Raw genomic sequence first — 57,317 nt, 5'->3', positions numbered from 1 at the left:
AGCCGATGGGGACACGGTAGAGCCATTAACCTTGACTGGAGCTGAATCAGCGGTGGGTTACCCATTGATGAGTTGATTGTTATTACCAAAGTGCAAGCCCCTTCACATACCTTCACGCCAAGTAACGCTGTTTTTTTAGGCAGAGGCTCGACAAGATCCTGTGTGGTCACCGGGCGTTTTTCACTGTGTTAGCGGTTTGGGTGGGCAGCCAAGGTCAGTGGGATCGTCGTGACATCTGATGAACCTTTCGGTTTACAGGTGGCCAGTGAAGCCGATGGCGATCACTGGCTCAATGAGGGATAGCGCCCTCTGAGTTTGCCGGTTCACAAGGCTGCAAAGGCATGAACTCACTCCTGCCAGATAGGATCGGCTGCCATGCGAGCCAGCAGAAAGTCGAGGAAGCTGCGCAGCAGCGGCGACATCTGTTTGCGGGTGGCATACACCCCGTAGACGCCGAGCCGCTTGGGCTGCCAGTCGGTCAGCAGGGGCACCAGTTCTCCGCGCTCCAGATAGGGCTCTGCCGAGTAGCGAGGCTGCAGGCTGATCCCGGCGCCGCCCAGCGTCGCTTCCAGCAGCAGGTTGGAGATATTGGCGCTCAGATTGCCGCTGACCGGCACCGACTCGGGGCCATCCGGCCCATTGAACTCCCACAGGCTCTTGCCGAAGTAGGTGTAGGTGAGGCAGTTGTGCAGCGCCAAATCCTGCACCTTGTGCGGCATCGGATGACGGGCCAGATAGGCCGGGCTGGCACAGACCACCGAGTGGCAGGTGCCGAGACGGCGTGCCACCAGATTTGGGTCGAGGTCGTTGGTGATGCGCACCGCCAGATCGATCCGCTCCTCCACCAGATTGACGGTTCTGTCGAGCAGCAAGATGTCGATGGCGGTCCCCGGGTATTGCGCCAGATAGTCGTTGGCGGCCCCGACCAGCAAGGCTTCCGACAGGGAGTAGCTGCTGGTGATCCGCAGTTGCCCTTTGGGGGCGTCATCGCCCTTCACGGCGATCTGCTCCATCTCCTCGCCGAGCGCCAGCATGGCGCGTGCTCGGTTCAGCGCCTCCTCTCCCGGCCCGGTCAGGCTCAGGCGGCGGGTGGTGCGGTGTAGCAGGCGGGCGCCCATCCAGCTCTCCAGCTCGGCCAGATAGCGCGACACCATGGCGCGCGACATATCCAGTTTCTCCCCGGCGCCGCTCAGGCTCCCTTGTTCGACTACGCTGACGAAGACCCGCAAGGCGGTCAGTCGATCCATGTATGGCTCTCTATATGCTCGATATGTGCAACAGTGATGCGCTGTTAGTGCTGTATTTGCACCCTAAATGATCCAATACACTGTGTCCATCAAATGAACCCCCGAATACTTAATGAGGAATAGATGATGAACAACACCCTGATCCGCAACCTGACTCTGGCTACCACCCTGCTCAGCGGCGCCGCACTGGCCGCCCCCCTGAGCGTGACCGTCTACAACCCGGGCGAGAAGGCGATCTTCCCGGTCTCCTCCTCACTGGTGACCGGTGACAAAGAGGCAATCCTGATCGATGCCCAGTTCGACGTGCAAAATGGCCAGGCGCTGGTTGACCTGATCAAGAAGAGCGGCAAGAAGCTGACAACTGTGTATATCAGTGCCGGTGACCCCGACTTCTACTTCGGTCTGGAGCCCGTCATGGCTGCATTCCCGGATGTCAAAGTGCTGGCCGACCAGCATGTGGTTGACCATATCAACCAGACCAAGGATGCCAAGCTGAGCTACTGGAGCCCGATCCTCGGCAAGGGCGCACCGAAGAGCCTGACCGTGCCGCAAGTGATGACCGCCAGCCACCTGACGCTGGATGGCGAAAAGATTGAAATCAAAGAGATGAACACCCCGAATGCCTACCTCTGGGCCCCTTCCATCAAGACTGCTTTTGGTGGTGTGCCGGTTTACCACGGGGTGCATGTCTGGATGGCGGACAGCCAGACCAAAGCGGCCCGCAGCAACTGGGTCAAGGCGCTGGATAACCTGCTGGCCCTGAAACCCGAGCGTGTAGTACCGGGCCACTTCCTGGGGACAGCACCCAAAGGCACTGCTGCTGTGACCTTTACCCGTGACTATGTACAGCGTTTCGAGCAGGAGCTGGCCAAGGCGAAGAACTCTGGTGAGCTGATTGAGGCTCTGAAGAAGGCCTACCCGGCGTTGCCGGTCGATGATGGTCTGGCCATCGGTGCCAAGGTCAATACCGGCGAGATGAAGTGGTAAGCCACTGAGCCTGTTCTCCCTGTGTTTTTTTACCGGGCCCCAGGGCCCGGTTTTTTATCCAAGATTGAAGTGAGAATGAAGATGCACGAACAACAAACCACCCTCCATTATGTCTATGACCCGCTCTGTGGCTGGTGCTACGGTGCCGCTCCTCTGCTGCAGGCGGCAGCCACCATTGACGGGCTCAAGATCGAGCTGCATGCGGGCGGCCTCTGGCTGGGCAGCCGCCGTCAGCCGATGGGCGAGGCATTGCGTGATTATGTGCGCCCCCACGATCAGCGGATCGAAGCGCTGACCGGCCAGCATTTTGGCGAGCGCTACTTCAACGAACTGCTGCTGCGGGAAGGGTGTCTGCTGGACTCCGAGCAGCCGATCCGTGCGGTCTTGGCCGCCACTGCATTGGGGGGGGATGGGCTGGCGATGTTGCACCGGATCCAGCAATCTCACTATCGGGACGGGATCTGGATTGGTGAAACGGCGTTTCTCGCCACGCTGGCGGCAGAGCAGGGGATTGCTGCCGAGGCATTCCAGCAAGCCTATCTGCAGGCCCCTTTGCTGCAACATCTGGCAGATAGCCAGGGCTGGATGAAACAGCTGGGCGGTCAGGGCTATCCCACCCTTGGGTTGCTGCACAACGGTCGGGTCACGGCTGTTCGCGTGGCCGATTTTCTGGGAGACCCGGATGGATTTCGCCAACATCTTATCGTCTTGAACAAGTGACAATTTCCTGGAAATGGGTCGGGGTGACTTCAGGAGTCCGCGCTTGGGCCGATAGCCAAGCATGCACCGAAACGATATGAAATCCTTCCGTTTTCTGTGCGCAGGCTATGCTCTATATGACCATTCCCGGGGGATTTTCGGGAGTGAAGACTCATTTCAAGGAAGCCCTCATATGTTCAAAAACATGTCTATCGGCCAGAAGTTGAGCGCCGGATTTGCCATTCTGGCTGTGCTTGTTCTGGGGTTGGCCTGGTTTTCAAGCAGCCAGTTGGCAAAGCTCTATGGTGATACCGAAACCATAACCGGCAATATGCTGCCTTCTACCCGTTTGGCGAGTCAGATGCACGTCGCCGTGCTGGACGCCCGCCGTTCAGAGTTGGCCCAGGTGATCGGCGGATTGAATAAAGATATGCAAGAGGTGAGCGAGCGTACCGCTACCTTCAACAAGGCCAGGCAGGAGTTCGAGCAGGCCGCTCAGCAATATGGTGCTTTGCCATTCAGTACGGCCGAAGAGAAGCAGGTCTATGAACAGACGGTCGCAGCAGGTGCCAAGTATTTTTCGGTGCATGAACAACTGATGAGCGCTTTCGCGGCTGGCGATCTGGAACGGGTCAGAAGTTTGCGCAAGAACGAAACCCGCGCAGCGTTGGAAGAGGTGGGGGCCAAGTCTTATCGCTTGCGGGAGATCAATAACGAGATTGCCGATGGCATGGTGAAAGATATTGCCGCCATGTACAGCAATGCCAGAACCATGAGCATCATCATCAGTCTGGTGGCTCTGGGCTTTGTGGTGGTGATTGCCTGGTTGCTGACCGGTCAGATCCGCAACCCGGTGATGGCGTTGCTGGAGCAGACCCGCCGAGTATCGTCTGGTGATCTTACCTCCCGCATCGATATGCAGCAGTTCAACAATGATGAACTGGGGACCCTTGCCAAAGGATTTGGCGAGATGCAGGACAATTTGCGCACCCTAGTGAGTGAGGTTTCCGGGTCCGTGGTGCAACTGAGCTCTGCCACCGAGGAGATGAGTTCGGTGGCCCGTCAGTCGGCCAGCAACATGAGTGCCCAGCAACACGAGTTGAACCAGTTGGCCACGGCAATGAACGAGATGCAGGCCACGGTGCAGGAGGTCTCGCGCAACACCAGTGATGCCGCCAGTGCCGCTACCTCGGCCAGCGAAACCGCAGAGATTGGGGCCAAGACGGTGAATGACTCCATTCTGCGTATCGAACGGGTCGCAGGTGCCATCGAGAGTACTGCTGTGGTGATCCGTCAGTTGGGGGATGACAGCCGTAATATCGGCATGGTGCTGGAAGTGATCCGCGGCATTGCCGAACAGACCAACCTGCTGGCGCTCAACGCCGCCATCGAGGCCGCTCGGGCCGGTGAGCAGGGGCGTGGCTTTGCGGTGGTAGCCGATGAGGTGAGAACCTTGGCCAAACGGACTCAGGACTCTACCTCCCAGATCAACACCATCATTGCCGAGCTGCAGCAGCGTGCCGAACAGGCAGGCACTACCATGCTGCAGAGTCAGGAGCTGATGAACACCACAGTTTCTACTGCGCGGGAAGCCGGGGCATCCATCTCCCAGATCAGTGGCTCGGTCAGCAGCATCTCGCATATGAACATCCAGATTGCGACGGCCACCGAAGAGCAGGGGGCGGTGAGTGAGGAGCTCAACCGTAACGTGGTCAATATCAGCCATGCCTCAGAAGAGGTGGCCGCCGGTGCCAATCAGATGTCTCAGGCATGTAACGAGCTGAATCATCTGGCGACTCAGCTGCAGGAGATGGTGCGTCGTTTCAGGGTGTAATAGATCAGCCAGTCAAACAGCCCGGTTGCCGCGAGGTGATCGGGCTGTTGCTATTTGGGACGTGACGGGTGAGTCAGGTCCGGGGCCGGTGACTTGTCCTGCAAGGCGATATTGTGCATGCTGATGGCCCATTTCCAGGCAGGACTCTTGCTGTATGAATCTTCGCGATCTCGAATATCTGGTGGCGCTGGATGAGGAAAAACATTTTCGCAAAGCCGCCGAGCGCTGTTTTGTCAGTCAACCAACCCTGAGCGGTCAGTTACAAAAGCTGGAAAATGAGCTCGGGGTGATCCTGATCGAACGTACCTCGCGCAAGGTGCTGTTCACCCCTGCTGGTGATGCCATGGCTCATCAGGCGCGCCGGGTACTGAAGGAGGTGCGCGAGCTTAAAAGTATCGGCCAGCACTTCTCCGAACCCATGTCAGGGGAGATCCACATCGGTTTCATCCCGACCGTGGGCCCCTATCTGCTGCCCCGCATCATCCAGACCCTCCGTGAGCGTTTTCCCCAACTGGAGTTCTACCTCTACGAGGAGCAGACCCAGGCCCTGTTAAAGAAGCTGGAAGAGGGCGAACTGGATTGCGTGATTCTGGCGGAGATGCCTGGGATGGAGGGGTTTGGCTCAATCCAGCTCTATCACGAGCCGATGTGGCTGGCGGTGCCTTGCCATCATCCTGAGGCGCAGGCCAGCCAGGTGCCGCTCGGTCATCTCAAAGGCAAGAAGCTGCTGATGCTGGCGGATGGTCACTGCTTGCGGGATCAGGCGATGGGATTCTGTTTTGCCGGCGGTATCGGGGAGGATCAACGCTTCAAGGGCACCAGTCTGGAGACTCTGCGCAACATGGTGGCCGCCGGTAGTGGCATGACCCTGGTACCAAAGTTGGCCGTACCTGCCGATCATGATGAGGGAGGCGTGAGCTATCGGCCGGTGGTCGACCCGGTGCCGGGGCGCACCATCTCGCTGCTCTATCGCCACTACTCGGTACGTCGTCCCTGTTTCAACGAGCTGGCCGCCGCGATCGCCACCTTGATGGCAACGCAGTTGGCCCAATAAAAAAACCGGCAGCCTTGGCTGCCGGTTTGGTCTCTGCCGCGAGGGCGGCTTAGAAGATATCGTCGGTGGAGACGGGCCCTTCCACATCAGGGTTGTCACCGCCATAGACCTGATTGCCATCCGAGCTGGGCGCTGCGTAGCGGGTCGGCTCGGTACCTTCCTTGAAGTATTCGTCGCTGCCGCTACCGGTCGCCAGCAGGCCGGTTTCGCTGTCAATCTTGACTGTCATTATCCCTTCGGGAACCGGCATCTTGTGCTCGGGCAACTTCTTGAGGGCGACTTTCATGAAGTCGATCCAGATAGGCTGCGCGGCGCCACCGCCAAACTCGGCACGGCCAAGGCCACGCTGGTGGTTGTCAAAACCGATCCAGGAGGTAGCGACTATGTCCGGGGTATAGCCGGAGAACCAGGCATCCCGTGATTCGTTGGTGGTACCGGTTTTACCGGAAATGTCGTGACGTTTCAGGTCGCGGGCAGCTCGCCAGCCAGTACCACGCCAGCCGTTGCCACCCCAGATGGCCGTGCTCAGGGTATCGGTGATCAAAAATGAGCTTTGGGCACTGATGGTGTGGGGGGCGATAGTCGGTGCAAGAGGGGTCAGCGAACCATCTTGTTGTGCAGTGTTATCAGCAGTTGCTGTTTGCTGCATGGTCTCTTGCGCGGGCATCGCCTGCTGTTCGCAGGTGGTGCAGGCAATGGCGGGATTAGCCTGATAGAGAGTGTTCTCCAGGCTGTCGGTGACCTTGTCGATAAAATAAGGGGTCACCAGGAAGCCACCGTTGGCCAGGACCGAGTAACCGCGAACCACCTCCAGCGGGGTGAACTCGGCTGCGCCGAGCGCCAGCGATTCATGGGGCGAGATAAAGTTGCGTGGAAAGCCAAAGCGGGTCAGTCCATCGATATAGGTATCCAGACCGATGGCGCGCATCAGACGTACCGACATCACGTTCTTGGACTTTGCCAGACCAAGGCGCAGCGGGGTTGGCCCATCATAGACGGCCGGTGAGTTCTTTGGCTGCCACATCGGCCCTTTTGACGGGTCCCACTGGTTGATGGGTGCATCGTTGATGAGAGATGCCAGGGTGTAGCCATGCTCCAGCGCGGTAGCGTAGAGGAAGGGCTTGATGTTGGAACCGATCTGGCGACGGGCCTGATCAACCCGGTTGAATTTGGAGAGCTCGAAGCTGAAACCACCCACCACCGCTTCCAGCGCGCCATTTTTCGGATTCATGGCAACCAGCGCGGCGTTAACGTCGGGCACTTGCGCCAGCAGCAGATTTTCACCTTCTGCTCTTACCCAAATCTGGGCACCGACTTTCAGTACATCGCGCGCCGATTTGGGCGCATAGCTTTGGCGGTCATCGGTGATAAATGAGCGAGCCCATTTGATGCCGTCCCAACCCAGCTCCGCTTCCTTGCCATTTTTCAGCACCAGGGTGGCGTTGCGATCACCCAGTTTGGTGACGACCGCCGCCATCAGCGGATCATAAGTGGGTTGCTTGCCAAGGTGAGCCACGATCTGTTCGTAATCCCAGCTGGTTTCGCCCGCTTTCCACAGTTGTGCAGTCGGGCCGCGATAGCCGTGGCGCATGTCGTAGGCAAAGATGCCATCCAACAGTGCCTGTCTGGCTGCCCGCTGACGCTCGGCACTCACAGTGGTGTAGATGTGAATGCCCATGGTGTAGGCATCCTCGCCAAACTGCTCCAGCATTTTTTGCCGCACCATCTCGCCAAGATAGGGAGCGTGGAGGGTCACTTCAGCGCCGTGGAAACGGGCCTTGATAGGCATTTTTGAGGCTTCGTCAAACTGGGCCTGGGTGATCTTGCCGGTTTCCAGCATCCGGCCCAGCACCACGTTGCGACGCGCAAAGGCGCGCTCGGGAGAGCGGATCGGGTTGAGCATGGATGGCGCTTTAGGCAGACCGGCGATAATGGCGATCTCATCCAGCCCCAGATCCTTGACCTCTTTACCGAAGTAAACCTGAGCCGCAGCACCGATACCAAAGGAGCGGTAACCGAGAGGGATTTTGTTGAGATACAGCTCAAGGATCTCGTTTTTGGTGAGGTTTTGCTCTATACGCCAAGCCAGGAATACTTCCTTGACCTTACGAATGATGGTTTTTTCGTTACTCAGAAAGAAGTTACGAGCAACCTGCTGGGTAATGGTACTGGCACCCTGACGGGCATGGCCGGAGACGGCCCATACTGATGCAGCACGGATGATACCAATGGGGTCTATGCCGGGGTGTTCATAGAAGCGTGCATCTTCAGTCGCCAGCACGGCATCGATCATCGGTTGTGGAATTTCGTCCAGACGCAACGGAATACGACGAATTTCGCCATATTGGGCGATCAATTCCCCATCGCGACTGTAAACCCGCATCGGGGTCGCCAGCTTGACATCACGCAGTGCGGTGACATCAGGAAGTTGGGGTTTGATATAGAAGTAGATACCGATGAGGCTGGCAACACCCAGCGCAGCACCTAGCATCATGACAATAAACAGGCGAACGAGCCATTTCAGCATGGAAGAACTACCAATCGTCTTAAAATTAGCCAACGGGCGCAGAGTATAGCCCTTTTGCCATCGGGAATTCGAGGTTTTCCTGTGGCAAGCCACCCACCTCAAAAGGAGGCGAAAGGTTAGCACTACGGGCCGCAATAACCAAGGATGGCCACCCGGTACCAAGAAAGCGAACCAGGTCACTTTTCGGTATAAACTTTATGACATTGATAGATAGAGCATTTAGGATGAGAGAAGGACTCTTCTGATTGTGTGTCCTACACTCAGTATGAGTAAAAAAAACCCAATAACGCATGGATGTGTATATGTTTGGGCTATTCAATAAGGGTTCTCTTTTGCCGCTGGTGGGAATTGACTTTGGTAGTCAGACCATCAAGGCCGTCACTCTCAGTGGTCGCCCTGGCAAACTACATCTCGAATCGGTTGCCGATATCCCTACACCCAAAGGGACGCTGGTCGATTATCAATTGCAAGATATCGAGCGCGTCAGCCAATCTCTCAAAACCCTCAAACGCTTGATCGCTGGCAACAGTGAATATGCCGCCACTGCAGTGACCGGCTCCAACGTGATCACCAAGGTTATCCAGACCGATGCTCGTCTTGGCGACAAGGATCTGGAGAATCAGGTGCAGTTGGAAGCTGAGCAGATCATCCCTTTCCCCATTGATGAAGTAAGCCTCGATTTTGAGGTACTTGGCCCCACGCTCAATAATGATGACCGTCAGGATGTCTTGCTAAGTGCCGCTCGGACTGAAAGTGTCAATGGCAGGGTCAGCGCCCTTGCCGAGGCGGGAATGGTGGTCAAGGTGGTCGATGTGGGGGCCCATGCGCTGGGTCGTGCCGTGGTCACTTGTTTGCCAGAATTACAGACCAGTGAGCGGCCCGTCGGAGTGATCGATATCGGGGCCAGCGCCATGACATTTGCGGCGTTGATCAAAGGGGAGGTGATCTACTCCCGTCTGCAGAATTTTGGTGGTGATCAATATAGTCAGGCGCTCTCCTCCTTTTACGGCATGACCCTGGACGATGCTGAACAGGCTAAAACCAAAGGGACCTTGCCGGTCGATCATGAGCTGGATGTGCTGATGCCCCATATCAATTTATTGCTGCAGCAAGTACGCCGTAATATCCAGCTTTTTTGCAGTTCGTCCGGTTATCGCGAACTATCGACACTGGTACTGACCGGTGGTGGCAGTTTGCTGCCCGGCTTGGTGGTGCAGGTCAAGGAAGAGGTGAATTGCGAGGTACTGCATCCGGATCTGTTTGCATTATTTGGCAAACCGAAAGGTGAGGCCGAGCTGACCCATGGCGCCAGGTACATGACGGCATTCGGGTTGGCTCTGAGGAGTTTCACACCATGTCAAATATAAACCTATTACCTTGGCGTGAAGCTAGGGCGCAGCGGCAGAAGAAACAGTTTGGTGCTTTGCTGGGGGTGTTTGTTCTGGTGACGGTAGCGTTGGGTTTTTTCGCCGATTGGTTGGTTGAGCGCCAGATAAGTACCCAGCAACAGCGCAATCAGCGACTGGTGCAGGAGATGGCTATTCTGGATGCCCAACTAGGTGAAATTCGTCTGCTAAAAGAGCGCCGAAAGGAGCTTATTGATAGAATGGAGCTTATCGAATTATTACAGATGCGCCGTAATGTCCCTGTTCGCCTCTTTAATCAGCTTCCTGAGCTGGTGCCAAATGGTGTGTATCTCAATACCCTTGCCATGCAGAGCAATACCATTGATGTCAACGGCAAGACCGAAGCCTATGGTCGGGTGGCGAGCATGATGCGGAGGATCGATGCCTCTGGCTGGTTGGGACAGTCGAAGATAAGTACTATTTTTGCAGCCGATGTTGCACCCGTGTCCCTTAGCCAGTTTTCCATGATGTTCCTGATCGCTAACAATGCTGCGGTTTCAGCGGATGTGGCCAAGGAGAACCAATGAATCTTCAGCAACTTAACGAGCTGGATTTAAATGACATAACCAGCTGGCCAAAATGGGCAAAGGGGATCTTTATTCTGTTTTGCTGTGTGCTGAGCGGAGGGGCCATTTATCACTATGTGATCGCCAATTCGCTGACCAGGTTAACTCAGGAAACCGGTAAAGAGGTTGAGCTGAAAGGGCAGTTTGAGAGTAAGGCAATGCTGGCAGCAAATTTGGGAGCCTACAAGGCGCAAATGATCAAGCTGGAACAGATGGTTGATACCCAGCTCAAGCAGTTACCCAATACCCATGAAGTTGCCGGTTTATTGGACGACATGAGTTTCATCGCTACTGATAATGGCTTGAAATTGAACAGGATAAACTGGGAGCCGGAACTCAAACACGAGTTTTCGACCGAGCTCCCGATGCGCATTGAAGTGGTGGGAAGTTATCATGAAATTGGCAAATTCACCGCAGACATGGCTGCCTTGCCCCGAATCGTGATCCTCGACTCCTTCACTCTGGGTCAAAACAAGGAGTCGGGAGACCTGATTTCAATGTCGATGCTGGCCAAGACCTACAAGTACAACGGTAAAACTGTGGAGCCGAAACAATGAAACGCAGCTGCTGGTTGTTACCTGCCCTCCTGCTGGCGGCGTGTGGTGGCCAGGAGGATATGGATGCTTATGTGGCACAGGTCAAGGCTAGACCCCCCATCCCTATCGAACCTTTGCCCGAACTTAAGCCTTTTTCTCCTATGAGCTATCAGCAGCGAGAGCTGCGCAGCCCTTTCATGATGCCGCAGCCAGAGGCAAGCGTTGGGAGTGACAGCACTGCCAAACTGAAGCCTGATTGCGCTCAGACTGTGATGGAGAGGGAAAAAGAAGTGTTGGAGAGCTACTCGCTTGCCAGTTTGTCGATGCAAGGTTCGCTAGGTAAAAAAGGCCAGTTGTGGGCATTGGTCCGTACGCCTGATGGCCAGTCGATGCGGGTTGGGCTTAATCAATACATGGGGCTGGATCAGGGCAGAGTTATCAAGATCACCGACACTGCCGTAGATTTGCTAGAAACCATTCCGGACGGGAAGGGGTGCTGGGTCACAAGAGAAACCCAGTTGGCTATGGCCAATGTGCAAGAAAAACAATAATCAGGGACGAACAGCAATGAGAACAACAATAGAGAGTGTATCCAAAGTGGCTTTGCTGTTTTGCGCCAGCGCCTTCAGTCAGGCGTGGGCAGTGGCAACCCTGCAGGAGATCAAGGTCAATCCATTGCTGGCTGATCAGTTGCAGCTGGAGCTCAGTTTTAGTGAACCTGTCACTGGCTTCACGGACCGACTCTCTTATCAACCCAACCAACTGTTATTGCATGTACCAGGGGCTGTCGGTGCGTTGAAGGTCAACCCGCTGCCGATCCAGCGTCAGGGGGTCGATAATATCAAGGTGGAAGGGAAGGGGGCTGGTCTTGATATCAAGATAGCCCTCGATCAACTGGCACCTTATCAGGTTCAACAACAAGGCAATAAATTGCTGGTCTCGTTAGGTGAGGGTGCATCTTCTTCGTTGATCAACAACGAGAGTGCCTTGATCGCACCGTCTGCCGTGACTCCCGCCGCGATGCCTGTTGTGGCACCCTCTGCCCTTATTAATTCACAGGTTGTTGCCAAGTCGATGCCTGTTGCCTCGACATCAGCCCCTGTTGTGCTTCCTGCCAGCAAGCCGGTACTGAATAATTACCAGAACAGTGGCAGTGGCGCCTATTTCAATACCGTTACAGGGGTCGATTTTCGTCGTGGTAAGGATGGTCAGGGGGAGTTTTTGGTGACGCTTGATAACAGCTCTGCTGCTGTTGATGTGAGCAGTCGTGGTCAAACCGTATTGGCCAAATTTCATGGTACCCGCGTACCGGATAGTTTGCTTAATCTCATCAATGTGCAAGATTTTGCCACCCCGGTATCCCAGGTTGAAGTCTTTCGGCAGGGCAGTGACACGCTGTTTGAATTGTCGATCAATGGCCAGTTTGATTATCGTTATGATCAGGCCGACAAACTGTTGATTATCGAGGTGAAAAAGCGCACCGCAGCTACCGCCGCGAAGCAGTATCAAGGTAAACCCATCTCATTGAACTTCCAGGATATTCCTGTTCGAACAGTGTTGCAGTTGATTGCCGATTTTAACAATCTGAACCTGGTGACGACCGATTCGGTGTCTGGGAACATCACCCTGCGTCTGGATGGGGTGCCCTGGGAGCAGGCACTCGATATTATTTTGAAGGTGCGTGGTCTGGACAAGCGGTTGGATAACAACATCCTGCTGGTGGCTCCTGCAGAGGAGATTGCGACCCGTGAGAAGCAGCAACTGGAGAGCCGTAATCAGGTCGCCGATCTGGCTCAGCTTTATACCGAGTATCTGCAAATCAACTACGCCAAGGCCACGGAAGTGGCAGCTTTGCTCTCCTCTCAAAGCACCAAACTGCTCTCTCCCCGTGGTGCAGTGAGTGTGGATGAGCGAACTAACGTGCTGGTGGTCAAGGACACGGCAGATGTCATCAGCAGCATCAAGCGGATGCTCGATATCCTCGACATTCCGGTTAAACAGGTGGTCATCGAGGCGAGGATGGTCACTATTGATGACGGCTTTGACGAGGCGCTCGGGGTCCGTTGGGGGGTGACCAAGAACGATGGTCATGGCAACAGTACCTCCGGCTCCATTGAGGGAAATGACGGCTCTGGTAACAACAATGGTGGTTCGACAATTACCAGGCCATCAGCAGACGATCGGATGAACGTTAACCTGCCGGTCACCAATGCAGCAGGTACCCTGGCCTTCCAGGTCGCTCGTCTGGCTGATGGGACTTTGCTGGATCTTGAGTTGTCGGCACTGGAAAAAGAGAGTAAGGCCGAAATCATAGCGAGCCCGAGAGTCACCACTGCCAACCAGAAACCGGCACTGATTGAACAGGGTACCGAGATCCCCTATGTGGAATCGTCATCCAGTGGTGCAACGTCAGTGACCTTCAAGAAAGCGGTGCTGAGCTTGAAAGTTACGCCGCAAATCACCCCCGATAACCGGGTTATTCTCGATCTGACCGTCACTCAGGATACCAAGGGGGAAACTGTGCCAACCGGTACCGGAGATGCTGTGTCTATCAATGCCCAGTCCATCACCACCCAGGTATTGGTCAACAACGGTGAGACGCTGGTGCTTGGTGGCATCTATCAGCAAACTATCAAGAGTGATGTGACCAAGGTGCCATTGCTGGGTGATATCCCCGGATTGGGAGCGCTGTTTCGCAAGACCACCAGTGAGAACAAAAAGCGGGAATTGCTGATATTTGTAACGCCGCGGATTGTCACTGACGCCTTTTGAATGCTTTACATGTGAGGGTAAAACACATATAACCTTACGCCCCAATGAGGCAGGGGCGTGAGGGCTGCGGTTGCCAGTCCCGATTTCTATTGAGATAATCCCCCTCCTGATCCATCGCAAGATAAGGTTCATAGGTACCCCGAACGAGTTGTTTTCGGGGTCGTACAGTTTGTAATTACTAACGAAAAGACATGGCTGAGAAACGCAATATATTCCTGATAGGTCCCATGGGTGCGGGCAAGAGCACCATAGGTAGACATCTGGCAGAACAACTGCATATGGAGTTTTTCGACTCAGATCATGAGATTGAGCGCCGTAGTGGTGCCGATATCGGCTGGGTGTTCGATGTTGAAGGCGAAGAAGGGTTCCGGATCCGCGAAGAGAAGGTCATAGGTGACCTTTCAGAACAGCAGGGAATCGTGCTGGCAACGGGTGGCGGTGCCATCAAGAGTCGTGAAACACGCAACAAACTCTCTGCTCGCGGTATCGTGGTATACCTCGAAACCACCATTGAAAAGCAGTTGGCGCGCACACAGCGAGACAAACGCCGCCCTCTGCTACAGACCGAAGAGCCGCCGCGCGAAGTGCTGGAGCGTCTGGCACAAGAGCGTAATGCCCTCTATCAAGAAGTGGCTGACTTTGTCATCCAGACTGATGATCAGAGTGCAAAAATCGTTGCCAATCAAATTGTAAAGCTGATCGGTATGTAATCTAGAGGACGTCCATGGAACGGTTGAAGGTCGAACTGGGTGAACGCAGCTATCCCATCGAGATAGCTGCGGGGTTGTTGCAGCGCCCCGAGGTGCTGGCATCGACTATCAAGGGCAAGCGAGTCATGATCGTTACCAATTCGGTAGTGGCTCCGCTTTATCTTGAGCAGGTAACTGCGCTGCTGTCCGGATTTCAGGTGGAACACCTGGTGTTGCCGGACGGCGAGGCATACAAGAACCTGGCGACCTTTGAGCAGATCATGTCTGCTTTGCTTGAAACCAACCATGGGCGTGATACCACCTTGATCGCTTTGGGGGGCGGGGTGATTGGGGATCTGGTGGGCTTTGCGGCAGCAAGCTATCAACGTGGCATTCCTTTTATCCAGATCCCGACCACCCTGCTTTCCCAAGTCGACTCTTCTGTTGGCGGCAAGACTGCCGTTAATCACCCTCTCGGCAAGAACATGATTGGTGCTTTTTATCAGCCCAAACAGGTTGTTATCGATACCGAGTGTCTGACTACCTTGCCTGCCCGCGAATTTGCCGCGGGGATGGCCGAGGTGATCAAGTACGGCATCATTTGGGATGCTGATTTCTTCAGCTGGCTGGAGCAGAACATGGTGCGTCTGCAACAGCTGGAACCTGCCGTGCTGGCTTATGCCATCAAACGATGCTGTGAAATCAAAGCCGACGTAGTCGGTCAGGATGAGACCGAGCACGGTGTGCGCGCGCTACTCAATCTGGGCCACACTTTTGGTCATGCTATCGAAGCTGAACAGGGCTATGGTAACTGGCTGCACGGTGAGGCAGTGTCCGCCGGTACCATGCTGGCTGCCTGGACTGCACAGGCCCGTGGTGATATGAGCGAAGCGGACGTTGCGCGGGTTCGCGCCCTGCTGCTCGCCGCCAATTTGCCCATTTATGCCCCTGCCGAGATGGATTTTGCCGCCTTCATTCGCCATATGCGTCGTGACAAAAAAGTGTTGGCAGGCAAGCTGCGTCTGGTGTTGCCGGTTGGTATCGGTCATGCAAAAGTGGTCGCCGATGTATCTGATGCTGAACTATTGGCGGTGATTGAGTCTGGTCGTGACGAATAAACTGCTTAACCTTCCTTCCCAGCGGCAGCTGGCTGATCGGCTGCTGCATCTGATTGAGTTCAATCACCCCTTTATATTTCTTTCCGGTAAGGCTGGCAGTGGTCGAGGCACCTTGTGTGAATCCTTGCTTGGCAAGTTGCCGGAAAAAGTACGGGTGGTGAGCCTGATTGGTACACCCGCCATGAAGATGGTGGATGTGCGCCAATTGTTGTTGCCACAAGTGGTGGCGCGGCCGCTGTTCAACCCACAGGATGCGCTGGCGGAGAGCTTCTTTCGCATGCTGGAGGGAGCTAAACCGGCCACCTTGCTGCTGATGATCGAACGTGCCGATCAGTTACCGGCCGAGTTGCCTGCGGAACTGTGGGCGATCAGTCGACACAATGACACCTTGGCTACGCCGCATCAGCTGGCCATTTTGGTGTCAGGTAGCGATAGCTGGTGCCGTGATCAGAAGTCGCAGCTGAAAGGGCGTGCCATGCCGGCCCTTGAGCTGGAAGTGCCGCCACTAAGCCCGCCCGAGCAGCGCATCTTCTTGTATGAGAAAGCCAAAGAGCTCAAGATCCCGGCGGCCCTCTTGCCCAAGTTGACCGTGGAAGAGATTCTGAAAACGGCGAATGGGCATCCGTCCACCATCATGCAGTTATTGGAGGATATCATGACCGACAGAAGACCCAAGAAGCGTCAGGCAGAGTTGCCAGTCAAGAAAATAGCTATCTCCATCGCGGTGGTAGCCGGTGGGTTGCTGGGGTTGAGTTATCTGCTGCCTGCGTTATTTGACGGGGCAAGCAAGCCCGTACTGCAGGACCCGGCACAGACCACTGCCCTGCCTGTTGCTGTATCCGGGGGAGATCCTCTCACCGTTGGCAATGCGGAAGGGGCGAATGTGACTCAAGGTGTCGACAGCCGCCCGGCGAGTAATCCGAATGGTGTGGTAAAGGATTGGCAGCCGGAAGGTAAAGTGCTGCCAAAGTCGGTCGAAAATGAAGGCCTGACCACCGAATCCGGTAATTACGAAGGGCGTCGGGTGGTGATCTCCGATGAAGTCGTGCAAAAGCTGATGACCGAGCCCAAGGTGAGTGGCGCACTGCCTACTGACGTGGAAGACGAGCTGATCGGCAAGGGCCCGAGTGGTACGTCCGCCAGCGGTGCAGTGGCTGCCACGTTGCCAGTCAATCCGGTGGTGAATCCCCCCGCGCAGAATGCTGCCCGTGTAGCGACGCCCCCCGTGGCAACAGCGACCCCCGTCGCCAGTGAGCCTGCGGCGGTAGCAGCCCCCCAAGTGGCGTTGACCCCGGTCGCAACCCTGAATCAAAAACCGCGTAATCATTACAGCATCCAGCTAATGGGGGCGAGCAACACCAAGGCGGTGGATCAGTTTGTCGCCGAGCATGGTTTGGCGGGCAAGGTGTGGGTCTATCAGACCAAATTCCGCGGTAGCCCCTGGTATGTGGTGCTGCAAGGGGATTATGCCGGGCTGAATCCGGCCAAAAGTGCCATTCGCAAGCTCTCCCCTGCCTTGCTCAAAGGTCAGCCCTGGCCCAAGTCATTTGCCCAAGTACAAAAAGAGTTGAAGCAATAGCCTTGATACCAAATAAGGGGGTAGAATCGTCCCCCTTTTTGGTTCTTGCCTTCTTACACACCGGATTTCCATGAAGAAAACACGCGCTTTTTTAAAATGGGCCGGGGGAAAATACTCCCTGGTTGAAGAGATCGCCGAGCGTCTGCCCGCCGGGCGTGTGTTGCTGGAGCCTTTCGTCGGTGCCGGGTCTGTGTTCCTCAACACTGATTACGATGCGTATGTGCTCAATGACATCAATCCGGATCTGATCTGTCTTTATAACCATCTCAAACTGACGCCAGATCGCTTCATCGCAGAAGCTCGCAAGCTGTTCGTGGCAGAGAACAATCACAAAGCGGCCTACTATCGGTTGCGCATTCAGTTTAATCAGACCGAAGCGACCTTCGATCGCGCACTGCTGTTTCTGTTTCTCAACCGGCACGGTTTCAACGGGTTGTGCCGTTATAACAAGAAAGGGGGCTTCAACGTCCCGTTCGGTTCTTACAAAAAGCCCTACTTCCCGGAAAAAGAGTTGTGGGCTTTTGCCGAGAAGGCGCAAAAGGCGACCTTTATCTGTGAAAGTTATGCCGATGCCATCAAGCGTGCCGAAGAGGACTGGGTGATTTATTGCGATCCTCCTTACGTGCCGCTATCGACCACCGCCAGCTTCACCAGCTATGCGGCGGGTGGCTTTACCCTGGACGATCAGGCTGTACTTGCCCGTCTGGCGCGCCATACGGCGGCAGAAAAGGGGGTGCCGGTGCTGATCAGCAACCACGATATCGAACTGACCCGTGAGCTCTATCGCGGCGCCCGTCTCGACGAAATCCTGGTCAAGCGCACCATCAGCCGTAATGGCGGCACCCGCAACAAGGTGGCCGAGTTGCTGGCGCTCTATCCCCCCGGCATCGAGCCGGAGCAGGGGTTCTACCCCAGCGATAGCGAACTGTTGCCACCGGCGTAACATTTCATTCGGCACTCAAGGGTGCCGTTTTTTGTGGGTGGCTTGCCCGTGTCCCGATGCGCCGGAGCTTGGGCGGGAAGGGGTCGCTGGCCTATTGCCCCATTTCCCCCGCATTCGAGTCGTGTTCGCCTGCCTTTTACGTTAAAATTGCGCCGCTTTTTCTCCCTGGCTGCCAATGGATGATGCTGATGAAAGACTTTCTGATTGCCCCCTCGATCCTCTCTGCCGATTTTGCCCGTCTGGGTGACGATGTAGCCAAGGTTCTGGCTGCCGGTGCCGACGTGGTTCACTTCGACGTGATGGACAACCACTATGTCCCCAACCTGACTATCGGCCCCATGGTTTGTCAGGCGCTGCGTGACTACGGTATCGAGGCCCCCATCGACGTGCACCTGATGGTCAAGCCGGTGGATCGCATCATTCCAGATTTTGCCAAGGCGGGTGCCTCCCTGATCACCTTCCACCCGGAAGCGTCCGATCACCTCGATCGCTCCCTGAGCCTCATCAAGGAGATGGGCTGCCAGGCGGGTCTGGTGTTCAACCCTGCGACCTCCCTCTCCTGCCTGGAGTATGTGATGGACAAGCTGGACGTGATCCTGCTGATGTCGGTCAATCCGGGCTTCGGTGGCCAGAGCTTCATCCCCGGCACCCTCGACAAGCTGCGTCAGGTGCGCCGTCTGATCGACGAGAGCGGCCGTGACATCCGTCTCGAGATCGATGGCGGGGTGAAGGTCGACAACATTCGCGAGATCGCCGAAGCGGGCGCCGACATGTTCGTCGCCGGCTCAGCCATTTTCAGCCAGCCTGACTACAAGGCGGTGATTGACAAAATGCGTGCGGAGCTGGCTCATGTCACACGCTGAGCGCGCATTTGACCTGGTGCTGTTCGATCTGGACGGTACCCTCATTGACAGCGCCGCCCAGCTGGCGCTGGCGGTCAATCTGACCCTGACCGATCTGGGTCTGGCGCAGGCTGATGAAGCGGTGATCCGTACCTGGGTCGGCAACGGGGCCGACAAGCTGATCCAGCGGGCGCTCGCCTATCGCGAGGCCGATCCCGAGTTGTTTGCCAAGGCCCGCCCAATCTTTTTCCAGCACTACAACGCCTGCCTGCTGCAAGGGCTGGCCATGTATGACGGTGTCGCTCCTAGTCTGCGTCGGCTGCAAAAGCTGGGTTACCAGCAGGCGATAGTCACCAACAAGCCGAGCGATTTTGTGGCCCCCATTCTCGATGCCCTCGGCATCAGCGATTGCTTCGTGCTCTGGCTCGGCGGCAACTGCGTTCCCGTTAAAAAACCCAGCCCGGAGCCACTGCTGCATGCGTGCCGCGAGCTGGGAGTGAGCCCGGCGCGCACCCTGATGGTGGGCGACTCCGAAAATGACGTGCTGGCAGCCCAAGCGGCGGGCATGAAGGTGGTCGGGCTGACTTATGGCTATAACTATGGCCGCCCCATTGCAGACTCCCATCCTGACTGGGTGTTCGAGCAGTTTTCCCAGCTCGACGCACTGTTGGTCTAATCGGGCAACCGGGCTGGCTGAATCACAAGGATTAACACTTTTATGACTAAACCAATCGTATTGAGCGGGGCGCAACCCTCCGGTCAACTGACCATCGGCAACTACATGGGGGCCCTGCGTCAGTGGGTCAACATGCAAGATGACTACGACTGCCTCTACTGCATCGTTGATCTGCATGCCATTACCACCCGTCAGGATCCGCTGGCACTGCGCAAGGCTTGCCTTGATGCGGCAGCCCTCTATCTGGCGGTCGGCATCGATCCCAAGAAGAGCACCGTCTTCATCCAGTCTCACGTGCCGCAGCACGCCGAACTGGGCTGGATCCTCAACTGCTACACCCAGATGGGTGAGCTGTCGCGGATGACCCAGTTCAAGGACAAGTCCGCCCGTTTCGAGAACAACGTCAACGTCGGCCTGTTCGGCTATCCGGTGCTGATGGCCGCTGACATCCTGCTCTATCAGGCCAATCAGGTGCCGGTCGGCAACGACCAGAAGCAGCATCTGGAGCTGACCCGCGATATCTGCACCCGTTTCAATAACCTGCATGGTGATGTTTTCACTCTGCCGGAGCCCTTCATTCCGACCGAAGGGGCGCGGGTGATGAGCCTGCAGGATCCGACCAAGAAGATGTCCAAGTCGGATGACAACGAGGCCAACTTCATCGGCCTGCTGGAAGACCCCAAGCAGATCGTCAAGAAGATCAAGCGTGCGGTGACCGACTCTGACGAGCCTGCAGTAGTGCGTTTCGATCCGGAAAACAAACCGGGAGTCTCCAACCTGCTGACCCTGATGTCCGGGGTGACCGGTCGCTCCATCCCCGAGCTGGAGCAGCACTTCGAAGGCAAGATGTACGGCCACCTCAAAACCGAGACCGCCGAAGCCGTGGTCGCGCTGCTGGAGCCCATTCAGGCGCGTTTCCACGAGCTGCGCCAGGATGAGGCCCATCTGATCGCGATTCTGGCCGAAGGGGCACAAAAGGCGCGTGAAAGAGCTGAAAAAACCCTGACCAGCGTATATGATGTAGTCGGCTTCGTTCCTCGAGCCTGACATACTGGGAAGGTGTAGTAGAAGGGAGCTGGGTATTTGCCTGGCTTTCTTTATTTTCTACCCGGCTATTTTGTTTAATTTTTTATTTCAACGTGGGTAATATCCCCAAGAGAAAGCATGTCTGTTCAACCAACTATTTCTGCTGAAGAGCTGAGTGACAAAGGTCACTGGCTGCGTAAATTTCGCAAGGCGAAAAACCTCAATACCCTGCAATTGATGGTCTCCAATGCCATCGACAAACACCATAAAACCCCTGCCGTTGCTGCCGCCATCTATCTGGCCGAATGTCAGCGTGAGCGGGAAATGGAACAGGGTCGTTTTCTCGATCGTTAATTCTCCGCTGTTGGTTATCTCATGCTGTTGTTGATCGATAACTACGACTCTTTTACCTGGAACCTGGTGCAATATTTCGGCGCTCTGGGACAAGAGGTTGTGGTCAAGCGCAATGATGAACTGACCCTTGATTCCATAGCGCAGCTCTCCCCCCGTTTTCTGGTGATCTCCCCCGGTCCCTGTACGCCCAATGAGGCGGGGATCTCTCTCGACGCCATTAGCCATTTCGCTGGCAAGCTGCCCATTCTTGGCGTCTGTCTTGGTCATCAGTCGCTGGCACAAGCCTTCGGCGCACGCGTTGTGCGTGCGCGCCAGGTGATGCATGGCAAAACCTCGCTCATTCGTCATCGGGGAGAGGGGGTCTTCAAGGGGCTCAACAACCCGCTGCGGGTGACCCGTTATCACTCGTTGGTGGTTGAACGCGAGAGTTTGCCCGATTGCTTCGACATCACTGCCTGGAGCGAGCATGCCGATGGCTCGTTTGACGAGATCATGGGGCTACGCCACAAGACGCTCCCTATCGAAGGCGTTCAGTTCCATCCGGAGAGCATTTTGAGCGAGCAGGGCCATCAACTGCTGGCCAATTTTCTGGCGCGTTCATAAAAAATTGTGATCGCCTTCTCAAGTTCGAGAGAAGGCAAAAAAAATCTCCCTGACACTTTATTCACCCCCTCTGCTGTCCAAATTATCTCTTGCCAATCCCCCCTGAGTCGTTATGCAATGCGGTTGCCTAAAATCTCAAGGGCAATCGAACATTGTTCCTCATGGGCTGGCTTGTTACAGACATTTTACTTTAGTTCTGTGATAATCCAGCCACGTTTACATGGATTTAACTTTTGGGCGGCAGATTATTCTGTCGCTGATTTGAAGGAGAGTTGTATGTCAGAGTTGTTGGCAGTGACACGTGAAGTGTTTGATGAAGTGATGGTTCCCAATTACGCCCCCGCCAAGATCATCCCGGTGCGTGGTGAAGGATCACGTGTCTGGGATCAGGAAGGGCGTGAGTATGTCGACTTCGCCGGTGGTATCGCCGTCAATGGCCTTGGCCATTGTCATCCCAAGCTGGTTGAGGCCCTGAAAACCCAGGGCGAGAAGCTGTGGCACCTCTCCAACGTGATGACCAACGAGCCGGCCCTGCGTCTGGCCAAGAAACTGGTCGCTGCCACCTTCGCCGACAAGGTCTATTTCTGCAACTCTGGCGCCGAGGCAAACGAAGCGGCCCTCAAGCTGGCTCGCCGCTACGCCATCGAGAAGTTTGGTGAGCAGAAGACCCAGATCATCGCTTTTCATCAGGGCTTCCACGGTCGCACCTTCTTTACCGTCAGCGTCGGTGGCCAGGCTGCCTACTCCGATGGCTTCGGTCCCAAGCCCGGTGACATCACTCACGTGCCCTACAACGATCTGGCCGCACTGGCCGAGGTGATCTCCGACAACACCTGCGCCGTGGTGATGGAGCCGCTGCAAGGGGAGGGGGGCATTATTCGTCCCACCGACGAGTTTGCCAAAGGGGTGCGCGAGCTGTGCGACAAACACAATGCCCTGCTGGTCTATGACGAAGTGCAGTCCGGGGTTGGTCGTACCGGTGATCTCTACGCCTATATGGGTCTCGGCGTCACGCCGGATATCCTCACCAGCGCCAAGGCTCTCGGTGGCGGTTTCCCCATCGGTGCCATGCTGACCACTGACGAGATCGCGGCTTACCTGAAAGTGGGCACTCACGGCTCTACCTACGGCGGCAACCCGCTGGCCTGTGCGGTAGCCGAAGCGGTGATCGACGTGGTCAACACCCCCGAGGTGCTGGCGGGCATCAAACAGCGCGAACAGCTGTTCCGCGAGGGGCTCGAGGCGATCAATGCCCAATACCACTGCTTTAGTGAAGTGCGTGGCAAGGGTCTGCTGCTGGGTGCAGCCCTGAACGATGCCTACAAGGGACGCTCGCGCGACTTCCTGCTGGCCTCTATCGATCAGGGGTTGATGGCACTGGTGGCCGGTACCAACGTGATTCGTTTTGCCCCTTCACTGGTGATCCCGGAAGCGGATATCAAGGAAGGGTTGGCCCGCTTCGAGAAGGCGGTTGCCCAGGTGGTTAACGCCTGATTCCAAATTGAGGTGGGGAGCTCTCCCGGCAGGAGCCGGGACCCCACCTGTCGTCAATGAAAGGGAGTTGTCATTTATGTTGGTTATCCGTCCCATCGAGCAAAAAGATTTTGCCGGGCTCAAGATTTGCGCCATCGAGTCCGGCACCGGCATGACCTCGTTGCCCGTCAACGATGAGCTGCTGCAGCGCAAGATAGACGCCTCTACCCAGACTTTTTCCGACAAGCCCGCTGGCAAGGGCGATTGCCTTTATTTCTTCGTTGCCGAGGATCTGGAGACTGGCGAGATGGTCGGCACTTGCGCCATCGATGCGGCCGTGGGCCTCTCCCAGCCGTTTTACAACTACCACATCGGCAAGGTAGTGCACTCGTCCCCCAAGCTCGGTATCTATAACGTCGTGGAAACTCTGACCCTCTCCAACGACTACACCGGCAACTCCGAGCTCTGCACCCTGTTCTTGCGCGAATGTGCCCGCGAGGGGATCAATGGCCGGCTGCTCTCCAAGCACCGTTTTCTGTTTATGGCCGAGCACCCGGAACTGTTTGACGATACCGTCTTCGCCGAGATGCGCGGCGTATCCGACGGCGATGGCCACAGCCCCTTCTATGAGTGGCTGCAGACCCACTTCTTCTCGATGGATTTTCCCACCGTCGATTATCTGACCGGCATCGGCAAGAAGCGCTTTATCGCCGAGTTGATGCCCAAGTACCCCATCTACGTCAATTTGCTGAGCAAAGAGGCGCGGGCCGTCATTGGCCAGACCCACGAGAAGACCCGCCCCGCCATCAAGATGCTGCAGGATGAGGGCTTCGTGAACCGTGGCTACGTCGATATCTTCGATGCCGGCCCCACCGTCGAGTGCGACGTGAAGAATATCCGCAGCGTGCGCCGCAGTAAGAAGCTGCGGGTACTGGTGGGTGAGCCCATCGGTGGCAAGACCCACCTGATCTGCAACAGCCGTTTCGAACATTACCGTGCCTGCTACGGCAATATCCGGGTCGATCTCGACAAGCACGAAGCCATCATCCCGCCCAAGATGGCGGCAGCGCTCAAGGTGCAGGATGGCGACATGGTGCGGGTAGTTGACCTCGACTGAGGCAAACAGGACAAGCAAACCGATTATCAGACAGGCAGCCGAGGCTGCCTGCCAGCGACAGGGAGTGAATGGATGAGCCAGTCAGTGCAATTTATCGACGGTCAATGGCTTGCCGGTGAAGGCAAGCCGTTCGAGTCACGGGATCCGGCCAAGAATGAGGTGATCTGGCAGGGGGCTGCCGCCAGCGCGGCGCAAGTGGATGCCGCCGTCAAGGCCGCCCGCGCCGCCTTCTACCATTGGGCGGATATGAGCCTTGAGGATCGCCTGGCCATAGTGCGCCGTTATGCCGACCTGCTCGGCGAGCAGAAAGAGGCGCTGGCGCTGACCATCGCCCGTGAAACTGGCAAACCCCTGTGGGAGACCCGCACCGAAGTGGCGGCCATGCAGGGCAAGATTGCCATCTCCATCCGGGCGCACGACGAGCGCACCGGCACCGTTGAAAATGCCATGCCGGGCGCCAAGGCGTTTGTCCGTCACAAGCCCCACGGCGTGGTGGCGGTGTTCGGCCCCTACAACTTCCCGGGCCATCTGCCCAACGGCCATATTGTACCGGCGCTTATCGCGGGTAACGCAGTGGTGTTCAAACCCTCTGAGCTGACCCCCATGGTGGCCGAAGCCATGGTCAAGGTGTGGCAGCAGGCCGGGCTGCCCAAAGGGGTGCTCAATCTGGTGCAAGGGGAGGTTGAAACCGGCAAGGCGCTGGCTGGTAACCCCGATATCGACGGTCTGTTCTTTACCGGTTCGTCCCGCACCGGTCATTTCCTCCATCAGCAGTTTGCCGGTCAACCGGGCAAGATCCTGGCCCTCGAGATGGGCGGCAACAACCCGCTGATCGTGAAAGACGTGAGCGACATCGACGGCGCTGTGCATGCCATCGTCCAGTCTGCCTTCATCACCTCCGGTCAACGCTGCACCTGCTCCCGCCGTCTGTTTGTCGAGCGCGGCGAGCGTGGCGATGTGCTGGTCAAGCGGCTGATCGAGGTGGTCAGCCAGATCAAGGTCGGCCTCTATGACGCCGCCGAGCAGCCATTCATGGGCTCGATGATCAGCGAACGGGCAGCACTCGGAATGGTAGAAGCGCAGACCAACCTGCAACAGCTGGGCGGCGAAAGCCTGCTCACCCTCAAGCATCTGGAAGCGGGCACTGGCTTTGTCTCTCCGGGCATTATCGATGTGACCCAAGTCGCCGCACTGCCTGACGAAGAGTATTTCGGCCCGTTGCTGCAGCTGATACGCTACGACGATTTTGATGCCGCCATCGATCAGGGCAACGCCACCAGCTTCGGCCTATCGGCTGGCCTGCTGGGTGATAACGAGGCGGACTGGCAGCACTTCTTCAAGCGGATCCGTGCTGGCATCGTCAACTGGAACAAGCCCATCACCGGTGCCTCCAGTGCCGCGCCGTTTGGTGGCATTGGTGCCTCCGGTAACCACAGAGCGAGTGCCTACTACGCCGCTGACTACTGTGCGTATCCGGTTGCCTCCGTGGAAGATAGCAAGGCAGCGATGCCGGAACAGCTCTCTCCCGGCTTGGCGTTTTAAGAGAAAATGGGGATGCCAATGCAGCAGAGATGGCTCAACGCCGCCGACTACTGTGTCATATCCCCGGTTGCCTCCGTTGAAGACAACAAAGCCGCAATGCCGGATCAACTGTCGCCCGGCCTGCACTTCTGACAATCACGACACGGGGCATCCAGCGGTGCCCCGATCTGTACCCGCAATCAAAGGAAAGAGAGATGCAAAAGGATATCGACACCCTGTTCAGCCATCTGTGGGACAACTACATCAAGGTGACCCCGAGCGCCCTCAAGGTGCACACCCTGCTGGGTGGCGGCGAGCCTATCGTCAACGATCACGTGGCGTTTCGTACCTACAACCTGCCCAAGCTGGGGCTGGAGAAGCTGGCTGCCCACTTTCTGGCGCTCGGTTACGAGCAGAAGGGCGAGTACGTCTTCAAGGCCAAGAAGCTCTACGCCAAGCACTTCGAGCATAAAGATCCGGACGCTCCCAAGGTGTTTATCAGCGAGCTGAAGGTGGAAGAACTCTCCGAAGGCGCGCAGGCTATCATCCACAAGCTGGCGGATCAGGTGCCCGATCATCTGACCGATACCCCGGCATTTCTCTACACCGGCGCCCCCTGGCAGGTCTCCTATGTCGATTACCAGACCCTGCTGGCGGAGAGCGAGTATGCGGCCTGGATGGCGGCATGGGGCTATCGTGCCAACCACTTCACGGTCAATATCAACAAGTTGAAGGATTTCGACACCATTCATCAGGTCAATGGGGCACTGAAAGAGGCTGGCTTTGTGCTCAATAGCGTGGGTGGCGAGGTGAAAGGGGATCCACAGGTAATGCTGGAGCAATCCTCCACCATGGCGGACAAAGCCGAAGTGCCGTTCAGCGATGGGGTGCGTACTATTCCAAGCTGCTTCTACGAGTTTGCCCTGCGCTATCCGCAGGCCGACGGCGTGCTCTATCCGGGCTTTGTAGAGGCCTCGGCCGACAAGATCTTCGAATCGACGAATGCCATGTAGCAGACCATGTAGCAGGCCATGTAACGGGGACAACTCTGTTCAAGTCGCAACGCCTCCTCGCCGGAGGCGTTTTGTTTGGAGCCGGGTAGCGTTACGGGGCTTGTTGGAAACTGCCACATTAAAAGGAGCTGGATAGCACATCTTTGGCAGGGAGTTGTTGATAAAAATGTGAACGAGATCACCAGAATGACTACATATTGGCGCTGGCAAAAGACTCAAAAGAGGTAGAATGGCGCTTTGTTTTTGCGGGGCCAATCGATGCCAAATTATCAATTTTTCAAGCAGGGTCAGGCGCTTACCTATCTAGATGCCAATGTCCCCAGCTATAGTGATGAGCGTCGTCAACTGGTTGAGCAGGGCTTTGCGGCCATAGCACCTCCTACCTTCGCAGATACCCCGGCCGAAGCCCTGGCGCTGCTGCGCAAGCATCAGGGGTTGCAGGATGAGGCGCAGAGCGCCGTTTGACGGATAGTTGCCGCTCTACCTGCAGCGATGGCCGGTTTACCAGAGAACTGAAAAGCAAAATGGTGCCATGACAATGACACCATTTGACGGGTTGGCCTGATCTCCTCTTAGCCGTTTAGCGCTGGTGCAGATCACCTTCGATAACCAGCACGGTATCCATTCCTGCCGCCTTGCCTGCCTCAAGCCCGATCCGGGTATCTTCAAATACCAGACAGTTGGCAGGATTGGCGCCGAGCCGCTCAGCTACCTGCAAAAAGGTGTCGGGGTACGGTTTATGGTTGGTGACATCATCGGCGCTCACCACTACCGAGATATAGGCATCGAGCCCGGTGCTCTTCAGGATGGAGTCTGCCTGGCTGCGCGGTGAGCCGGTGCCAATCCCCATCTTCACCTTGCCGTGATAGTGCCTGACCAGCTCCCACATCTTGGGAAAGACGCTGACCTTGTCGATATGTTCCATATAGAGGGCAATCTTGCGGCGGGTAAAGGCCTCGACATCCACCGTCAGCCCCTGCTGTTCGGCCAGCATGGCGATGATCTTACGGGTGGGAATGCCGCCGTACTGATAGAGCTGCTCCCGCTCGAAAGGGATGCCGAACTCGGCGCAGGTGAGCTCCCAGGCATCCAGATGAAGGGGCATGGAATCTACCAAAGTGCCATCCATATCGAAAATCAGGGCATCGTAGTGATCAAACCCGTACTGCTCACGCTCGCTCATGGAGGCTCCTCGGATCAAATAGGGCAGGCTAGCAGAAACGGTCGGCGCTTTGTGGGATCTGCTTCATGGTTGGGCAGATTGTGGCCGCCGTTTTTTCTATCTCTTGCTGATTTGTGAGACAATAATCCGTTCATTGCCGGATACTTTGGCATATCAGATCAGCGAGTCCGCTTATGACCTCGAAAATATCCCCTAAAACCATTTTCTCCAGTGTGGCGCTGGTGATCGCGCTCGGTTCGCTGGAAAAGAGCATAGTCACCACCCCGCTGCCCATGATTGGCGCCGAGCTGCACGCCGGTGCCGCCCTCACCTGGGTGGTGACCGCCTACCTGCTGGCCGCCACCGCTGTGTTGCCCCTTTACGGCAAACTGAGTGATCTGTTTGGTCGGGTGCGGATGCTCAATATCGGCATCGGCCTGTTTCTGGCGGGCTCGGTGGCCTGCGCCCTCTCCCAGGATCTGCCGACCCTGCTGGCGGCCCGGGTGCTGCAAGGCCTGGGCGGCGGTGGCCTGATAGCCCTCGCGTTTACCGTGATTGCCGACACCATACCGCCTCGGGAGGTGGGCAAGTATCAGGGCTACATCTCGGCGGTCTATGCAGTCTCCAGCATCGCTGGCCCCTTGCTGGGTGGCTACTTTACCGAGCAGCTCAGCTGGCGCTGGATCTTCTGGATCAACCTGCCGCTCGGGGCGCTGGCGGTCTTCCTGATCAATCGCAACCTCAAGCAGCTCAACGTGCGTCGCCATAGCCGCTTCGACTGGAAGGGGGCGGCGCTGCTCATTACCGTCACCACCCTGACCCTGTTGCTGCTTTCGCCGGAGACAGCCCTGCCCGCCATCTGGCTGGCGGGTGCACTGGCGGTCTCGCTGCTGTTGCTGATCCTGATTGAGCGACGGGCTCACGATCCCATTCTGCCTGCCCATCTGGCACGGCTGCCCGGTTATCTGGTGAGCGTGCTGCTGGTGATGCTCTCCCAGTTGCTGATGTTTGCGGTGCTGGTCTATCTGCCGCTGCAGATGCAGTGGCAGAAGGGGCTGAGCGCCAGCCAGAGCGGGGTGAGCATGGTGATCTTCATGATCTGCATCACTGCCGGGGCTTTTGTTGGCGGCAAGCTGATCGGCCGTACCGGTCACTACAAGAGCTTTGTAGCGGTGGGGTTTGCGCTGGCAGCGGTAGCGCTGTGGCAGATCCACTTCGATGCCTGGGTCAAGCTGGCCCTCGGCTTTGCCGGTCTTGGTTTGGGTCTGGTGCTGCCCGCCCTCTCGGTGGTGGTGCAAAATGCCCTGCCACGGGAAGATCGCGGCATCGGCATGTCGCTATTCAACTTCGGTCGTGAGCTGGGGGGCGCAGTCGGCGTGGCCATCTGCTCCATGCTGTTCCACTCTCAACTCCCCCCAGGCAGCGCCGGTCAGCTCAGCTCATTGAGCCCGCAGGTGCTGGCACCCGGTTTCAGTGCCACCTATATCGGCATGGCGCTGATCGCTACATTGGCACTGCTGCTCACTCTGCTGGCGCTCAAGCGCCACGAGTTGGCCTCCATCAATGCCTGATTATTGGCGCAGCCACACAGTGCATTGGTATGGGGCAAACAGCGGCGCAGGTTGACTCGGGTAGTTGTTCATCAACAGTGTCATGCTGCTTTCCACCTTGTCGAAGTGGGGCATCGGCAAGGGGGTGGCGGTGAGATTGGCGAGCAGCAGCAGGGTGTGCCGCGCGCCGCTAGTCGGATCCTGCCAGTGGCGGCGATAGCTGATGCGCTCGGGGTCATCCCCATCCAGCAGTTCGAACTCGCCGTGGCGAATGACGGGGTGAGCCTTGCGCAGGGCGATGAGCTGGCGATAGCAGTGAAACGGCGATTCGGGGCGGGCCAGCTGCTCGGTAGCATTGATTTTGACGTGGTTGGCGTTGAGGCCAATCCAGGGTGTGGCCGTGCTGAAACCGGCGTGGGGGCTGGCGTCCCACTGCATCGGGGTACGGGCGTTGTCGCGGCCGATGGCATCGAGCCGCCTATTCAGCTCGGCAGGATCCAGCCCCGCCTGGCTGGCGCGGTAGTTGATGGCCTCCACATCGCGCAGCTCGCCCGGCTGCCAGTGGCGGTTGGTCATGGCCAGCTCCTCCCCCTGATAGATGAAGGGGGTGCCCTGCATCATGTGCAGCACCATGGCCCACAGCTTGGCGCTGGTTTCCCGCCACTCGGGTCTGTCATCGCCAAAGCGGGAGACGGCGCGGGGCAGGTCGTGGTTATTCAGAAACAGGCTGTTCCAGCCACGGCCATGCAACCCCTGCTGGTGGCGGGCCATAGCCCGTTTGAAGGCGAGGGGATCGAAGCGGGATGACCACTTGTCACTGCCCAGCCCCAGATGCTCGAAGTTGAACACCATGCTGAACTCGCTGCCATCGTGGTTCGAATAGTTCTGCATATGGGCGAGATCGGCTCCCCAGGTTTCCCCTACCGTGATGATCCCCTTGCCGCCGAAGCTTGCAACATTGAGCTCGCGGATATAGTCGTGCAGGCGTGGGCCATTGCTCATGGCAAGTCGGTCCCACTCCTTGCTCACCATGTCGATCACATCGAAGCGAAATCCCTTGATCCCTTTGCCCAGCCAGAAGTTGATCACCGCCGCCATCTCGGCACGCACCGCCGGGTTGTCCCAGTCCAGATCGGCCTGGCTCGCATCGAAGTTGTGCAGGTAGTAGCGATCAAGCTGGGGTACATACTGCCAGCCGCTGCCGCCAAAAATCGAGGTGATGGGGTGGGCGTCGACGAAGGCTTGGTCGCGAAACACGTAGTACTCCTGATAGCGGGGATCGCCGGCCAGTGTCTTCACAAACCACTCGTGCTCGGTGGAGGTATGGTTGGCGACGATGTCCATCATGATGCCGATGCCGTGAGTGGCCGCTTCGTCTATCAGCTGCTCCATCTCGGTCAGGGTGCCGAAGGCGGGGTCTATGGCACGGTAGTCCGCCACGTCATAGCCGTTGTCCCGCTTGGGGGAGCGATAGATGGGGGTGAGCCAGAGCATATCGACCCCGAGGGTGGCCAGATAGTCGAGGCGCTGACGGATGCCGTTGATATCACCCATGCCGTCGCCATCGCTGTCCTGAAAACTCATGGGATAGATCTGGTAGATGACGCAGCTATCGAGGTCGATGGCGGGCGTGTGGAGGATATGCGGGTTCATCAGCTTGGCCGGTTGGGGGAAGAGATTTTCTATCTTACCCAGATGAGCGGGCAGTCAACAGGGCAGGGGAAGCCTTGAAAAGGGTTCCATTATTGGCTGGTTACCAAAAGTGCGGGGAGGGTCACAAAGGGTACCCCGAGCCACGGGTGTGGTCGGGGTGGCGGTTTACTCATATGCCCTGGGGCATGAGCTGTTATCGGGTGGCTCCGGCCTGCTCGGCGTTTGGCTCCTGCTGGCGTTCCGCTTGTGCCTCCAGCTCCTTGCCGAGGAAGTAGTTCAGGAAGGTGCGGATCACCGCGATGATGGCAAGGCGGATCAGCTCCTCCTTGCTCGGCGCGACTGTGGTGGCCAGGATGTCGGCGGCCAACTGGAACTCCAGCGCCAGGATCAGCCAGCTGCCAAAGCAGAGGCGAATACGCGGAAAGCCGGGCTGGTGATCCCGCACCCGCGCCGCCAGCCAGAGAGTTTTAAAGAGGCCAATGACCACACAGGCGATGGAGATGATCTCCAGCAGTAGCTGGAACAGCTCGACCCCGTGCATCATCCCCTCTTTCAGGCTCGCTATCTCAAACACTCGGGTCACCTCCCTGATTCAAAAGAGCACACTATTAACATATTGCTCGGCAAAGGCCAAATCAGAGTCTCTTGATAAGCAGTGAGAGCTGTTCAATGAGCTGACGCGCAGCGGGGCTGACTCCTGCCAGTTGGAAGAAGCCGTGTATAACCCCCAGTTGCCGCTGACAGGTAGCCGTGACATCGGCTTGCAGCAGTTTGCGATAGAGGGCTTCCCCCTCATCGCGCAGCGGATCATATTCCGCCGTTACGATATGGGTCGGCGGCAATCCTGACAGCGCGGGATGGTGGAGCGGGCTGGCTTCGGGGTGAGTGGTGGGCAGCTCGCCCAGATAGGCGTGAACACCGCTTAGCAGCATGTCGCGAGTGATGAGGTAGTCATCACCCAGCAGGCGATAGCTGTCACTTTCGCCCACAGCATCGAGCATTGGATAGATGAGCAGCTGGGCGGCTGGCAAGGGGGCACCTTGCTCCTTGAGTCGCAAGGTGGTGATCAGGGCGAGGTGGCCGCCGGCACTGTCGCCAGCAAGGACAATCCGCGCCGGATCGCCATGCCATTTCTCCACATCGGCCATAATGGCGAGCGTGGCTGCCAGTGCATCATCGTGGGCGGTAGGATAGGTGTGTTCAGGTGCAAGGCGGGTATGTACCGCAAACACCAGTGCCTCGGCGCGATTGCACAGCATCCGCATTTGGCGGTCATGGGTGTCGAACTCGCCGCTGACAAAACAGCCGCCATGAAAGTAGATCAGGGCCGGACGGCTTGTACTTGAGGTTGGCGTTGGTTGATAGAGGCGAACGGAATAATGGCCGTTTTGCCACTCTTCGACAGAGCCAACCTCTTCCCGTTCACCACCCAATACGGCTGAAGCAAGATAGCCTTCACGCCGCTCTTGCCAGCTCAGGCTGCTCGCCTTGGGGCGGCCTGCTGCAACGAAATCCGCCACCATGGCCGCAATGGCCGGTTCAAGTTGTGTTTCCATAACGCACCAATGACTGTATATAAAAACAGTTATTTTGCGCTTTTAGCCAGAGAGCGCAACCAGCGTTAGCTGAGGCAGCTCACAAAATCAGGCTTCAATCAGCTGGAATTCAATCACATAGAGCGGCGGCAGGGCGGGGTAGATATCCCTGATCACCTGTTTGAGCTCAGGGAGGGTCATGTTCTCCTGACGGGCGTGCTCGTCGCTGAGCTCATCGAAGGCGACGGCTTTAACCGAGATCACTTCGATGGTGCCAAAGGGCTGGTGCTCCGGGTTGGTAAACAGCGCCAGCCGCTGGCCGGGCTGCCAGTTGGCTTCGCTCTCGTCGCGGATGGTGATGGTCTTGCGGCCAGCCTGAATGTCGGCGACGAAGCGGCTGAAGAAGGTGAACTCGGGATAGGGATGGGCAGACATGGTAACTCCTGACAGGGTGAATCGAAATTAGGTGAATCGAAATTAGGTGAATAGAAATCAAAGGTCGAGATAGGTGCGCAGCCTGGCGAGATCGGCGATGGTGGGCCCCTCGGCCCCTTCGCAGACAATGCCCTGTTCGATCAGCTCCTTGAGGGCACGGCGGTAGACCCGCTCTGTGGTGCCAAAGCGCGCCGCCTCGTGAGCCCGCTTGCGCGATCCCAGCATCGGGGTGCGCTGGCGCTCGCGCCACAGCTCATAGGCGATGTTGTAGGCGATGGGGTGGAGCAGCCGGCTGGTGGTGATCTCCAGGGTATCGAGATAGTCGCTGGCGAGCGCGGCGGCAAAGAACAGGGTCAGCTCGGGTTCGGCCAGCAGCCGCTGGGCCAGCTTGTGGGCGCAGATGACCCGGGCATCCAGCTCGGTCTCGGCCACCACGTTCCACTGCACCGGGGTGGCGCTGAAGAACTCCATCTCGCCGAAGATCTGGCTGTGGCAGGCTATTTCGCCGAGCTGGAAGCTGCGGCCCGAGTGCACCGTGCTGTTGAGGGAGACCCGGCCACTTTCGACCAGATAGAGCAGCTCGCTCTGCTCCCCTTGCCGCATGATCAATTCGCCCGGCAGGTAACGGCGCAGAAACAGGGTGCAGGCCTCGATCGCCGCGGCAAAGCGGGGTTCAAGGTGCTGGAGTTCGGCGTGAAAGCGGCCGAGGGGGTAGGGCTGTTGCTGCATGACTTGCCTGTCGCACCGGATGACGAGGGCCATGAGGCTAGCAAGAGAGCGGGCCGGATACCAGCCCGCACGGTAGCGGATGTGCCGTAGTTAACGGTTTGCCGTTTTATTGCGCCAACGCGTGGAGGGCGGCCGCGATGGCTTGCTGCTCACCGGCCATCATCGCCTGTTCGGCGCTGGCGTAGTCCGCCACCCCTTGCTGCACATCCTGCTCGAACAGCACCACGTTGCAGAGCACCGCAGCGACCCGCACCTTGCGCAGGCGACCGACTGTCAACAGGGTGGCGGTCTCCATATCGGCGCCGAGCACGCCACGGGCATGCCAGTAGCGGCACACCTCCTGCTCGTCATCCCGATAGAAGCTGTCGTGGGAGCGCACCAGCCCGTGCCAGTAAGGCTGGCTGCCGGTCGCCACATGGTTGAGCAGGGCAGCCTGCAGCCAGATATCGGCGCAGGCGGGGTACTCAGGGGGCAGATAGGCCTGTGAGGCCCCGTCACTGCGCACCGCCCCTTCCACCACGATGAGATCCCCGAGCCCGATGTCGTGTTGCAGGGCACCGGCGGAGCCGACCCGTATAAGCGATGTGGCACCGGCTTGCACCAGCTCCTCCAGCGCTATGATGGCCGACGCGCCACCGATACCGGTGCTGCAGACCGTGATGGGCAGCCCCTGATAGGATCCGTTGATGAGGCGAAACTCCCGGTTTTGCCCCAGCACTTCACACTGTTCGAGCTGGTTGGCGATGCGGTCGACCCGGGCCGGGTCGCCGCACAGCACCACCCGCTCGGCAATCTGGTCGGGGCGGCACTGGAGATGGGGTAACAGAGTCATGGCTTACAGACCTTGTGGCTGGCGCTTGGCGGCAACTACCCAGAGGCGGGTGCCGTTGGCGGCGATAAACAGCAGGATCAGGTACTCCAGCGACATGGCGTAGACGCCCTGCGCGGCATAGACACCGATGCTGATGATGTTGATGACGACCCAGAGGATCCAGTTCTCCACGTATTTGCGGGTCATCAGGATCTGGGCGACGACCGAGAGCACCGTCATGCTGGCATCCCAGAACGGGAAGGCATCGGGGGAGGGCTCGGGGGTGGCAAGGTTGGCACCAAACAGGTTGAGCAGAGAGACCGAGGTGCGCGCCAGAGTGGCGAAGACCGGGTCGATATAGCGGGTCAGCAGGGCGATGGCCAGCACGCTCACGGCGGCGGTCACCATCAGTTTGGATTTGCTGAGCCAGCGGATCTGCAGAGTATCTCCCTGATCGTTGGCGGGCCGGGTCCAGGCGTACCAGCCGTAGACGTTGGCGCAGAAGAAGAACAGCTGCAGCATCAACAGCCCGTAGAGCTGGATCTGGAAGAAGATGATGGCAAACAGGCTGACGTTGATCAGGCCAAACAGGTAGTTGATGGTCTTCTCCTGACTGGCGAACCAGATGCAGGCCAGACCGAATAAAGTGCCGATGGCTTCAATCCATGACATGGCATAGCCGCCACCCAGCGGGATGGTCACTAGGGTGTTATTGATGCTGAACAGCTCGAATATGCTCATTTTCTGATCCTTGGCATGAGGGGGAGTATGCGAGGGCGCCATTCTAAGGGGTGAGGGGGAGCAGGGGCAGGACTTTTGTCCGCCCCGGGCTTGGCCCATATCAAAGAAATCGCCTGTTGTGCCCGGTTATTCCAGCAGTGATGGGTTATGGTGCCCCGGCTGGCCGGACTTTATTGATATGTAGCAAGATGATAGCGCCGTAGCTGTGGTCTGATAGAGTCCACTCTCCGGGAGGAGAATCACGTGATAACAGGAGGTTGCATTGAATTCCGAGCTTGTCTGGGTGCTCTGTCTGCTGGCAGGAGCCATCTATCTCTTTATGACCAACAAGGTGCGCATGGACGTGGTGGCCCTTGGTGTGGTCATCCTGTTTGTGCTGAGCGGCACCCTCACCCTGCCGGAGGCGCTGGCGGGCTTTAGCGATCCCAACGTCATTCTGATCGCCGCCCTGTTCGTGGTGGGGGAGGGGTTGGTGCGCACCGGCATCGCCTATCAGGTGGGGGATGCGCTGGTGAAGGTGGCGGGCAGCAGCGAGACCAAACTGCTGGTGCTGCTGATGGTGGCGGTGGCGAGTCTGGGGGCTGTGATGAGCAGCACCGGGGTGGTGGCCATCTTTATCCCGGTGGTGCTGAGCGTGGCGAACCGGATGGGGATCCCCGCCGGTCGCCTGATGATGCCCCTCGGCTTTGCCGGGCTGATCAGCGGCATGATGACGCTGGTGGCCACGCCCCCCAACATGGTGGTCAACAGCGAGCTGATGCGCCACGGCATTCACGGCTTCGGCTTTTTCGACTTCACCCCCATGGGCGTGCTGATCCTGGGGCTGGGCATTCTCTACATGCTGCTGGTGCGCGGCTCTTTGGTGGGCGAGGGGGAAGAGGGCAAGGGCAAGCCGACCGGGCGCCGCACCCTGCGCGATCTGATCCGTGACTACCGGCTGGCCGGTCGGGCCCGCCGTCTGGCGCTGCGGCCTGACTCCCCGCTGATTGGCCACACTCTGGATGAGCTGCAACTGCGCGCCCGCTATGGTGCCAACGTCATCGGGGTGGAGCGCTGGCGCAAATTTCGCCGGGTGATGGTGCCGGTGTCGGGGATCAGTGAATTTCAGGCCAAGGATGTGCTGCTGATCGACATGTCAGATCCTGCGGTGGATGTGCGGGAATTCTGTAGCGAGGCGCGGCTCGAACCGATGATCCTGCGCGGGGAGTACTTCTCCGATCAGGCGCGGGAGGTGGGGATGGCCGAGGTGTCGCTGATCCCCGAGTCCAAGCTGTTGGGCAAAAGTGTGCGGGAGGTGACCTTTCGCTCCCGCTATGGTCTGAGCATGGTAGGGTTGCGCCGCAACGGTGAGGCGCTGGCGGGCAAGCTGGTGGATGAATCGCTACAGATGGGGGACACCTTGCTGGTGGTAGGGAACTGGAGCCACATCAGACAGTTGCAGACCCACAGCCGTGACTTTCTGCTGATGGGGCTGCCCGCTGAGGTAGACGAGATGGCCCCCGCCCGCAGCCAGGCGATCCATGCCCTCTTTTGTCTTGGAGTGATGATCCTGTTGATGGTGACCGATCCGGTGCCCAACGTGATTGCGGCGCTGATCGCCTGTCTGCTGATGGGCAAGTTTCGCTGCATCGACATGGAGAGCGCCTACAAGTCGATCCACTGGCCGACCCTGATCCTCATCGTCGGCATGCTTCCCTTCGCGTTGGCGCTGCAAAAAACCGGCGGGGTGGACCTTATCGTCGGCGGCTTGATGAATGCGGTGGGCGAAATGGGGCCGCGGGTGATGCTGGCCAGCCTGTTTGCCCTCTGTGCGGTGATCGGGTTGTTTATCTCCAACACCGCCACCGCGGTGCTGATGGCGCCCATTGCGCTGGGCACGGCGCAGCAGATGGGGGTGTCGCCCTATCCGTTTGCCATGACCATCGCCATCGCCGCCTCGGCTGCCTTTATGACGCCGGTCTCGTCACCGGTCAATACCCTGGTGCTGGGGCCGGGCAACTACAGGTTCGGCGACTTTATGCGTATTGGCGTCCCCTTTACGCTGCTGGTGATGGCGGTGAGCGTGGTGGCGATCCCCTGGTTCTTCCCGTTCTGATCAGCGGGTTGATGGTGGTGCATACAAGCGGCTTGCGGGCCGCTTTTTTGTGGCCGTGAGACGAGATTGGCAATGGCTGTTCGGGATGGGTGAAGAGGGACGGACGTTAAGGCGAAGATGGGATGATACAGGGATGAGAGAAAACCGAAGAGAGGCAAATTAGAGAGGCAAATTTCAGATACAAAAAAACCAGCCTGAGCTGGTCTGATTGTTACTACTAATAATGGTGCGGAAGGAGAGACTCGAACTCTCACACCTTACGGCGCCAGAACCTAAATCTGGTGCGTCTACCAATTTCGCCACTTCCGCAATACTAATGGTGGCTATGACGGGATTCGAACCTGTGACCCTCGCATTATGAGTGCGATGCTCTAACCAACTGAGCTACATAGCCTTCTTGTATTCGACCTAGGTCAAATACAAGCAAAAATGGCTGGGTACCAGGTTTGAACCTGGGCGCGTTGACGAGATCAATATCTCTCACGCTTACCACAGCAAGCCATCAACATAGTTAATGACAGGTAATAATGGCTGGGGTACTAGGATTCGAACCTAGGGATGGCGAGATCAAAACCCGCTGCCTTACCGCTTGGCGATACCCCAACAGTGCTCCTCAACAGTCATCTGACTGGTAAAGAACCTTAAAAATTGCTGCGGTACTAGGATATGAACCTAGGAATGTTGACGAGATCAAAACCTCTTACATTCACCACAGCTATCACCGACAAGGTCGATGAAATGCAATAATGGCTGGGGTACTAGGATTCGAACCTAGGGATGGCGAGATCAAAACCCGCTGCCTTACCGCTTGGCGATACCCCAACAGAAACAATTTAAATAATGGTGGCTATGACGGGATTCGAACCTGTGACCCTCGCATTATGAGTGCGATGCTCTAACCAACTGAGCTACATAGCCTTCTTGTGCTCGACCTGAGTCAAATACAAGCAAAAATGGCTGGGGTACTAGGATTCGAACCTAGGGATGGCGAGATCAAAACCCGCTGCCTTACCGCTTGGCGATACCCCAACAGTATTCCTCAACAGTCATTTGACTGGCAAAGAACTTTTAAAAATGGCTGGGTACTAGGAGTTGAACCTAGGCACGTTGACGAGATCAAAACCTCTCACGCTTACCACAACAAATCACCGACAAGGTCGATGACCAAAAATAATGGCTGGGGTACTAGGATTCGAACCTAGGGATGGCGAGATCAAAACCCGCTGCCTTACCGCTTGGCGATACCCCAACTGAACAATTAATGGTGGCTATGACGGGATTCGAACCTGTGACCCTCGCATTATGAGTGCGATGCTCTAACCAACTGAGCTACATAGCCAACCGTGCTTCCAGTGAGTCGTTGCCTCGTCACTGTGCGGGCCGAATTATGCGTATCTGGCTCTGGGGCGTCAACCATTTTTTTGTCAGAAAAACTGATTTTGGGTGCGTTTGGCGAGATATTGGTCTCTGTTGCGCAAAAGCCCAACAATATGATTTTTTTTAAGACATACCCCCGGCCGCGGCAAGGATTCCGGAGACAACATGGCCAGTAAATAGCGGCCTTCCCTCGCCAACGGGGCACCCCCTGTAACCATGGCCCGGTTTTTGGCAAAGCAGCTTCCAGGTTTTTTCTGTGTCGCGTTGCCCCGTGCTTTCAGCTGAGCGAAACAGCACGCCCGGCGAGCTTTACCGCCCAGCGGAGCCATTATCTCGCTCTCGCCCTAAAAGACCCCTCAGGTCACAGGTTGGCCGGAGAAAGGCGCTTTTAGCCATTGAGCTCCCCACGGCGATGCAGTGGTGGCGTGTTTGGCAAGCCGTTGTCAGTGCCCCTCGCGGGTAGGGTTTACTTGTGCTCGCAGTTGGCCACCCACGCCGTCCATTGTTGTGGTTATGCACAAAGATGCGATTACTGCACGTCTCGTGTGGGGCTCTTTGCACGAAATAAACTCATGTAGTTTCATTAGAAAACTTCATTGATTGGTAATTTTAAAGTGTGATCAACCGTTAAGTTCGTTAATAGACAGTGGGATAGCATGGCCAACCTTGGAAGAGTGACATTTAATATCAATATGCGCCGCTGCTTTGTGTAGCAGGGCCATTGGGTGGGTATCACGATATATGGCCCAAGGTATCAGGAGTGGCGCCATACAACCTGTGACCCACAGGAGTGAGCATGGCCAAAGGGAGAGTATTCGGCGGATGAACCGGCCGGCATGAAAGGGCTGGCGACGAGAGGGCGACCCCGAACGGCCACATGGCATAGTGAGACCCGGCAGCAGATCGACCCGGCTACTATCGCCCGATAACAACGCATTGAAACCGGCTAGATGAATTTTATCTTTCATCGAACGGGGTAGTTGCATCCAAAAATGTCCAGTGTGCATTGCTGACGCGGTTATTACCCATTGAACGATCGCGTTATCAGTGCCGCTGGATGAATAAAAATAAACAGCAATAAAGGCAGGTTAGTATGCATCCATCTACAGCTCCGACCGGGTTATTACAACAACCCAAACCCTTCTTCATGATCTTTTTTGTCGAACTCTGGGAGCGCTTCGGTTATTACGGCGTGCAAGGGATCCTGGCGGTTTTCTTTGTCCAGCAACTGGGTTTTTCTCAAGAGCAGTCGTTTATTACCTTCGGCGCCTTCTCGGCGCTGGTATATGGCCTGATATCGGTCGGCGGCTATGTCGGGGACCATGTACTCGGGACCAAGCGCACCATGGTGCTAGGGGCGCTGGTGCTGGTATTGGGCTACTTCATGACGGGCATGTCCATTTACCATCCAGACCTTATTTTCTATGCGCTGGGCACCATTGCGGTGGGTAATTGTCTGTTCAAGGCCAACCCGGCCAGCCTGCTGTCGAAATGTTATCCGCCAAAAGATCCCCGTCTGGATGGCGCGTTTACCCTGTTCTATATGTCGATCAATATTGGCTCGCTTATTTCCCTCTCACTGGCGCCGGTCATTGCTGACCATTATGGCTATACGGTGACCTATAACCTGTGCGGGGTCGGGCTGATCATTGCGTTGCTGGCCTTCTTTGCTTGCCGCCATATGGTCAAGGATATCGGCTCTGAACCGGATCATCTGCCGCTCAACTACAGCAAGCTGCTGCTGGTCTTGCTGGGTGCCGTTGGGCTGGTCTTCTTCTGTGCCTGGTTGATGCACCATATCGTGATTGCCAATATGGTGCTGATGACGGTGACCATAGTGGTGGTGGTGATTTTCTTTCGTGAGGCATTCAAGCTGGATCTGGTTGGCCGCAACAAAATGTATGTGGCGTTTGTGCTGATGCTGGAGGCGGTGCTGTTCTATGTGCTTTATGCCCAGATGCCAACCTCGTTGAATTTCTTTGCCATCAACAACATGCATCACGAGATGCTGGGGATGAGCGTCAATCCCATCAGCTTCCAGGCGCTCAACCCCTTCTGGGTGGTGGTGGGTAGCCCGGTGCTGGCGCTGATCTATACCCGGATGGGCAGCCAGGGGAAGGATCTCACCATGCCGCTCAAATTTACCCTCGGGATGTTCTTCTGCTCGCTCGGTTTTTTGACCGCAGCCGCTTCCGGCTGGTGGTTTGCTGATGCCCAGGGGCTCACCTCGCCCTGGTTTATGGTGCTTATTTATCTGTTCCAGAGTCTGGGTGAGCTGATGATCAGCGCACTGGGTCTGGCCATGGTGGCGGCACTGGTGCCCCAGCGGTTGATGGGCTTCATTCTCGGGATGTGGTTCCTGACCCAGGCGATGGCATCCTTGCTGGGGGGCTATGTGGCCACCTTTACCGCCGTGCCGGAAGGGATGAACGATCCTTTGTTGACCTTGCCTATCTATACCGATGTGTTTGGCAAGATTGGTCTGGCGACCCTGCTTATTGCGGTGGTGATGGGGCTGATGGTGCCCTGGCTCAACCGGATGATGAATGCTACCGGGCCGCAGGAAGAGGGGGTACTGGCGCCGCAATCACAGGGGTGACGGGCAGATAGTGACAACATCAAGGCAAGGGCTGTGACCCTTGCCTTGGTTATTCCAGGCTTAGTTGTACTGCTCTTCCATCCAGGCTTCGACGATCAGTTGGGCTGACACTCCATCCACACTGCCTTTTTCCAGCGCGCGATAGCCGCCCCGTTCAAACAGTCGGGCACGGGCATCTGTGGTGGTGAGCCGCTCATCCTTGAACTCCACCTGCTTGCCAAAGCGGCCGTGTAGCCGGTTGCCGAACTTGCGAGCCCGCACCGTGATCTCCTGATCGGTGCCATCCATGTTCAGCGGCAGGCCGACCACCAGCAGGTCCGGCTGCCACTCCTTGAGCAGCTTGTCGATATCGTCCCAGTTAGGGATGCCGTCGTTGGCCTTGATGGCGCGCAGAGGCTGTGCGGTGCCGGTCAGCTCCTGGCCGATGGCAACGCCAATGCTTTTGGTACCATAGTCAAAGCCCATGATGCTGCGTGATGACATGAAAAAATCCTCGAAAGGCAACGCAGGGGGCGTTGCCGGGTGTTAGCTATGGCCGATGTCGCTGGAGAGATGAACCGTGTTCACCCCTATGCTGGCGGCGGCTTGTTGCCAACGTGTGTGAATGGGGGTTTTGAATACCAAATCCGGATTGGGGGGGATCACCAGCCAGGCGCCATCGACCAGTTCCTGCTCCAGCTGACCGGCGCTCCAGCCCGCATAGCCAAGGGCTACCAGCCAATGGGCAGGGGCTTCGCTCGTGCCGAGGGTTTCCAGTATATCCTTGGATGTGGTCACCATCATCTCATCCCCTACCTGCAGGGTGGAGTTGAAACCGGGGTGGAAGCTGTGCAGCACAAAGCCGCGATCGGCGTGAACCGGCCCCCCTTGCAGCACCTGCTGCTTGAGCTGCGGATTGCCGGGTACCGAAATCTTGAGCTGGGTCAGCATGGCTTCCAGCGACATCTCTACCGGAATGTTGACCACCAGCCCCATGGCACCCTCTTCGCTATGTTCGCACAGATAGACCAGTGAACGGGCGAAGTAGGGATCCGTCAGGCTTGGCATGGCCAGCAGGAAATGATTTTGCAGTGTTTGCATAGGCCAAATAGTGCAAAGGTCGTTGGCAAGTGAATAGGGCAATTATGGCAGTTCATCACTTTGGGCAAAACCGCTTTTTATCGGGCGTCTCTTTGCCCACTCACCAAACGGTGCGGGAGAGAAAACCATGGAAGGTATTTCAATCAGACAGAAGTTGATCCTGGGGTGTGTGGTGCCCCTTTTGGCACTGCTGGCGTTGCTGGTGGGCGCAACCCAGGCGATGTCCCAGCTGATGGCAGGCATGAACGCCATGTATCAGGGGGAGGTGGTGCAGCTCAAGGAGCTCAAACAGATTGCCGATCTCTACGCGGTCAAGGTGATCGATGCGGCCAACAAGGCCAATGTGGGTGGGATTGCGCCCGCCCAGGCCAAGGCTGACATGTTGCAGGCGCAGCAGGAGATCGCCCGTATCTGGCAGCTATACAGCGGACAGGAACTGAGCCAGTCCGAACAGCAGGAGGCCGCGCGGGTGCAGGCGTTGTTTGGCGCGGCGGATCAGCAGATTGCCGCGGTGGTGGCGGTGTTGGATCAGATGCAGGGGGCGGCGCGGGATCAGCTCTCTGCCCATATTATGCCCCTCTACGGGGTGATCGATCCGGTCAGTGACGGAGTGAGTGCGCTGGTGGAGTTCCAGCTCAAAGAGGCGGAGCAGAATATCGGCGAGCTCAACGATCTTAGGCAGCAGCTGTTTCAGCTCTTTATCGTGCTGTTTCTGGTGGGGGCGGCCTGCGTACTCTTCTTTGGCGTCTGGGCCGGACGCAGCGTCAGTCAGCCGTTGGCTGCCATGGGGCAGGTGCTACGCGGGATGCAGCGGGATCTCGATCTGAGCCAACAGGCGCCGGTATTGCGCAAGGACGAGATGGGGGCGCTGGCTCAATCGCTTAATCAGGTGATCAGCCACTTTCGCAGTTTGATTAACCAGATCAACGAGATGGCGGAGCACCTTGCCAAGGAGTCCGCCCACCTTGCCCATATCGGAGTCGAGAGTCGTCAGCGCTTTGCCCAGCAACAGGGTGAGACCGATCAGACCGCTACCGCTATGAACCAGATGAGTGCGACCGTGGCCGAGGTGGCCAACAGCTCCTCCGGCGCGGCAGATGCGGCCCGTGTCGCCGACGAAAGTGCCCGCCACGGTCATCTGGTGGTGGAGGATGCCATCGCCCGGATGTCGGCATTGTCGTCCCATATTCAGGACACGGCGGCGATGATCACCCAGCTGGCCGACGACAGCCGCGATATCAGCAGCGTGATGGATGCCATTCGCGGCATTGCCGAGCAGACCAACCTGCTAGCGCTCAATGCGGCGATAGAGGCGGCGCGGGCGGGGGATCAGGGGCGCGGTTTTGCGGTGGTGGCCGATGAGGTGCGCACCCTCTCTCAGCGTACCCAGCGCTCGACCGAGGAGATTGGCAAGACCATCGTCAAGTTGCAGCAGGGGGCCAATGATGCGGCCAGCAGCATGGTGCGCGGACTGGATCAGGTGGAGGAGTCCAACCGTACCGTGCTCGCCTGCGGCAAGGCCCTTGGCGAGATTGTCAGCTCGGTCGAAGTAATCAACGAGCTGAACACTCATATCGCCACCGCCGCAGAGGAGCAGAGCAAGGTCGCCGAGGAGATCACCCGCAACGTGGTCAATATCGCCCAGATTGCCACTGAATCGACCGCGGCGGCCTCCGAGCTGAACCAGAGTTGCCACGAGCTGGAGCAGCTATCGAGCGATCTCAAGCAGAAGGTGGGGCAGTTCCGCTGTTAGATAGCGGTCACAACCACGCGCACAGCACGAAACAACAGAGGCGGTCATGGGCCGCCTCTGTTCATTAACGATTGTATAGATAACGATAGTGCCGATTTAGCCGTTGCTGGCTCAGGCTTTCGCCAGTCGGCGCTCGATGGCGTCCATCAGCATGCCGGTGATGTGCACATCGAAGGCCGCTTCAATCTCGCGGATACAGGTTGGGCTGGTGACGTTAATCTCGGTCAGCCGATCGCCGATGATGTCGAGGCCGACGAAGATCAGGCCCTTCGCTTTCAAGGCAGGACCCACCGCACGGGCGATGGCCCAGTCGGCTTCGCTCAAGGGACGCGCCTCACCACGGCCACCGGCCGCCAGATTGCCACGGGTCTCCCCTTGCGCCGGAATGCGCGCGAGGCAGTAGGGAACCGGTTCACCGTCCACTACCAGCACCCGCTTGTCGCCATCCTTGATGGCGGGCAGATAGGTCTGGGCCATGCAGTACTGGCTGCCATGTTCAGTCAGGGTTTCAATAATCACGCCGACGTTGGCGTCATCTTCCTTCATGCGGAAGATGGAGGCGCCGCCCATGCCGTCCAGCGGTTTGAGGATCACATCCTTGTGCTGGGCATGGAAGGCGCGCAGCTTGTCAGCGCGGCGAGTTACCAGCGTGGTCGGGGTGTGCTCGGCAAACCAGGCGGTGTAGAGCTTCTCGTTGGCATCGCGCAGGCTTTGGGGCTTGTTGACGATAAGGCAACCCTCATCCTCGGCCCGCTCCAGCATGTAGGTGGCGTAGATAAATTCGGTGTCGAACGGCGGATCCTTGCGCATCAGGATCACATCGAGGTTGGAGAGGGGCTGATCCACCACCTCGCCCAGGCTGTACCAGTCGGCATAGTCATATTTGATGGTCAGCGGGCGCATGGTGCCAAAGGCGCGACCGGCTTCCATATAGAGATCAGACATCTCCAGATAGAAGAGCTCATAGCCGCGCTTTTGCGCCTCTTCGAGCATGGCAAAGCTGGAATCTTTCTTGATGTTGATGGCCGAGATGGGGTCCATCACGATGCCGAGTTTAATGGTCATCCGAATATCCTTCTTAATGGCTCGATTGGGTTGTAGGGTCGATTAGCGAAGCGTAATCGGCCGTTTGAGGCTGCCATCATTCGATACCGCCACGCGGCTTATCGACGCTGCCCGCAGGTACTAAGCGAGATCGCCGAATCGACACTGCAGCGCAGTAATCGCAGTCAGGGCGGCGGTTTCGGTGCGCAGCACCCGCGGCCCCAGCAGCATCTCTTTGAAATCTTCCTGCACGGTACGGGCGATCTCGTCGCTCGACAATCCCCCTTCCGGGCCAATCAGCAAGCGCACGCCATGCTCGGGAACGGGTAGGGTGTTGATGCTGTACTCGGCACGGGGGTGCAGGTTGAGCTTGAGCTCTTTGGTCTCTTCGGCCAGCCAGGCATCCAGCTCCATCGGCATGCGTACCTCTGGCACCACGTTGCGGCCGCACTGTTCGCAGGCACTGATCACCACTTTTTGCCACTGCTCGCGCTTTTTCTCCAGCCGATCGGCTGGCAGCTTGACGCCGCAACGCTCGGAGAAGAGCGGGGTGATGCAGGTGACGCCCAGCTCCACCGATTTCTGGATGGTGAAGTCCATCTTGTCGCCACGGCTGATCACCTGACCCAGATGGATGGCGAAGGGGGACTCCACCGATTGGGCGTCGCAGCGGTCGATGGTCACCTCCACCGACTTTTTGCCGACGCTGGCGATAGTGGCGGGATATTGATTGCCATCGCCATTGAACAGCTCGAGCTGCTGGCCCGGCTGCATGCGCAGTACCCGGCCGATGTGGTTGGCGCCGTCTTCTGACAGGGCGATGGTCTGGCCAGCCTGCATGGCGGCCGCTTCATAGATACGTGGAATGCGCATGGCTAAGTGTCAGTCTCTGGTTCAAGAAGAGGGATTTTAAATCCCTTGTGCCCATAGGTGGGGTTATTGGCACTGCTTTTCAATAAAGGGATTGGTATTGCCTTGCAGCTTGCCGATGCGGCGGTTGCGCTCGCACTCCCAGCCGTCTGCCGGGTATTGTCTGTCCCAAGCTTCGAACAGTTTACGCTGTTGCGCTGCCAGACGCAGCCCATACTGCTGGCTCATATAGAGGTAGGCGCGGGCGATCTGGCCCCGTACCGGCCCCTTGGGCGGCTGCACCCGACGGTCCTTGAAATCCACCAGCATCTGGCACTGGCCGTACTGATCCGGTTTGCCGTTCCAGTCAGAAAAACGGAAGTTGGCCCGATCGCCGTTCACTTCACCGATGGCGGGCACCAGATTGTGCATGTCCCCCTCCATCTGATTGAATTCGTCGCTCTTGCCGCAGTTTTTGCGACCACCATCCTGCCAGCACTGCAACTGGTGGCCGAATTCCCAGGCGGGGACTATGTGTTCCCACTCGATGCGTGCGGCGCGCTTGGGCTGCTTGCGCGGCTCATAGCCGCAACTGGCCAGATCCGGGCTCATCTTCTTGCCCTGATAGTTGATGTCACAGCCGCAGTAGAAGGTGGTAACCGCGGGGTTGGTTTGATAGAGCTTGACCAGATCCTGTTTGGCGGAGCGAAAGGTCTGGGCATGGAGGGGAGCACTGAGCAGCGGCAAACCGGCCAACAGGGTCAGGGCGAACGATAGCAGGGGGCGAAACATGAAGATCCTTGGCAAGAAAATAGGTGGATGAAACGAGCCGCCCCTGGCGCGGGGGCGCGACACAAGTTGGCTTATCGGGTGACGGCTGGCTCCGGTCGTTCCTGCGCCAGCGGCTGTTTGCAGCGGCGGCAGTGGTAGCGGGCCTCGCCACGCACCACCTTGTTGTGGCGGCGGATCGAGAGCTGATGCTGCTGGCAGTGACAGCGATAGGGAATGGTGCGCTGCGCCAGTACCGCCAGATCGAAGCTGTGGGTGGTTCTGGGCTCAAGGCCGAACACCTCTCGCATCACCGATTGCCACTGGGTGCCGTGGGGCAAGACCCGGTTTTTGCCGCGGCCGTCGCCCCACAGGGCATAAACCAGCAGATGGGCCACCTCGTGGGGCACCACCTCAGCCAGAAACGCCTGTTGATTGGCCTGATAGAGGGCGGGGTTGAAGCGCAGCTCCCAGGTTTGCAGCCGCGCCGAACCCGCTGCCCGGCCCCGCATATTGCAGTAGATCCGCGGGCGGGCAAAGCTGCGGTCAAGGCGCGCCTCGGCCTGCACAAAACAGGCTTCTACGCGTTGTTGCAGCAGGGCGACAAGCTGGGCAGGAGTGGCGTTCATCAACATCTCGGCGGGTAACGGAAAAGCAAAAGGGGAGCCAGGCTCCCCTTTTATCACAACTGGCGACTGTTACAAGCCAGCAGCGGAGCGCAGCAGCTCGGCCTTGTCGGTCTGCTCCCACGGGAACTCTTCGCGACCGAAGTGACCGTAGGCGGCAGTGGCCTGGTAGATCGGACGCTTCAGATCCAGCATCTCGATCAGGCCATACGGACGCAGTTCGAAGTGCTCGCGTACCAGCTTGACCAGCAGATCCTCGGCGACCTTGGCAGTACCAAAGGTTTCGACGCTGATGGAGGTCGGCTCGGCCACGCCGATGGCGTAGGAGATCTGGATTTCACAACGATCGGCCAGACCGGCAGCAACGATGTTCTTGGCAACGTAGCGGGCAGCGTAGGCAGCGGAGCGGTCAACCTTGGACGGATCCTTACCGGAGAAAGCGCCACCACCGTGACGGGCCATGCCGCCGTAGGTGTCGACGATGATCTTGCGACCGGTCAGACCGCAATCACCCATTGGGCCGCCGATAACGAAACGGCCGGTCGGGTTGATGAAGTATTTGGTGTCTTTGGTGACCCACTCTGCCGGCAGCACCGGCTTGATGATCTCTTCACGTACCGCTTCAACCAGATCTTTGTGGCTGATGGACTCGGCGTGCTGGGTAGACAGCACCACGGCATCGACACCAATGATCTTGCCGGCGTCATCGTAGGCGAAGGTCAGCTGGCTCTTGGCATCCGGACGCAGCCACGGCAGGGTGCCGTTCTTGCGCACTTCAGCCTGACGCTTCACCAGCAGGTGAGAGTAGGTGATGGGGGCGGGCATCAGCACGTCGGTTTCGTTGGTGGCGTAGCCGAACATCAGGCCCTGGTCACCGGCGCCCTGCTCCAGCGGATCACGGCGGTCAACACCCTGATTGATGTCCGGTGACTGCTTGCCGATGGCGTTCAGCACGGCGCAAGAGTCAGCGTCGAAGCCCATGTCGGAGTGGGTGTAGCCGATTTCACGTACGGTATCACGCACGATCTCTTCGATATCAACCCAGGCAGAGGTGGTTACTTCACCGGCCACCATGACCATGCCGGTCTTGACCAGGGTCTCACAGGCAACACGGGCCTTGGTATCTTGCTTGAGGATGGCGTCCAGTACCGCATCGGAGATCTGGTCCGCAATCTTGTCTGGGTGGCCTTCGGAGACCGACTCGGAAGTAAACAGCTTTGCCATGATGGGAGTCTCAGCTTGTCTGGGTTATCGCCACAGCAATAACCGGGTGAATAGGATGGTGTAGAGGTATCTACATCTGGACGTCTATTTTAATTAGCGCCCCACCCGATTGCCAGCACTATTTTGTCGTGCGGCCGCGGCTGGGTTACTAATGGCTCCTTCCTATCCCCAAGGGGATGGAAATCAAACGTTTGCCGTTGTTCTCTTTGGCCTGCAGGGCCCAAGAAAAGCGATTGTCCTCCCAAAGCCACTTTATTCGTCCAGATAGTATTTGCACGCCGCGCCCCCTGCTGGGACAATAACGCGCCTTAATCTTGGCCATCAAATGAAGCAATCGCAGGAGATACAGATGCCTTCTCGTAAAGAGCTTGCCAATGCCATTCGCGCATTGAGTATGGATGCCGTTCAAAAAGCCAACTCCGGTCACCCGGGCGCCCCCATGGGAATGGCGGATATCGCCGAAGTGTTGTGGCGCAGCCACCTCAAGCATAACCCGAACAACCCCAAGTGGGCCGACCGCGACCGTTTCATCCTGTCTAACGGTCACGGCTCCATGCTGCTGTACTCCCTGCTGCATCTCTCCGGTTATGACCTCTCCATCGACGATCTGAAAAACTTCCGCCAACTGCACTCTCGCACCCCGGGTCACCCTGAGTACGGTTATGCGCCGGGCATCGAGACCACCACTGGCCCGCTGGGTCAGGGCATCACCAATGCTGTGGGTATGGCGATCGCCGAGAAGGCCATGGCTGAGCAGTTCAACCAGCCGGGTCACGACATCGTTGACCACTTCACCTACGCCTTTATGGGCGACGGCTGCCTGATGGAAGGTATCTCCCACGAAGCGTGCTCCCTGGCAGGTACCCTGCAACTGGGCAAGCTGATTGCATTCTGGGATGACAACGGTATCTCCATCGACGGTCACGTTGAAGGCTGGTTCACCGACAATACCCCCAAGCGTTTCGAAGCCTACGGCTGGCACGTGATCGCAGATGTTGACGGTCACAGCCCGGAAGCGCTCAATGCCGCCATCGAAGCCGCCAAGGCCGAGACCGGCAAGCCGACCCTGATCTGCTGCCGCACCATCATCGGTTACGGTTCACCGAACAAGTCCGGCTCTCACGACTGCCACGGCTCACCGCTGGGCAACGACGAGATCGCCGCTGCGCGCGCCTTCCTGAAGTGGGACCACGCCCCGTTCGTTATCCCGGCTGATATCGCTGCCGAGTGGAACGGTCAGGAGAAAGGCGCTGCGCTGGAAGCCGACTGGGATGCCAAGTTCGCCGCCTATGCTGCCGCTCACCCGACCCTGGCTGCCGAATTCAAGCGCCGTACCACTGGCGAGTTGCCAGCTAACTGGGCTGCCGAATCTGCCAAGATCATCGAAACCCTGCAAGCCAACCCGGCCAAGATCGCCACCCGTAAAGCGTCTCAAAACGCGCTGGAAGCGTTCGGCAAGCTGCTGCCGGAGTTCATGGGCGGTTCTGCCGACCTGGCTCCGTCCAACCTGACCATGTGGTCCGGTTCCAAGTCTCTGACTCCAGAGAGCGCGGCAGGCAACTACATCCATTACGGCGTGCGCGAGTTCGGCATGTCCGCCATCATGAACGGTATCGCTCTGCACGGTGGTTTCATCCCCTACGGCGCCACCTTCCTGATGTTTATGGAGTATGCCCGTAACGCCCTGCGCATGGCCGCCCTGATGAAGCAGCGTTCCATCTTCGTTTATACCCACGACTCCATCGGTCTGGGTGAAGATGGCCCGACTCACCAGCCGGTTGAGCAGATCGCCTCCCTGCGTCTGACCCCGAACATGAGCACCTGGCGTCCGTGTGACCAGGTTGAATCTGCGATTGCCTGGAAGCACGCCATCGAGCGTACTGACGGCCCGACTTCGCTGATCTTCTCCCGTCAGAACCTGGCCCAGATGGACCGTACTGCCCAGCAGCTGGCTGACACCGCCAAGGGTGGCTACGTGCTGAAGGATTGCGCCGGTACTCCTGAGCTGATCCTGATCGCCACCGGTTCCGAAGTGGAACTGGCTGTTGCCGCCTATGAGCAGCTGACTGCCAAGGGCCGTGCCGTGCGCGTGGTCTCCATGCCTGCGACCGACGTGTTCGACGCCCAGTCTGCCGAGTACAAAGCATCCGTGCTGCCGATGTCCGTCACCAAGCGTGTGGCCATCGAAGCAGGCATCGCTGACTACTGGTACAAGTACGTCGGTTTCGGCGGCAAGATCATCGGTATGACCACCTTCGGTGAGTCTGCTCCGGCCGAGCTGCTGTTCAAGGAATTTGGCTTTACCGTGGAAAACGTGGTTGCGACCGCAGAGTCCCTTTAATGCCCATCGGCACCTTGGGCTGAACAATATTAGGCCCAATCGCTGAGTCAATAAACGCCCCCCATCGCAAGATGGGGGGCGTTTTTATTGAAATGAGAGATTTTGAATAGTGTTGATTTGTTATATAAAAAGCTTTTATCCTTGATTATGAAAATTCAGGCATAGCAAAATAATTCACTGCGATGAATAAAAGGATCAAGATGGACAGTTTTCGGCTGATAACAAAGAAACTATTAAATACCAACTATAAAAATGGCATTCTCATAGCTTTACTTTTTATCATAGTTATATCCCCTATATTTATTTATGTTAATATTTTTAATGGTGGGATATCACATGAACATTCCCGCTGGGCTGAGTTTGGTTCAGCAATTGGTGGGATATATGCACCAATAGTGGGAGGGCTCACGCTATTTGTTTTACTCCGTCAGGTTGGTTTACAGGAACAGGTGAACAACCAATATTATTTACAGCAAGCACGAGAGGATATTGGGTTTTATGCATCGCAGTTATCTAATATTCTTGATCAATCACTAGTCGGTGATGTGCCTCTGAGGGCTGTGCTTCACGGAAAGTTTATGTTTTGTAGTCCTGAAGATCTATGTTCAATGGATATGAAGAATATTGCCGCTGATATTCATGGGTTAATGCCACAGGCACTTGATATATGGAGTGCTATATATCCTGTATTCATGGGGCTATCAGCTGTAGATGACTCGCAATTTAAAATGACACTGGCTTCTTCAAAGCAAAAGCTAGTTGCGTTACTCAGCTTTGAAATATGTGTAGCTTTGGATAACTTGAATTTTTGTCGTACTGATGGGAAAAGCGGTTTTACATATGTTTTTAACCAAAAATTGCAGTAGAGATATCTAATTAGAATACAACAGCACGTAGGTTCGATTAGCGAAGCGTAATCGGACGTTCGCGTTTTTTAAGACGATGCCATAGAAATAATGCCCCTTCCTATTACCTAAAAAGAGACCGGCTATCAGCCGGTCTCTTTTTATTATTTAAAACAAACCTTACACCTGCGGCGGGGTACTTTCCGCGTTGGACATCACCGCATCAATTTGCACCAGGGCACCGGCGGGCAGTTCGCTTACCCCGAATACGGTGCGGGCAGGCAGATAGGCCGGGAAGTATTTGGTGTAGACGGCGTTAACCGCATCCAGATCGGCGATGTTGCCGAGCTGGATATTGACCTTGACGATATCGTCCATCACATGGCCGATGCTCTCGACGATGGCTTTGATATTGCTCAGGCACTGGGCGGTCTGCTCTTTGACGCAGCCAGCCAGGATCTTGCCAGTGGTGGGGTCGATCGGCAGCTGCGCGGTCAGATGGTTGTAGTGGGAGAAGGCGACAGTCTGGCAATGGAGCGGGCTGCGCGGTGCCTTGTCGGTATTGCGGGCAGCGATCACCAGATTGTGACGGTCTTCCACCAGCTGCGGCGGAGTGCCATCACCGTGGGAGATCACCGCATCCATCTGCACCCGGGCACCCATGGGCAGGGCGGCGGCGCTGACCACCGAGCGGGCGGGCAGATAGGCCACGGCGCGGGCAATGGCGGAGTCGGGGAAGAAGGTGGTGTAGACCTCGTTGACGGCCTCCAGATCGGCGAGGCTGGTCAGGTAGATATTCACTTTGACGATATCGTCAAACGGCACGTCGATGCTCTCCAGTACCGTTTTGATATTGCGCAGGCACTGACCCGCCTGCTCCTTGATACCACCGGCGACCAGTTGGCCAGAGGCAGCCTCGACCGGCAGTTGCGCGCCGATATTGTTGTAGTGGGAGAAGGCCACGGTATGGGTCGAAAGCGGGTTGTGCGGCGCCTTGTCGCTATTGCGGGCGAGCTTCACCAGCGCGCAGGGGGCTTGCGGGAAGGTGCCTTCGCCGTTGGAGATGATGGCATCGATCTGCACCAGCGCACCCAGCGGCAGGGCGGCGACGGCGAGGGTGGTGCGGGTCGGCAGATAACCCGGGAAGAATTCGCGATAGACGGCGTTGACCGCCTCCAGATCTGCCATCTCTTTGAGGAAGATGGTCGCTTTCACCATATCGTCCATCACGTGGCCGATGCTCTCGATGATCGCCTTGAGGTTGCTCAGGCACTGTCTGGCCTGCGCGGTGACATCGCCACTCACCATCTTGCCGGTGGCGGGATCGACCGGCAGCTGGGCGGAGATATTGTTGTAATGAGAGAAGGCCACCGTTTGGGTGCAGGGGCCCAGATCCTGGGGCGCATTGGTGGTATTTCTTGCCGACTTGATGATGGTGCCACTCATAGATATGCCTCTTTTTAATATTTGTTGTTAATTCAGGTACAGGTTTACCCCATCTGGTTGTACGCCATGGCCATTTTGCCTGCGGCGGCATCCCCGGTTATTATTTGTGATCCACTCAATAGCTGAATGGGATAAGAGAGGAGGTGACAGGGTGAATATTTCAGACGTTGCGATTCTATGAGTGGCCATCAGGGGTTGCAAACCAGTGATTTCATTTCTATGAGATGGCTCAATGCTCGCAAATTTAATGTGATTGCTATTCAATTCACCCTGAATAGTCGCCCATTCGCCCGCCAATGGCCCTGCATCGACCGGCAGCCCTGTCAGGGCATGGGTTGGGGCGCAGGCCACGGCAGAGCAGGGCTGTGAATAAAGGGTTAACGCTATGGGTCACCCTGCCACCAAACGATTTTATTGTGCATAGATATGTACTTTATGTTTTTTTAGTCATCTATCTTGCAGCGTGAAAATATGCTAGCTGCCATTGATGTCGCAACGGCTAAAGATGTGGCTGGAATATAATTCAACTATTTGCATGAGCGACAGATTGATAATTATTGGATAGTCATAGCATCGCTGCGGATGTTGGTCGGTTTTATCCGGTCATATATATGACGAAATATGCCATGAGATTGCAGCAGAAAAATATGGGCCTCATTTTTCGTGATGGAAAAGGCAGAAAAATAGTGGGCGATTGTCATGGTGGGGTAGGGCAGAGTGAACAAACCAATCAGGACGATCAGTCAGACATCCGAGCACAAAACCGAACCAATAAAGAGATTGCGGGCCATCCAACGCAACAGCCCCGATCTTGTTCAGAGCGGGGCTGTTGCGGGTCTATGGGGCGCGATACGGTTGCGCTTGGCAGGCTTTATCCCGCGGGATAGAGGGCTCCCAGCACGGCCGGACGGCTGGCGCCGGTGACGGCGGGCAGGTTGCCCGGCTTGCGGTGGATAAAGCACATGGCCAGCCAGGCAAATGCGGCGCCTTCCACCCAGTCGGGGGCCAGCCCCAGCTCGGCGGTGCTGGCGATGCGCCAATGGGGCAGCAGACTGGCCAGCTCCTGCAGCAGCGGGGCGTTATGGGCACCGCCGCCACAGACAAACAGCTCGGCTTTCGGTTGGCTGGCTCCGACTGCGTCGGGCCGCTCGGGCAGCTGGCGGGCGATGCTGTGGCAGGTGAGCGCCTGCAGGGTGCGCTGCACATCCACGGGGGCGTAGGCACTGCCTGCCAGCTCGCCATCGAGCCAGGCGAGGGTGAACATCTCCCGTCCGGTGCTCTTGGGGGCGGGAGCGGTGAAGTAGGGGTGAGCCAGCAGCTTTCCAAGCAGGTCAGGAATAAGCTGGCCGCTGGCGGCCCACTTACCACCGGCGTCGTAGTTGCCGCCGTGGGGCTGATGGCGACGATACCAGCCATCGAGCAGGGTGTTGGCGGGGCCGGTATCAAAACCATACACTCCGCCCGCGTTGCCCGGCAGCACCGAGATATTGGCGATGCCACCGAGGTTCAACACCACTCGCAGCGCGCCGGGTTTGGCAAACAGCGCCTGATGGAAGGCGGGCACCAGCGGTGCCCCCTGACCGCCGAGGGCCATGTCCATGGTGCGAAAATCGGCGATAACGTCGATGCCGGTCAGGGCGGCCAGCAGGGCGGCGTTGCCGATCTGCAGGGTAAAGCCGAGCTGGGGACGGTGGCGGATGGTCTGACCGTGGCTGCCGATGGCGCGAATATCTTTGGGGGTCAGCCCCGCCTTGGCCAGCAGCGCGTGGGTGGCGGCAGCAAATTCCTCTGCCACTTGCTTGTCGGCCACTCCCATGCGGTCGATTTCGTTGTCGCCCGGGGTGCAGAGTTCGTGCAGTTCGCGGGCGGTCTCTTCCGGCCAGGGGTGACAAAGCGCGGCTTCGACCCGCAGTGCATCCCCGTCGATCATTACCAGCACGGCATCGATCCCGTCCATGCTGGTCCCCGACATCAGACCTATATAGCGTTCAGCCATGGTTGTTCCTCAATTAAGGGTTGCCGAGAAAGGGGCAGGGGAGAGAGATAAGCGGATGGGGTCTTCACCCCGCCGCCCGCTTGGTTGCCGCGACTATCTGTCGCGATTATCTGCCACGACTATCCCGCTTGTTCTGGGCCAGTTGCAGCTCGGGGTTGTCGAGCTTGGCCAGTTGCGGCATCGCCAGCTTTTTGAAGTTGGCCAGCTCGCGCCCGCTCAGGGTTTCGGCCTGCGGCAGGGTGAGGGTGCGCGGGTTCTTGTGAATGCCGCCCACCACAAATTCATAGTGCAGGTGCGGGCCGGTGACGCGACCGGTGCCACCCAGGGTGCCGATGGTCTGCCCCTGTTTCACCCGCTGCCCCTTGTTGACGGTGCGCTTGGTGAGGTGCAGGTACTTGGTCACATAGTTACCGGCGTGCTTGATAAAGACATAGTTGCCGTTGAACTGGTTGTAACCGGCGGCCACCACGCTGCCTGAACCCGCCGCCATGATGGGGGTGCCCACCGGCGCCACATAGTCGATGCCGTTGTGGGGGCGGATCTTGCCGGTCACCGGATGAAGGCGGCGCGGGTTGAAGTTGGAGCTGATGTATTTGAAGTTGACCGGCGCCCGCAGGAAGCTCTTGCGCATCGCCTTGCCTTCCGGGGTGTAGTAGTTGCCGTCTCTATTGAGCACGGCGCGATAGATAGCGCCGTCGTTGACGAACTCGGCGGCCAGAATATCGCCGGAGGCGACCCGTTCGTCGTCGCGGAACTTGTCTTCGTAGACCACCCGGAAGCTGTCTCCCGGCTGCAGATCCTGGGCGAAGTCGATGTCCCAGCCGAAGATGGCGGCCAAGTCCATGATCTGATCTTCGGTCATCCCCGCCTCCACAGCGGCGCCCCAGAAGCTGGAGCGGATCTCCCCCTTGCTCACCTGTTCGCGGGTGTCGAGGGCAATCTTGAGGTTGCGGGCGAGAAACGTATCAGCCTTGCGACTGACCTTGAGCGCCTGCTCCAGACTGTGGGGGTAATAGAGGCTCTGAAGATCGCCGTGTTCGGTCAGTTTGAAGGTGAGCTCCTGCCCCGGCTGCAGCATCCGCAGGGGATCGCTGCCGTCGAGCTGGTCGATCAGGTGCAGATCCGTGGTGCTCAGGCCAATGCGCTGGAAGATCACCCCCATGTTGTCGCCACGGCGCACCTTCACCTGTTTGGTGATGTAGTGCTGCTTGGGCGGGGTGGTCGTTTGTGCCAACAGGTCAGCGTCATCCGGTTGCGACTCGGCGGCAAGCTCCCCGCTGTTGTCATCAACCCGTGTTGCAACCGCCCGTTCGCTTGGCCAGGCAGCCAGCATCATCACCATGATGCTTAAAATCAGCACCATTTTACGGTGCCAGGTGGGAAGAGCGTTGAAGGCGTTCCAAATGATCATGAGAGGCTGACGAAATCGGGCAGAATGGACGGATTTTACAGCCTTTCCAATTGGCCCGCCATTCCAGTAATATGTTTGGCCCTGTGGAATCGTGATTGGAGAGTCAAAAAATGTCCCAGCTCGAGGTGGCGCTAGCCGAGATCAAGCGCGGAGCGGAAGAAATTCTGGTTGAAGAAGAACTTGTTGCCAAGTTGAAGGAAGGGCGCCCGCTGCGCATCAAGTTGGGCATGGACCCGACCGCCCCCGACATTCACCTGGGTCATACCGTGATCCTCAACAAGCTGAAGACCTTCCAGGATCTGGGTCACGAGATCATCCTGCTGATCGGCGATTTCACTGCCATGGTGGGTGATCCCTCCGGCAAGAACAGCACCCGTCCGCCGCTCTCCGAAGAGGCCATCAAGCACAACGCCCTCACCTATGCGGAGCAGGCGTTCAAGATCCTCGATCCCGCCAAGACCCGCATCGAGTACAACTCGACCTGGCTGGGCGAGCTGGGGGCGACCGGCATGATCAAGCTGGCGGCCAAGCAGACCGTGGCCCGCATGATGGAGCGCGACGACTTTAAAAAGCGCTACACCGGCGGCCAATCCATCGCGATTCACGAATTCCTCTATCCGCTGCTGCAAGGCTATGACTCGGTTGCGCTGAAGGCGGACGTTGAG

General features: G+C 57.5%; 50 protein-coding genes and 8 tRNA genes (1 of these 58 running past the window's edge). 30 read left to right on the top strand and 28 right to left on the bottom strand.

Annotated elements, in window-relative coordinates:
- Window positions 1–347 precede the first annotated feature (347 nt).
- Window positions 348–1,247 carry a LysR family transcriptional regulator gene (locus CK911_RS12100; protein WP_098970202.1) on the bottom strand — a complete coding sequence of 300 codons (900 nt, stop codon included), beginning with the start codon at window positions 1,245–1,247 and terminating at the stop codon, window positions 348–350.
- A gap of 126 nt (window positions 1,248–1,373) precedes the next feature.
- On the opposite strand from CK911_RS12100, the gene CK911_RS12095 reads away from it, so the two are divergent.
- The 4 genes from CK911_RS12095 to oxyR all read left to right on the top strand — a co-directional run bounded on the left by CK911_RS12095 (window position 1,374) and on the right by oxyR (window position 5,821).
- Window positions 1,374–2,234 (top strand): Vmh family MBL fold metallo-hydrolase, encoded by an 861-nt coding sequence (locus CK911_RS12095; RefSeq protein WP_098972632.1) that lies wholly within the window; start codon window positions 1,374–1,376, stop codon window positions 2,232–2,234.
- A gap of 75 nt (window positions 2,235–2,309) precedes the next feature.
- The gene (locus CK911_RS12090) at window positions 2,310–2,954 is read left to right on the top strand and encodes a DsbA family protein (RefSeq protein ID WP_098970199.1); all 645 of its coding nucleotides are present in this window, start codon (window positions 2,310–2,312) and stop codon (window positions 2,952–2,954) included.
- 172 nt (window positions 2,955–3,126) lie between these two features.
- Window positions 3,127–4,767, top strand: coding sequence for a methyl-accepting chemotaxis protein (locus tag CK911_RS12085; RefSeq protein WP_042020393.1), 1,641 nt, complete (start codon window positions 3,127–3,129; stop codon window positions 4,765–4,767).
- 154 nt (window positions 4,768–4,921) lie between these two features.
- Window positions 4,922–5,821, top strand: a complete 900-nt coding sequence (gene oxyR / locus CK911_RS12080; RefSeq protein ID WP_042020394.1) for a DNA-binding transcriptional regulator OxyR — start codon at window positions 4,922–4,924, stop codon at window positions 5,819–5,821.
- 49 nt (window positions 5,822–5,870) lie between these two features.
- On the opposite strand, the gene CK911_RS12075 is transcribed toward oxyR, so the two are convergent.
- Entirely contained in the window at window positions 5,871–8,348 is a 2,478-nt protein-coding gene (locus tag CK911_RS12075) for a penicillin-binding protein 1A (RefSeq protein ID WP_098970197.1), read from the bottom strand.
- Between the two features lie 302 nt (window positions 8,349–8,650).
- Between CK911_RS12075 and tapM the strand changes: the two genes are divergently transcribed.
- The 19 genes from tapM (at window position 8,651) to CK911_RS11980 (ending at window position 27,047) form a co-directional block, all read left to right on the top strand.
- A complete protein-coding gene (gene tapM, locus CK911_RS12070) occupies window positions 8,651–9,715 on the top strand; it encodes a PilM family type IVa pilus assembly protein TapM (RefSeq protein WP_042020396.1) in 1,065 nt (354 codons plus the stop codon).
- Window positions 9,703–10,281, top strand: coding sequence for a PilN family type IV pilus biogenesis protein TapN (gene tapN / locus CK911_RS12065; RefSeq protein WP_042020397.1), 579 nt, complete (start codon window positions 9,703–9,705; stop codon window positions 10,279–10,281). The genes tapM and tapN overlap by 13 nt, the downstream gene beginning before the upstream one ends.
- A complete protein-coding gene (gene tapO / locus CK911_RS12060) occupies window positions 10,278–10,877 on the top strand; it encodes a PilO family type IV pilus biogenesis protein TapO (protein WP_042020399.1) in 600 nt (199 codons plus the stop codon). Before tapN ends, tapO begins: the two co-directional genes overlap by 4 nt.
- A complete protein-coding gene (locus CK911_RS12055) occupies window positions 10,874–11,407 on the top strand; it encodes a pilus assembly protein PilP (protein WP_068977999.1) in 534 nt (177 codons plus the stop codon). The genes tapO and CK911_RS12055 overlap by 4 nt, the downstream gene beginning before the upstream one ends.
- A gap of 16 nt (window positions 11,408–11,423) precedes the next feature.
- Entirely contained in the window at window positions 11,424–13,628 is a 2,205-nt protein-coding gene (locus tag CK911_RS12050; RefSeq protein WP_098970193.1) for a type IV pilus secretin PilQ, read from the top strand.
- A 191-nt stretch (window positions 13,629–13,819) separates the two neighbouring features.
- Window positions 13,820–14,338, top strand: a complete 519-nt coding sequence (gene aroK, locus CK911_RS12045) for a shikimate kinase AroK (protein WP_042020402.1) — start codon at window positions 13,820–13,822, stop codon at window positions 14,336–14,338.
- A gap of 14 nt (window positions 14,339–14,352) precedes the next feature.
- Window positions 14,353–15,435 (top strand): 3-dehydroquinate synthase, encoded by a 1,083-nt coding sequence (gene aroB / locus CK911_RS12040; protein ID WP_098970191.1) that lies wholly within the window; start codon window positions 14,353–14,355, stop codon window positions 15,433–15,435.
- Entirely contained in the window at window positions 15,425–17,014 is a 1,590-nt protein-coding gene (locus tag CK911_RS12035) for an SPOR domain-containing protein (RefSeq protein ID WP_098970189.1), read from the top strand. Before aroB ends, CK911_RS12035 begins: the two co-directional genes overlap by 11 nt.
- Before the next feature lie 70 nt (window positions 17,015–17,084).
- A complete protein-coding gene (locus CK911_RS12030; protein WP_098970186.1) occupies window positions 17,085–17,957 on the top strand; it encodes a Dam family site-specific DNA-(adenine-N6)-methyltransferase in 873 nt (290 codons plus the stop codon).
- Window positions 17,958–18,145: 188 nt separating this feature from the next.
- Window positions 18,146–18,820: a ribulose-phosphate 3-epimerase gene (gene rpe / locus CK911_RS12025; RefSeq protein ID WP_068977995.1), complete on the top strand. Its 675-nt coding sequence runs from the start codon at window positions 18,146–18,148 to the stop codon at window positions 18,818–18,820.
- A complete protein-coding gene (locus CK911_RS12020) occupies window positions 18,807–19,475 on the top strand; it encodes a phosphoglycolate phosphatase (protein WP_042020412.1) in 669 nt (222 codons plus the stop codon). Before rpe ends, CK911_RS12020 begins: the two co-directional genes overlap by 14 nt.
- 42 nt (window positions 19,476–19,517) lie before the next feature.
- The gene (gene trpS / locus CK911_RS12015) at window positions 19,518–20,522 is read left to right on the top strand and encodes a tryptophan--tRNA ligase (protein WP_042020414.1); all 1,005 of its coding nucleotides are present in this window, start codon (window positions 19,518–19,520) and stop codon (window positions 20,520–20,522) included.
- Window positions 20,523–20,639: 117 nt separating this feature from the next.
- Window positions 20,640–20,855 carry a hypothetical protein gene (locus CK911_RS12010; RefSeq protein ID WP_042020416.1) on the top strand — a complete coding sequence of 72 codons (216 nt, stop codon included), beginning with the start codon at window positions 20,640–20,642 and terminating at the stop codon, window positions 20,853–20,855.
- A 21-nt stretch (window positions 20,856–20,876) separates the two neighbouring features.
- Window positions 20,877–21,458 carry an aminodeoxychorismate synthase component II gene (locus CK911_RS12005; protein ID WP_042020418.1) on the top strand — a complete coding sequence of 194 codons (582 nt, stop codon included), beginning with the start codon at window positions 20,877–20,879 and terminating at the stop codon, window positions 21,456–21,458.
- A gap of 276 nt (window positions 21,459–21,734) precedes the next feature.
- Window positions 21,735–22,952 carry an aspartate aminotransferase family protein gene (locus CK911_RS12000; protein ID WP_098970184.1) on the top strand — a complete coding sequence of 406 codons (1,218 nt, stop codon included), beginning with the start codon at window positions 21,735–21,737 and terminating at the stop codon, window positions 22,950–22,952.
- Between the two features lie 76 nt (window positions 22,953–23,028).
- The gene (astA, locus tag CK911_RS11995) at window positions 23,029–24,048 is read left to right on the top strand and encodes an arginine N-succinyltransferase (protein WP_068977992.1); all 1,020 of its coding nucleotides are present in this window, start codon (window positions 23,029–23,031) and stop codon (window positions 24,046–24,048) included.
- A gap of 72 nt (window positions 24,049–24,120) precedes the next feature.
- Entirely contained in the window at window positions 24,121–25,590 is a 1,470-nt protein-coding gene (gene astD / locus CK911_RS11990; RefSeq protein ID WP_098970181.1) for a succinylglutamate-semialdehyde dehydrogenase, read from the top strand.
- A 194-nt stretch (window positions 25,591–25,784) separates the two neighbouring features.
- Window positions 25,785–26,582 carry a DUF1338 domain-containing protein gene (locus CK911_RS11985; protein ID WP_098970179.1) on the top strand — a complete coding sequence of 266 codons (798 nt, stop codon included), beginning with the start codon at window positions 25,785–25,787 and terminating at the stop codon, window positions 26,580–26,582.
- Between the two features lie 258 nt (window positions 26,583–26,840).
- Window positions 26,841–27,047 carry a hypothetical protein gene (locus tag CK911_RS11980; protein ID WP_042020427.1) on the top strand — a complete coding sequence of 69 codons (207 nt, stop codon included), beginning with the start codon at window positions 26,841–26,843 and terminating at the stop codon, window positions 27,045–27,047.
- 115 nt (window positions 27,048–27,162) lie between these two features.
- Here the strand turns inward: CK911_RS11980 and CK911_RS11975 are convergent, their stop codons facing one another.
- Window positions 27,163–27,765, bottom strand: a complete 603-nt coding sequence (locus tag CK911_RS11975; protein ID WP_098970177.1) for an HAD family phosphatase — start codon at window positions 27,763–27,765, stop codon at window positions 27,163–27,165.
- A gap of 173 nt (window positions 27,766–27,938) precedes the next feature.
- Here CK911_RS11975 and CK911_RS11970 point away from each other — a divergent pair, with 173 nt between their 5' ends.
- The gene (locus CK911_RS11970; protein WP_172954013.1) at window positions 27,939–29,315 is read left to right on the top strand and encodes an MDR family MFS transporter; all 1,377 of its coding nucleotides are present in this window, start codon (window positions 27,939–27,941) and stop codon (window positions 29,313–29,315) included.
- Here CK911_RS11970 and CK911_RS11965 read toward each other — a convergent pair whose 3' ends face one another.
- From CK911_RS11965 to pnuC, 7 genes are all read right to left on the bottom strand, one after another.
- The gene (locus tag CK911_RS11965) at window positions 29,316–30,947 is read right to left on the bottom strand and encodes an alpha-glucosidase (protein ID WP_098970175.1); all 1,632 of its coding nucleotides are present in this window, start codon (window positions 30,945–30,947) and stop codon (window positions 29,316–29,318) included.
- 193 nt (window positions 30,948–31,140) lie between these two features.
- A complete protein-coding gene (locus CK911_RS11960; protein WP_083221023.1) occupies window positions 31,141–31,521 on the bottom strand; it encodes a DUF1622 domain-containing protein in 381 nt (126 codons plus the stop codon).
- 61 nt (window positions 31,522–31,582) lie between these two features.
- Window positions 31,583–32,503 carry an alpha/beta hydrolase gene (locus tag CK911_RS11955; RefSeq protein ID WP_098970173.1) on the bottom strand — a complete coding sequence of 307 codons (921 nt, stop codon included), beginning with the start codon at window positions 32,501–32,503 and terminating at the stop codon, window positions 31,583–31,585.
- A gap of 87 nt (window positions 32,504–32,590) precedes the next feature.
- The gene (gene yqfB, locus CK911_RS11950) at window positions 32,591–32,917 is read right to left on the bottom strand and encodes a N(4)-acetylcytidine aminohydrolase (protein ID WP_098970171.1); all 327 of its coding nucleotides are present in this window, start codon (window positions 32,915–32,917) and stop codon (window positions 32,591–32,593) included.
- Window positions 32,918–32,974: 57 nt separating this feature from the next.
- Window positions 32,975–33,646: a Crp/Fnr family transcriptional regulator gene (locus CK911_RS11945; protein ID WP_098970169.1), complete on the bottom strand. Its 672-nt coding sequence runs from the start codon at window positions 33,644–33,646 to the stop codon at window positions 32,975–32,977.
- A 106-nt stretch (window positions 33,647–33,752) separates the two neighbouring features.
- Window positions 33,753–34,478, bottom strand: coding sequence for a nucleoside phosphorylase (locus CK911_RS11940; protein ID WP_098970167.1), 726 nt, complete (start codon window positions 34,476–34,478; stop codon window positions 33,753–33,755).
- A gap of 3 nt (window positions 34,479–34,481) precedes the next feature.
- Window positions 34,482–35,198, bottom strand: coding sequence for a nicotinamide riboside transporter PnuC (gene pnuC, locus CK911_RS11935; RefSeq protein WP_058055662.1), 717 nt, complete (start codon window positions 35,196–35,198; stop codon window positions 34,482–34,484).
- A gap of 262 nt (window positions 35,199–35,460) precedes the next feature.
- On the opposite strand from pnuC, the gene CK911_RS11930 reads away from it, so the two are divergent.
- The gene (locus CK911_RS11930) at window positions 35,461–37,293 is read left to right on the top strand and encodes an SLC13 family permease (protein WP_098970165.1); all 1,833 of its coding nucleotides are present in this window, start codon (window positions 35,461–35,463) and stop codon (window positions 37,291–37,293) included.
- 224 nt (window positions 37,294–37,517) lie between these two features.
- Here CK911_RS11930 and CK911_RS11925 read toward each other — a convergent pair.
- From CK911_RS11925 to CK911_RS11890, 8 genes are all read right to left on the bottom strand, one after another.
- Window positions 37,518–37,602 (bottom strand) — tRNA-Leu (locus CK911_RS11925).
- An 8-nt stretch (window positions 37,603–37,610) separates the two neighbouring features.
- Window positions 37,611–37,687 (bottom strand) — tRNA-Met (locus CK911_RS11920).
- 134 nt (window positions 37,688–37,821) lie between these two features.
- Window positions 37,822–37,896: transfer RNA gene (locus CK911_RS11915), tRNA-Gln, on the bottom strand.
- A 144-nt stretch (window positions 37,897–38,040) separates the two neighbouring features.
- Window positions 38,041–38,115: transfer RNA gene (locus CK911_RS11910), tRNA-Gln, on the bottom strand.
- Window positions 38,116–38,134: 19 nt separating this feature from the next.
- Window positions 38,135–38,211, bottom strand: a tRNA-Met gene (locus CK911_RS11905).
- Between the two features lie 36 nt (window positions 38,212–38,247).
- Window positions 38,248–38,322 (bottom strand) — tRNA-Gln (locus tag CK911_RS11900).
- 145 nt (window positions 38,323–38,467) lie between these two features.
- Window positions 38,468–38,542: transfer RNA gene (locus CK911_RS11895), tRNA-Gln, on the bottom strand.
- A 13-nt stretch (window positions 38,543–38,555) separates the two neighbouring features.
- A tRNA-Met gene (locus CK911_RS11890) sits at window positions 38,556–38,632 on the bottom strand.
- A gap of 1,131 nt (window positions 38,633–39,763) precedes the next feature.
- On the opposite strand from CK911_RS11890, the gene dtpB reads away from it, so the two are divergent.
- The gene (dtpB, locus tag CK911_RS11885; protein ID WP_098970163.1) at window positions 39,764–41,269 is read left to right on the top strand and encodes a dipeptide/tripeptide permease DtpB; all 1,506 of its coding nucleotides are present in this window, start codon (window positions 39,764–39,766) and stop codon (window positions 41,267–41,269) included.
- Window positions 41,270–41,329: 60 nt separating this feature from the next.
- Here dtpB and ruvX read toward each other — a convergent pair whose 3' ends face one another.
- Both ruvX and CK911_RS11875 read right to left on the bottom strand, forming a co-directional pair.
- The gene (gene ruvX, locus CK911_RS11880) at window positions 41,330–41,752 is read right to left on the bottom strand and encodes a Holliday junction resolvase RuvX (protein ID WP_042020444.1); all 423 of its coding nucleotides are present in this window, start codon (window positions 41,750–41,752) and stop codon (window positions 41,330–41,332) included.
- 42 nt (window positions 41,753–41,794) lie between these two features.
- The gene (locus tag CK911_RS11875; protein ID WP_098970161.1) at window positions 41,795–42,349 is read right to left on the bottom strand and encodes a YqgE/AlgH family protein; all 555 of its coding nucleotides are present in this window, start codon (window positions 42,347–42,349) and stop codon (window positions 41,795–41,797) included.
- Window positions 42,350–42,476: 127 nt separating this feature from the next.
- On the opposite strand from CK911_RS11875, the gene CK911_RS11870 reads away from it, so the two are divergent.
- The gene (locus CK911_RS11870) at window positions 42,477–44,102 is read left to right on the top strand and encodes a methyl-accepting chemotaxis protein (RefSeq protein ID WP_098970159.1); all 1,626 of its coding nucleotides are present in this window, start codon (window positions 42,477–42,479) and stop codon (window positions 44,100–44,102) included.
- Window positions 44,103–44,213: 111 nt separating this feature from the next.
- Here the strand turns inward: CK911_RS11870 and gshB are convergent, their stop codons facing one another.
- The 5 genes from gshB to metK all read right to left on the bottom strand — a co-directional run bounded on the left by gshB (window position 44,214) and on the right by metK (window position 48,613).
- A complete protein-coding gene (gene gshB, locus CK911_RS11865; RefSeq protein ID WP_098970157.1) occupies window positions 44,214–45,167 on the bottom strand; it encodes a glutathione synthase in 954 nt (317 codons plus the stop codon).
- Between the two features lie 120 nt (window positions 45,168–45,287).
- Window positions 45,288–46,019, bottom strand: a complete 732-nt coding sequence (rsmE, locus tag CK911_RS11860) for a 16S rRNA (uracil(1498)-N(3))-methyltransferase (protein ID WP_042020449.1) — start codon at window positions 46,017–46,019, stop codon at window positions 45,288–45,290.
- Between the two features lie 63 nt (window positions 46,020–46,082).
- Complete coding sequence (locus tag CK911_RS11855) at window positions 46,083–46,787, bottom strand: endonuclease (protein ID WP_068977978.1); 705 nt, start codon at window positions 46,785–46,787, stop codon at window positions 46,083–46,085.
- 71 nt (window positions 46,788–46,858) lie between these two features.
- Entirely contained in the window at window positions 46,859–47,392 is a 534-nt protein-coding gene (locus tag CK911_RS11850; RefSeq protein WP_098970154.1) for a SprT family zinc-dependent metalloprotease, read from the bottom strand.
- 69 nt (window positions 47,393–47,461) lie between these two features.
- Complete coding sequence (metK, locus tag CK911_RS11845) at window positions 47,462–48,613, bottom strand: methionine adenosyltransferase (protein WP_042020452.1); 1,152 nt, start codon at window positions 48,611–48,613, stop codon at window positions 47,462–47,464.
- Window positions 48,614–48,962: 349 nt separating this feature from the next.
- On the opposite strand from metK, the gene tkt reads away from it, so the two are divergent.
- Both tkt and CK911_RS11835 read left to right on the top strand, forming a co-directional pair.
- Entirely contained in the window at window positions 48,963–50,954 is a 1,992-nt protein-coding gene (gene tkt / locus CK911_RS11840) for a transketolase (RefSeq protein WP_068977976.1), read from the top strand.
- 200 nt (window positions 50,955–51,154) lie between these two features.
- Window positions 51,155–51,820, top strand: coding sequence for a hypothetical protein (locus CK911_RS11835; RefSeq protein WP_098970153.1), 666 nt, complete (start codon window positions 51,155–51,157; stop codon window positions 51,818–51,820).
- A gap of 159 nt (window positions 51,821–51,979) precedes the next feature.
- Here CK911_RS11835 and CK911_RS11830 read toward each other — a convergent pair whose 3' ends face one another.
- The 3 genes from CK911_RS11830 to CK911_RS11820 all read right to left on the bottom strand — a co-directional run bounded on the left by CK911_RS11830 (window position 51,980) and on the right by CK911_RS11820 (window position 56,652).
- Window positions 51,980–53,245, bottom strand: coding sequence for a RidA family protein (locus CK911_RS11830; protein ID WP_098970152.1), 1,266 nt, complete (start codon window positions 53,243–53,245; stop codon window positions 51,980–51,982).
- Between the two features lie 871 nt (window positions 53,246–54,116).
- Window positions 54,117–55,241 carry an anhydro-N-acetylmuramic acid kinase gene (locus CK911_RS11825; protein ID WP_098970151.1) on the bottom strand — a complete coding sequence of 375 codons (1,125 nt, stop codon included), beginning with the start codon at window positions 55,239–55,241 and terminating at the stop codon, window positions 54,117–54,119.
- A 106-nt stretch (window positions 55,242–55,347) separates the two neighbouring features.
- Entirely contained in the window at window positions 55,348–56,652 is a 1,305-nt protein-coding gene (locus CK911_RS11820; protein WP_098970150.1) for a peptidoglycan DD-metalloendopeptidase family protein, read from the bottom strand.
- 110 nt (window positions 56,653–56,762) lie between these two features.
- Here CK911_RS11820 and tyrS point away from each other — a divergent pair, with 110 nt between their 5' ends.
- Window positions 56,763–57,317: the start of a tyrosine--tRNA ligase gene (tyrS, locus tag CK911_RS11815; RefSeq protein WP_042020460.1), read on the top strand. It continues 645 nt past the right edge of the window; the window shows 555 of its 1,200 coding nt (coding positions 1–555); it begins with the start codon at window positions 56,763–56,765; its stop codon lies off the right edge, out of view.

The sequence above is a fragment of the Aeromonas sp. CU5 genome (assembly GCF_002586745.1).
In the GTDB taxonomy this organism is placed as follows: Bacteria; Pseudomonadota; Gammaproteobacteria; order Enterobacterales; family Aeromonadaceae; genus Aeromonas; species Aeromonas sobria.
The sequence above is the reverse complement of the archived record's forward strand: the minus strand, read 5'-3'. Positions and strand labels throughout refer to the sequence as shown.

Coding starts and splice junctions, on each gene's coding strand:
- CK911_RS11985 (WP_098970179.1), top strand. CDS start 25,785: ATGCAAAAGGATATCGACACCCTGTTCAGCCATCTGTGGGACAACTAC.
- astA (WP_068977992.1), top strand. CDS start 23,029: ATGTTGGTTATCCGTCCCATCGAGCAAAAAGATTTTGCCGGGCTCAAG.
- CK911_RS11980 (WP_042020427.1), top strand. CDS start 26,841: ATGCCAAATTATCAATTTTTCAAGCAGGGTCAGGCGCTTACCTATCTA.
- tapN (WP_042020397.1), top strand. CDS start 9,703: ATGTCAAATATAAACCTATTACCTTGGCGTGAAGCTAGGGCGCAGCGG.
- tapM (WP_042020396.1), top strand. CDS start 8,651: ATGTTTGGGCTATTCAATAAGGGTTCTCTTTTGCCGCTGGTGGGAATT.
- ruvX (WP_042020444.1), bottom strand. CDS start 41,752: ATGTCATCACGCAGCATCATGGGCTTTGACTATGGTACCAAAAGCATT.
- CK911_RS12090 (WP_098970199.1), top strand. CDS start 2,310: ATGAAGATGCACGAACAACAAACCACCCTCCATTATGTCTATGACCCG.
- rpe (WP_068977995.1), top strand. CDS start 18,146: ATGAAAGACTTTCTGATTGCCCCCTCGATCCTCTCTGCCGATTTTGCC.
- CK911_RS11820 (WP_098970150.1), bottom strand. CDS start 56,652: ATGATCATTTGGAACGCCTTCAACGCTCTTCCCACCTGGCACCGTAAA.
- CK911_RS12010 (WP_042020416.1), top strand. CDS start 20,640: ATGTCTGTTCAACCAACTATTTCTGCTGAAGAGCTGAGTGACAAAGGT.
- tkt (WP_068977976.1), top strand. CDS start 48,963: ATGCCTTCTCGTAAAGAGCTTGCCAATGCCATTCGCGCATTGAGTATG.
- CK911_RS12095 (WP_098972632.1), top strand. CDS start 1,374: ATGAACAACACCCTGATCCGCAACCTGACTCTGGCTACCACCCTGCTC.
- CK911_RS12000 (WP_098970184.1), top strand. CDS start 21,735: ATGTCAGAGTTGTTGGCAGTGACACGTGAAGTGTTTGATGAAGTGATG.
- CK911_RS11830 (WP_098970152.1), bottom strand. CDS start 53,245: ATGAGTGGCACCATCATCAAGTCGGCAAGAAATACCACCAATGCGCCC.
- CK911_RS12075 (WP_098970197.1), bottom strand. CDS start 8,348: ATGCTGAAATGGCTCGTTCGCCTGTTTATTGTCATGATGCTAGGTGCT.
- trpS (WP_042020414.1), top strand. CDS start 19,518: ATGACTAAACCAATCGTATTGAGCGGGGCGCAACCCTCCGGTCAACTG.
- CK911_RS11870 (WP_098970159.1), top strand. CDS start 42,477: ATGGAAGGTATTTCAATCAGACAGAAGTTGATCCTGGGGTGTGTGGTG.
- CK911_RS11945 (WP_098970169.1), bottom strand. CDS start 33,646: ATGCAGCAACAGCCCTACCCCCTCGGCCGCTTTCACGCCGAACTCCAG.
- CK911_RS11970 (WP_172954013.1), top strand. CDS start 27,939: ATGACCTCGAAAATATCCCCTAAAACCATTTTCTCCAGTGTGGCGCTG.
- CK911_RS12100 (WP_098970202.1), bottom strand. CDS start 1,247: ATGGATCGACTGACCGCCTTGCGGGTCTTCGTCAGCGTAGTCGAACAA.
- CK911_RS12005 (WP_042020418.1), top strand. CDS start 20,877: ATGCTGTTGTTGATCGATAACTACGACTCTTTTACCTGGAACCTGGTG.
- aroB (WP_098970191.1), top strand. CDS start 14,353: ATGGAACGGTTGAAGGTCGAACTGGGTGAACGCAGCTATCCCATCGAG.
- CK911_RS12030 (WP_098970186.1), top strand. CDS start 17,085: ATGAAGAAAACACGCGCTTTTTTAAAATGGGCCGGGGGAAAATACTCC.
- tapO (WP_042020399.1), top strand. CDS start 10,278: ATGAATCTTCAGCAACTTAACGAGCTGGATTTAAATGACATAACCAGC.
- CK911_RS11975 (WP_098970177.1), bottom strand. CDS start 27,765: ATGAGCGAGCGTGAGCAGTACGGGTTTGATCACTACGATGCCCTGATT.
- CK911_RS11850 (WP_098970154.1), bottom strand. CDS start 47,392: ATGAACGCCACTCCTGCCCAGCTTGTCGCCCTGCTGCAACAACGCGTA.
- dtpB (WP_098970163.1), top strand. CDS start 39,764: ATGCATCCATCTACAGCTCCGACCGGGTTATTACAACAACCCAAACCC.
- CK911_RS11835 (WP_098970153.1), top strand. CDS start 51,155: ATGGACAGTTTTCGGCTGATAACAAAGAAACTATTAAATACCAACTAT.
- CK911_RS11825 (WP_098970151.1), bottom strand. CDS start 55,241: ATGGCTGAACGCTATATAGGTCTGATGTCGGGGACCAGCATGGACGGG.
- CK911_RS11955 (WP_098970173.1), bottom strand. CDS start 32,503: ATGGAAACACAACTTGAACCGGCCATTGCGGCCATGGTGGCGGATTTC.
- metK (WP_042020452.1), bottom strand. CDS start 48,613: ATGGCAAAGCTGTTTACTTCCGAGTCGGTCTCCGAAGGCCACCCAGAC.
- yqfB (WP_098970171.1), bottom strand. CDS start 32,917: ATGTCTGCCCATCCCTATCCCGAGTTCACCTTCTTCAGCCGCTTCGTC.
- oxyR (WP_042020394.1), top strand. CDS start 4,922: ATGAATCTTCGCGATCTCGAATATCTGGTGGCGCTGGATGAGGAAAAA.
- CK911_RS11965 (WP_098970175.1), bottom strand. CDS start 30,947: ATGAACCCGCATATCCTCCACACGCCCGCCATCGACCTCGATAGCTGC.
- aroK (WP_042020402.1), top strand. CDS start 13,820: ATGGCTGAGAAACGCAATATATTCCTGATAGGTCCCATGGGTGCGGGC.
- CK911_RS12085 (WP_042020393.1), top strand. CDS start 3,127: ATGTTCAAAAACATGTCTATCGGCCAGAAGTTGAGCGCCGGATTTGCC.
- pnuC (WP_058055662.1), bottom strand. CDS start 35,198: ATGAGCATATTCGAGCTGTTCAGCATCAATAACACCCTAGTGACCATC.
- CK911_RS12055 (WP_068977999.1), top strand. CDS start 10,874: ATGAAACGCAGCTGCTGGTTGTTACCTGCCCTCCTGCTGGCGGCGTGT.
- CK911_RS12050 (WP_098970193.1), top strand. CDS start 11,424: ATGAGAACAACAATAGAGAGTGTATCCAAAGTGGCTTTGCTGTTTTGC.
- CK911_RS12020 (WP_042020412.1), top strand. CDS start 18,807: ATGTCACACGCTGAGCGCGCATTTGACCTGGTGCTGTTCGATCTGGAC.
- CK911_RS11875 (WP_098970161.1), bottom strand. CDS start 42,349: ATGCAAACACTGCAAAATCATTTCCTGCTGGCCATGCCAAGCCTGACG.
- gshB (WP_098970157.1), bottom strand. CDS start 45,167: ATGACCATTAAACTCGGCATCGTGATGGACCCCATCTCGGCCATCAAC.
- CK911_RS11855 (WP_068977978.1), bottom strand. CDS start 46,787: ATGTTTCGCCCCCTGCTATCGTTCGCCCTGACCCTGTTGGCCGGTTTG.
- CK911_RS11940 (WP_098970167.1), bottom strand. CDS start 34,478: ATGACTCTGTTACCCCATCTCCAGTGCCGCCCCGACCAGATTGCCGAG.
- rsmE (WP_042020449.1), bottom strand. CDS start 46,019: ATGCGCATTCCACGTATCTATGAAGCGGCCGCCATGCAGGCTGGCCAG.
- astD (WP_098970181.1), top strand. CDS start 24,121: ATGAGCCAGTCAGTGCAATTTATCGACGGTCAATGGCTTGCCGGTGAA.